The sequence below is a fragment of the Amylibacter sp. IMCC11727 genome (assembly GCF_029854195.1).
Classification (GTDB): Bacteria; Pseudomonadota; Alphaproteobacteria; order Rhodobacterales; family Rhodobacteraceae; genus Amylibacter.
On the sequence record NZ_CP122960.1, the window covers coordinates 1 to 53,339 of the forward strand.

At 52.8% G+C, this 53,339-nt stretch carries 70 protein-coding genes and 1 tRNA gene (1 of these 71 running past the window's edge); 36 read left to right on the top strand and 35 right to left on the bottom strand.

Annotated features, from left to right (window positions below; all coding sequences use genetic code 11):
• Positions 1-199 precede the first annotated feature (199 nt).
• Together QBD29_RS00005 and dnaA are read left to right on the top strand one after the other, a co-directional pair.
• Positions 200-637, top strand: coding sequence for a rhodanese-like domain-containing protein (locus QBD29_RS00005; RefSeq protein ID WP_280099324.1), 438 nt, complete (start codon positions 200-202; stop codon positions 635-637).
• Positions 638-653: 16 nt separating this feature from the next.
• Positions 654-2,009, top strand: coding sequence for a chromosomal replication initiator protein DnaA (gene dnaA, locus QBD29_RS00010; RefSeq protein WP_280099325.1), 1,356 nt, complete (start codon positions 654-656; stop codon positions 2,007-2,009).
• Positions 2,010-2,059: 50 nt separating this feature from the next.
• On the opposite strand, the gene QBD29_RS00015 is transcribed toward dnaA, so the two are convergent.
• Entirely contained in the window at positions 2,060-2,746 is a 687-nt protein-coding gene (locus QBD29_RS00015) for an SGNH/GDSL hydrolase family protein (RefSeq protein WP_280099326.1), read from the bottom strand.
• A gap of 246 nt (positions 2,747-2,992) precedes the next feature.
• On the opposite strand from QBD29_RS00015, the gene dnaN reads away from it, so the two are divergent.
• The 15 genes from dnaN to QBD29_RS00090 all read left to right on the top strand — a co-directional run bounded on the left by dnaN (position 2,993) and on the right by QBD29_RS00090 (position 15,820).
• Entirely contained in the window at positions 2,993-4,111 is a 1,119-nt protein-coding gene (dnaN, locus tag QBD29_RS00020; RefSeq protein WP_280099327.1) for a DNA polymerase III subunit beta, read from the top strand.
• A 5-nt stretch (positions 4,112-4,116) separates the two neighbouring features.
• A complete protein-coding gene (gene recF / locus QBD29_RS00025; protein ID WP_280099328.1) occupies positions 4,117-5,229 on the top strand; it encodes a DNA replication/repair protein RecF in 1,113 nt (370 codons plus the stop codon).
• Between the two features lie 10 nt (positions 5,230-5,239).
• The gene (locus QBD29_RS00030; RefSeq protein WP_280099329.1) at positions 5,240-5,668 is read left to right on the top strand and encodes a VOC family protein; all 429 of its coding nucleotides are present in this window, start codon (positions 5,240-5,242) and stop codon (positions 5,666-5,668) included.
• A complete protein-coding gene (locus tag QBD29_RS00035) occupies positions 5,668-6,474 on the top strand; it encodes a nucleotidyltransferase domain-containing protein (protein WP_280099330.1) in 807 nt (268 codons plus the stop codon). Before QBD29_RS00030 ends, QBD29_RS00035 begins: the two co-directional genes overlap by 1 nt.
• Positions 6,471-7,094, top strand: a complete 624-nt coding sequence (locus tag QBD29_RS00040; RefSeq protein WP_280099331.1) for a LysE family translocator — start codon at positions 6,471-6,473, stop codon at positions 7,092-7,094. Before QBD29_RS00035 ends, QBD29_RS00040 begins: the two co-directional genes overlap by 4 nt.
• Before the next feature lie 70 nt (positions 7,095-7,164).
• A complete protein-coding gene (locus QBD29_RS00045; RefSeq protein ID WP_280099332.1) occupies positions 7,165-7,617 on the top strand; it encodes a DUF302 domain-containing protein in 453 nt (150 codons plus the stop codon).
• Positions 7,618-7,762: 145 nt separating this feature from the next.
• A complete protein-coding gene (gene gyrB / locus QBD29_RS00050; RefSeq protein ID WP_280099333.1) occupies positions 7,763-10,180 on the top strand; it encodes a DNA topoisomerase (ATP-hydrolyzing) subunit B in 2,418 nt (805 codons plus the stop codon).
• A 208-nt stretch (positions 10,181-10,388) separates the two neighbouring features.
• On the top strand, positions 10,389-11,900 hold the full coding sequence (locus QBD29_RS00055) for a DUF4173 domain-containing protein (protein WP_280099334.1): 1,512 nt from the start codon (positions 10,389-10,391) through the stop codon (positions 11,898-11,900).
• Positions 11,881-12,549, top strand: coding sequence for a response regulator transcription factor (locus QBD29_RS00060; protein ID WP_280099335.1), 669 nt, complete (start codon positions 11,881-11,883; stop codon positions 12,547-12,549). The genes QBD29_RS00055 and QBD29_RS00060 overlap by 20 nt, the downstream gene beginning before the upstream one ends.
• On the top strand, positions 12,546-13,508 hold the full coding sequence (locus tag QBD29_RS00065; protein ID WP_280099336.1) for a HAMP domain-containing sensor histidine kinase: 963 nt from the start codon (positions 12,546-12,548) through the stop codon (positions 13,506-13,508). The genes QBD29_RS00060 and QBD29_RS00065 overlap by 4 nt, the downstream gene beginning before the upstream one ends.
• 130 nt (positions 13,509-13,638) lie before the next feature.
• A complete protein-coding gene (gene infA / locus QBD29_RS00070; protein WP_280099337.1) occupies positions 13,639-13,857 on the top strand; it encodes a translation initiation factor IF-1 in 219 nt (72 codons plus the stop codon).
• Positions 13,858-13,878: 21 nt separating this feature from the next.
• Positions 13,879-14,439, top strand: a complete 561-nt coding sequence (locus QBD29_RS00075; protein ID WP_280099338.1) for a Maf family protein — start codon at positions 13,879-13,881, stop codon at positions 14,437-14,439.
• The gene (locus tag QBD29_RS00080) at positions 14,436-15,485 is read left to right on the top strand and encodes a ribonuclease E/G (RefSeq protein WP_280099339.1); all 1,050 of its coding nucleotides are present in this window, start codon (positions 14,436-14,438) and stop codon (positions 15,483-15,485) included. The genes QBD29_RS00075 and QBD29_RS00080 overlap by 4 nt, the downstream gene beginning before the upstream one ends.
• Complete coding sequence (gene yacG / locus QBD29_RS00085) at positions 15,482-15,664, top strand: DNA gyrase inhibitor YacG (RefSeq protein WP_280099340.1); 183 nt, start codon at positions 15,482-15,484, stop codon at positions 15,662-15,664. The genes QBD29_RS00080 and yacG overlap by 4 nt, the downstream gene beginning before the upstream one ends.
• An 81-nt stretch (positions 15,665-15,745) precedes the next feature.
• A tRNA-Phe gene (locus tag QBD29_RS00090) sits at positions 15,746-15,820 on the top strand.
• 293 nt (positions 15,821-16,113) lie between these two features.
• On the opposite strand, the gene QBD29_RS00095 is transcribed toward QBD29_RS00090, so the two are convergent.
• The 8 genes from QBD29_RS00095 to QBD29_RS00130 all read right to left on the bottom strand — a co-directional run bounded on the left by QBD29_RS00095 (position 16,114) and on the right by QBD29_RS00130 (position 19,280).
• Complete coding sequence (locus QBD29_RS00095) at positions 16,114-16,398, bottom strand: hypothetical protein (protein ID WP_089894211.1); 285 nt, start codon at positions 16,396-16,398, stop codon at positions 16,114-16,116.
• Between the two features lie 23 nt (positions 16,399-16,421).
• Positions 16,422-16,754: a hypothetical protein gene (locus QBD29_RS00100; RefSeq protein ID WP_072936796.1), complete on the bottom strand. Its 333-nt coding sequence runs from the start codon at positions 16,752-16,754 to the stop codon at positions 16,422-16,424.
• A 101-nt stretch (positions 16,755-16,855) separates the two neighbouring features.
• Entirely contained in the window at positions 16,856-17,110 is a 255-nt protein-coding gene (locus tag QBD29_RS00105) for a DUF3303 family protein (protein WP_280099341.1), read from the bottom strand.
• A 3-nt stretch (positions 17,111-17,113) separates the two neighbouring features.
• A complete protein-coding gene (locus QBD29_RS00110; RefSeq protein ID WP_280099342.1) occupies positions 17,114-17,452 on the bottom strand; it encodes a hypothetical protein in 339 nt (112 codons plus the stop codon).
• Between the two features lie 28 nt (positions 17,453-17,480).
• Positions 17,481-17,810, bottom strand: a complete 330-nt coding sequence (locus tag QBD29_RS00115; RefSeq protein ID WP_280099343.1) for a nuclear transport factor 2 family protein — start codon at positions 17,808-17,810, stop codon at positions 17,481-17,483.
• 3 nt (positions 17,811-17,813) lie between these two features.
• Complete coding sequence (locus QBD29_RS00120) at positions 17,814-18,161, bottom strand: cupin domain-containing protein (protein WP_089894219.1); 348 nt, start codon at positions 18,159-18,161, stop codon at positions 17,814-17,816.
• A gap of 67 nt (positions 18,162-18,228) precedes the next feature.
• Complete coding sequence (locus QBD29_RS00125) at positions 18,229-18,615, bottom strand: MAPEG family protein (protein WP_058123073.1); 387 nt, start codon at positions 18,613-18,615, stop codon at positions 18,229-18,231.
• 35 nt (positions 18,616-18,650) lie between these two features.
• The gene (locus QBD29_RS00130; RefSeq protein WP_280099344.1) at positions 18,651-19,280 is read right to left on the bottom strand and encodes a hypothetical protein; all 630 of its coding nucleotides are present in this window, start codon (positions 19,278-19,280) and stop codon (positions 18,651-18,653) included.
• 104 nt (positions 19,281-19,384) lie between these two features.
• On the opposite strand from QBD29_RS00130, the gene QBD29_RS00135 reads away from it, so the two are divergent.
• The 3 genes from QBD29_RS00135 (at position 19,385) to QBD29_RS00145 (ending at position 21,670) form a co-directional block, all read left to right on the top strand.
• On the top strand, positions 19,385-19,858 hold the full coding sequence (locus QBD29_RS00135; protein WP_280099345.1) for a helix-turn-helix domain-containing protein: 474 nt from the start codon (positions 19,385-19,387) through the stop codon (positions 19,856-19,858).
• 155 nt (positions 19,859-20,013) lie between these two features.
• On the top strand, positions 20,014-21,252 hold the full coding sequence (locus QBD29_RS00140; RefSeq protein ID WP_280099346.1) for a tyrosine-type recombinase/integrase: 1,239 nt from the start codon (positions 20,014-20,016) through the stop codon (positions 21,250-21,252).
• 16 nt (positions 21,253-21,268) lie between these two features.
• Positions 21,269-21,670: a hypothetical protein gene (locus tag QBD29_RS00145; RefSeq protein ID WP_280099347.1), complete on the top strand. Its 402-nt coding sequence runs from the start codon at positions 21,269-21,271 to the stop codon at positions 21,668-21,670.
• Here the strand turns inward: QBD29_RS00145 and QBD29_RS00150 are convergent.
• The 8 genes from QBD29_RS00150 to QBD29_RS00185 form a co-directional block, all read right to left on the bottom strand.
• Positions 21,667-22,233 (bottom strand): site-specific integrase, encoded by a 567-nt coding sequence (locus QBD29_RS00150; RefSeq protein ID WP_280099348.1) that lies wholly within the window; start codon positions 22,231-22,233, stop codon positions 21,667-21,669. The genes QBD29_RS00145 and QBD29_RS00150 overlap by 4 nt on opposite strands.
• Positions 22,234-22,430: 197 nt before the next feature.
• Positions 22,431-23,150 (bottom strand): hypothetical protein, encoded by a 720-nt coding sequence (locus QBD29_RS00155; RefSeq protein ID WP_280099349.1) that lies wholly within the window; start codon positions 23,148-23,150, stop codon positions 22,431-22,433.
• A 48-nt stretch (positions 23,151-23,198) separates the two neighbouring features.
• Positions 23,199-23,525 (bottom strand): DUF3768 domain-containing protein, encoded by a 327-nt coding sequence (locus QBD29_RS00160; RefSeq protein ID WP_280099350.1) that lies wholly within the window; start codon positions 23,523-23,525, stop codon positions 23,199-23,201.
• The gene (locus tag QBD29_RS00165) at positions 23,518-23,976 is read right to left on the bottom strand and encodes a hypothetical protein (protein ID WP_280099351.1); all 459 of its coding nucleotides are present in this window, start codon (positions 23,974-23,976) and stop codon (positions 23,518-23,520) included. Before QBD29_RS00165 ends, QBD29_RS00160 begins: the two co-directional genes overlap by 8 nt.
• 409 nt (positions 23,977-24,385) lie before the next feature.
• A complete protein-coding gene (locus QBD29_RS00170; protein WP_280099352.1) occupies positions 24,386-25,012 on the bottom strand; it encodes a hypothetical protein in 627 nt (208 codons plus the stop codon).
• A 220-nt stretch (positions 25,013-25,232) separates the two neighbouring features.
• The gene (locus tag QBD29_RS00175; RefSeq protein ID WP_280099353.1) at positions 25,233-25,523 is read right to left on the bottom strand and encodes a hypothetical protein; all 291 of its coding nucleotides are present in this window, start codon (positions 25,521-25,523) and stop codon (positions 25,233-25,235) included.
• Positions 25,523-26,239 carry an AAA family ATPase gene (locus QBD29_RS00180; protein WP_280099354.1) on the bottom strand — a complete coding sequence of 239 codons (717 nt, stop codon included), beginning with the start codon at positions 26,237-26,239 and terminating at the stop codon, positions 25,523-25,525. The genes QBD29_RS00175 and QBD29_RS00180 overlap by 1 nt, the downstream gene beginning before the upstream one ends.
• Positions 26,240-26,304: 65 nt before the next feature.
• The gene (locus QBD29_RS00185) at positions 26,305-27,108 is read right to left on the bottom strand and encodes a hypothetical protein (protein WP_280099355.1); all 804 of its coding nucleotides are present in this window, start codon (positions 27,106-27,108) and stop codon (positions 26,305-26,307) included.
• A 133-nt stretch (positions 27,109-27,241) separates the two neighbouring features.
• On the opposite strand from QBD29_RS00185, the gene QBD29_RS00190 reads away from it, so the two are divergent.
• The 3 genes from QBD29_RS00190 (at position 27,242) to QBD29_RS00200 (ending at position 29,251) form a co-directional block, all read left to right on the top strand.
• Positions 27,242-28,150, top strand: a complete 909-nt coding sequence (locus QBD29_RS00190; protein WP_280099356.1) for a hypothetical protein — start codon at positions 27,242-27,244, stop codon at positions 28,148-28,150.
• 291 nt (positions 28,151-28,441) lie between these two features.
• Complete coding sequence (locus QBD29_RS00195) at positions 28,442-28,768, top strand: DUF6626 family protein (RefSeq protein WP_280099357.1); 327 nt, start codon at positions 28,442-28,444, stop codon at positions 28,766-28,768.
• Between the two features lie 123 nt (positions 28,769-28,891).
• The gene (locus QBD29_RS00200) at positions 28,892-29,251 is read left to right on the top strand and encodes a hypothetical protein (RefSeq protein ID WP_280099358.1); all 360 of its coding nucleotides are present in this window, start codon (positions 28,892-28,894) and stop codon (positions 29,249-29,251) included.
• A gap of 568 nt (positions 29,252-29,819) precedes the next feature.
• Here QBD29_RS00200 and QBD29_RS00205 read toward each other — a convergent pair.
• From QBD29_RS00205 to QBD29_RS00220, 4 genes are all read right to left on the bottom strand, one after another.
• Positions 29,820-30,149: a nuclear transport factor 2 family protein gene (locus QBD29_RS00205; RefSeq protein ID WP_068294854.1), complete on the bottom strand. Its 330-nt coding sequence runs from the start codon at positions 30,147-30,149 to the stop codon at positions 29,820-29,822.
• Positions 30,150-30,151: 2 nt separating this feature from the next.
• On the bottom strand, positions 30,152-30,499 hold the full coding sequence (locus tag QBD29_RS00210; RefSeq protein WP_082896429.1) for a cupin domain-containing protein: 348 nt from the start codon (positions 30,497-30,499) through the stop codon (positions 30,152-30,154).
• Between the two features lie 540 nt (positions 30,500-31,039).
• Positions 31,040-31,324, bottom strand: a complete 285-nt coding sequence (locus tag QBD29_RS00215) for a hypothetical protein (protein ID WP_280099359.1) — start codon at positions 31,322-31,324, stop codon at positions 31,040-31,042.
• A 78-nt stretch (positions 31,325-31,402) separates the two neighbouring features.
• Positions 31,403-31,876 carry a hypothetical protein gene (locus tag QBD29_RS00220; protein ID WP_280099360.1) on the bottom strand — a complete coding sequence of 158 codons (474 nt, stop codon included), beginning with the start codon at positions 31,874-31,876 and terminating at the stop codon, positions 31,403-31,405.
• Positions 31,877-32,207: 331 nt separating this feature from the next.
• Here QBD29_RS00220 and QBD29_RS00225 point away from each other — a divergent pair, with 331 nt between their 5' ends.
• Positions 32,208-32,669, top strand: a complete 462-nt coding sequence (locus QBD29_RS00225; RefSeq protein ID WP_280099361.1) for a helix-turn-helix domain-containing protein — start codon at positions 32,208-32,210, stop codon at positions 32,667-32,669.
• Positions 32,670-33,082: 413 nt separating this feature from the next.
• Here the strand turns inward: QBD29_RS00225 and QBD29_RS00230 are convergent, their stop codons facing one another.
• A complete protein-coding gene (locus tag QBD29_RS00230) occupies positions 33,083-34,195 on the bottom strand; it encodes a tyrosine-type recombinase/integrase (RefSeq protein ID WP_280099362.1) in 1,113 nt (370 codons plus the stop codon).
• Positions 34,195-34,431 (bottom strand): hypothetical protein, encoded by a 237-nt coding sequence (locus QBD29_RS00235; protein ID WP_181893391.1) that lies wholly within the window; start codon positions 34,429-34,431, stop codon positions 34,195-34,197. Before QBD29_RS00235 ends, QBD29_RS00230 begins: the two co-directional genes overlap by 1 nt.
• 387 nt (positions 34,432-34,818) lie before the next feature.
• Between QBD29_RS00235 and QBD29_RS00240 the strand changes: the two genes are divergently transcribed.
• The 5 genes from QBD29_RS00240 (at position 34,819) to QBD29_RS00260 (ending at position 40,139) form a co-directional block, all read left to right on the top strand.
• Positions 34,819-35,220: a helix-turn-helix transcriptional regulator gene (locus QBD29_RS00240; RefSeq protein WP_280099363.1), complete on the top strand. Its 402-nt coding sequence runs from the start codon at positions 34,819-34,821 to the stop codon at positions 35,218-35,220.
• A 3-nt stretch (positions 35,221-35,223) separates the two neighbouring features.
• A complete protein-coding gene (locus QBD29_RS00245; protein WP_280099364.1) occupies positions 35,224-35,544 on the top strand; it encodes a hypothetical protein in 321 nt (106 codons plus the stop codon).
• Positions 35,545-35,972: 428 nt separating this feature from the next.
• Positions 35,973-36,635: a L,D-transpeptidase gene (locus QBD29_RS00250; RefSeq protein WP_025054197.1), complete on the top strand. Its 663-nt coding sequence runs from the start codon at positions 35,973-35,975 to the stop codon at positions 36,633-36,635.
• 585 nt (positions 36,636-37,220) lie between these two features.
• A complete protein-coding gene (locus tag QBD29_RS00255; RefSeq protein WP_058243067.1) occupies positions 37,221-39,563 on the top strand; it encodes a cation-translocating P-type ATPase in 2,343 nt (780 codons plus the stop codon).
• Between the two features lie 63 nt (positions 39,564-39,626).
• A complete protein-coding gene (locus QBD29_RS00260; protein ID WP_106404167.1) occupies positions 39,627-40,139 on the top strand; it encodes a L,D-transpeptidase family protein in 513 nt (170 codons plus the stop codon).
• On the opposite strand, the gene lspA is transcribed toward QBD29_RS00260, so the two are convergent.
• The 9 genes from lspA to QBD29_RS00305 all read right to left on the bottom strand — a co-directional run bounded on the left by lspA (position 40,130) and on the right by QBD29_RS00305 (position 46,020).
• The gene (gene lspA, locus QBD29_RS00265; RefSeq protein WP_058243066.1) at positions 40,130-40,597 is read right to left on the bottom strand and encodes a signal peptidase II; all 468 of its coding nucleotides are present in this window, start codon (positions 40,595-40,597) and stop codon (positions 40,130-40,132) included. The two genes, QBD29_RS00260 and lspA, sit on opposite strands and share 10 nt — an antisense overlap.
• Positions 40,598-40,603: 6 nt before the next feature.
• Positions 40,604-41,386 carry a ZIP family metal transporter gene (locus QBD29_RS00270; protein WP_025054192.1) on the bottom strand — a complete coding sequence of 261 codons (783 nt, stop codon included), beginning with the start codon at positions 41,384-41,386 and terminating at the stop codon, positions 40,604-40,606.
• A 26-nt stretch (positions 41,387-41,412) separates the two neighbouring features.
• Positions 41,413-41,862, bottom strand: coding sequence for a DUF411 domain-containing protein (locus QBD29_RS00275; protein ID WP_025054191.1), 450 nt, complete (start codon positions 41,860-41,862; stop codon positions 41,413-41,415).
• 3 nt (positions 41,863-41,865) lie between these two features.
• Positions 41,866-42,981: a M23 family metallopeptidase gene (locus QBD29_RS00280; protein WP_231725199.1), complete on the bottom strand. Its 1,116-nt coding sequence runs from the start codon at positions 42,979-42,981 to the stop codon at positions 41,866-41,868.
• Positions 42,982-43,235: 254 nt separating this feature from the next.
• Positions 43,236-43,859, bottom strand: coding sequence for an SCO family protein (locus tag QBD29_RS00285; protein WP_025054189.1), 624 nt, complete (start codon positions 43,857-43,859; stop codon positions 43,236-43,238).
• Entirely contained in the window at positions 43,859-44,320 is a 462-nt protein-coding gene (locus tag QBD29_RS00290) for a copper chaperone PCu(A)C (protein WP_025054188.1), read from the bottom strand. The genes QBD29_RS00285 and QBD29_RS00290 overlap by 1 nt, the downstream gene beginning before the upstream one ends.
• A 25-nt stretch (positions 44,321-44,345) precedes the next feature.
• Positions 44,346-45,005, bottom strand: coding sequence for a thioredoxin domain-containing protein (locus tag QBD29_RS00295; protein WP_025054187.1), 660 nt, complete (start codon positions 45,003-45,005; stop codon positions 44,346-44,348).
• The gene (locus QBD29_RS00300; protein WP_025054186.1) at positions 45,002-45,427 is read right to left on the bottom strand and encodes a disulfide bond formation protein B; all 426 of its coding nucleotides are present in this window, start codon (positions 45,425-45,427) and stop codon (positions 45,002-45,004) included. Before QBD29_RS00300 ends, QBD29_RS00295 begins: the two co-directional genes overlap by 4 nt.
• Before the next feature lie 2 nt (positions 45,428-45,429).
• Positions 45,430-46,020 (bottom strand): SCO family protein, encoded by a 591-nt coding sequence (locus tag QBD29_RS00305; protein ID WP_037969025.1) that lies wholly within the window; start codon positions 46,018-46,020, stop codon positions 45,430-45,432.
• Positions 46,021-46,192: 172 nt separating this feature from the next.
• On the opposite strand from QBD29_RS00305, the gene QBD29_RS00310 reads away from it, so the two are divergent.
• The 4 genes from QBD29_RS00310 to QBD29_RS00325 all read left to right on the top strand — a co-directional run bounded on the left by QBD29_RS00310 (position 46,193) and on the right by QBD29_RS00325 (position 48,951).
• Positions 46,193-46,621, top strand: a complete 429-nt coding sequence (locus QBD29_RS00310; RefSeq protein ID WP_025054184.1) for a helix-turn-helix domain-containing protein — start codon at positions 46,193-46,195, stop codon at positions 46,619-46,621.
• A 101-nt stretch (positions 46,622-46,722) separates the two neighbouring features.
• Positions 46,723-47,493 carry a transglutaminase family protein gene (locus QBD29_RS00315; RefSeq protein ID WP_280099365.1) on the top strand — a complete coding sequence of 257 codons (771 nt, stop codon included), beginning with the start codon at positions 46,723-46,725 and terminating at the stop codon, positions 47,491-47,493.
• On the top strand, positions 47,483-48,400 hold the full coding sequence (locus tag QBD29_RS00320) for a cation diffusion facilitator family transporter (RefSeq protein WP_025054182.1): 918 nt from the start codon (positions 47,483-47,485) through the stop codon (positions 48,398-48,400). Before QBD29_RS00315 ends, QBD29_RS00320 begins: the two co-directional genes overlap by 11 nt.
• Positions 48,400-48,951, top strand: coding sequence for a methyltransferase (locus tag QBD29_RS00325; protein WP_025054181.1), 552 nt, complete (start codon positions 48,400-48,402; stop codon positions 48,949-48,951). The genes QBD29_RS00320 and QBD29_RS00325 overlap by 1 nt, the downstream gene beginning before the upstream one ends.
• Before the next feature lie 66 nt (positions 48,952-49,017).
• On the opposite strand, the gene QBD29_RS00330 is transcribed toward QBD29_RS00325, so the two are convergent.
• Complete coding sequence (locus QBD29_RS00330; RefSeq protein WP_082626231.1) at positions 49,018-49,242, bottom strand: GDCCVxC domain-containing (seleno)protein; 225 nt, start codon at positions 49,240-49,242, stop codon at positions 49,018-49,020.
• A complete protein-coding gene (merF, locus tag QBD29_RS17300; RefSeq protein ID WP_306345465.1) occupies positions 49,218-49,586 on the bottom strand; it encodes a mercury resistance system transport protein MerF in 369 nt (122 codons plus the stop codon). The genes QBD29_RS00330 and merF overlap by 25 nt, the downstream gene beginning before the upstream one ends.
• Positions 49,587-49,852: 266 nt before the next feature.
• Here merF and QBD29_RS00340 point away from each other — a divergent pair, with 266 nt between their 5' ends.
• The 3 genes from QBD29_RS00340 (at position 49,853) to istB (ending at position 52,731) form a co-directional block, all read left to right on the top strand.
• Positions 49,853-50,266: a helix-turn-helix domain-containing protein gene (locus QBD29_RS00340; RefSeq protein ID WP_025054180.1), complete on the top strand. Its 414-nt coding sequence runs from the start codon at positions 49,853-49,855 to the stop codon at positions 50,264-50,266.
• Positions 50,267-50,476: 210 nt separating this feature from the next.
• Positions 50,477-51,976, top strand: a complete 1,500-nt coding sequence (gene istA, locus QBD29_RS00345) for an IS21 family transposase (RefSeq protein WP_280100939.1) — start codon at positions 50,477-50,479, stop codon at positions 51,974-51,976.
• The gene (istB, locus tag QBD29_RS00350) at positions 51,973-52,731 is read left to right on the top strand and encodes an IS21-like element helper ATPase IstB (protein ID WP_280099366.1); all 759 of its coding nucleotides are present in this window, start codon (positions 51,973-51,975) and stop codon (positions 52,729-52,731) included. Before istA ends, istB begins: the two co-directional genes overlap by 4 nt.
• Positions 52,732-53,251: 520 nt before the next feature.
• Here the strand turns inward: istB and QBD29_RS00355 are convergent.
• Positions 53,252-53,339, bottom strand: the 3' portion of a protein-coding gene (locus QBD29_RS00355; RefSeq protein ID WP_280099367.1) for a GNAT family N-acetyltransferase. The gene runs 437 nt beyond the window's last position; the window shows 88 of its 525 coding nt (coding positions 438-525); its start codon lies beyond the right edge, outside the window — the gene reads right to left on this strand; its stop codon occupies positions 53,252-53,254.

Here is a 53,339-nt window from a genome sequence, read left to right on the forward strand (position 1 = left end):
TGACGGTTTTTTCGTGTGTGTGACAAAATTACCCAATAAAATCAAAATGTTAGATATGTGCAGATTCGCAAACTAATTTGCGAGTCAACAGATAAGAGTCGTTGTTGTGTGCGGGAAACTGTTGGTATCACAGTTCAGTGATTCATCGCTGAGATAAGAATCAATAATTAAAACCCGTCGTGCTGGAGCGCCCTGAAAGATGATCAACCAAGTTTCGGAAGTTGGACCACAGGAAACTTGGGATGCTCTGAAAGAGACCCCAGATGCGGTGATGGTGGATGTGCGGACACAGGCCGAATGGTCGTTCGTTGGTCTGCCAGACCTGACCGAGTTGGGCAAAGAGCCACTTTTGAACCAGTGGGCCACTTTGCCTGGAATGCAACAAAACACATCCTTTCTGGATGATTTAACACGCCAATTGGATGGGGCTGCTCCGTCCAAAATATTTTTTATGTGTCGATCTGGTGTCCGCTCTTTGTCAGCGGCGCATTTGGTGGCGGAGGCCTTTGCTGCAAATGGCCAAAGCGTTGAATGCGTAAACATCATCGGTGGGTTCGAAGGTGACTTGGACCAATCCCGCCACAGAGGAAATGTAAACGGCTGGAAAAATAGTGGATTGCCTTGGCGGCAGTCTTAAAGATTTTGGGGACAGTATGACAATTGAAGTTTGGGGATCTGTTCAAGATCGGCTGCGCAAGGACTTGGGCGCGGACGCATTTAAGAACTGGATTGAGCCACTAAAATTCGAAGGCCTTGAAGGCTCTGTCGCGCGATTCCATGCGCCGACAGGATTCTTGGGCAATTGGGTTTCACGCAATTATTCCGATAAAATCCAAACGCTGTTTGCAGAGTTTGGAGCGGCTGTTGCGCGTGTTGAATTTTCGTCGGGTTTGGCCAAAGCGGCCCCTGCGGCGGATAAGAAACCTGTGCAGCCTGTGCAGAAAGTTCAGAGCACTGGGTCTGCTGATTTGCCAGGCGCGCCGCTGGACAAGCGGTTCACGTTCGATAATTTCGTTGTGGGCAAGCCAAACGAGCTGGCGCATGCGGCGGCCCGACGTGTGTCTGAAGGTGGCCCTGTTACGTTTAACCCGTTGTTCCTGTATGGTGGCGTTGGTTTGGGGAAAACCCATTTGATGCACGCGATTGCATGGGATGCGAAGCGCCGTAATCCAGATGCGCGGGTTCTTTATCTGTCTGCGGAACAGTTCATGTACCGTTTCGTGCAGGCGTTGCGGTTTAAGGACACTATGAGCTTTAAGGAATTGTTCCGATCCGTTGACTTGTTGATGGTGGATGATGTGCAATTCATTGCGGGCAAGGACAGCACGCAAGACGAGTTTTTCCACACGTTCAATGCGCTGGTGGATCAGAACAAACAGATCGTGATTTCTGCGGACCGTGCGCCCGGTGAAATTGACGGCTTGGAAGAGCGGATCAAGTCACGCCTTCAGTGGGGGTTGGTCGTGGACCTGCACCCGACGGATTACGAATTGCGTCTTGGGATTTTGCAAACAAAGGCGGAGATGCAAGCCGCCCATTATCCCGAAGTGAAGATCGCGGATGGGGTGATGGAGTTCCTTGCACATCGGATTTCCACCAATGTGCGGGTTCTGGAAGGGGCGCTGACGCGGCTGTATGCTTTTGCATCGCTTGTGGGGCGTGAAGTAACGTTGGATGTGGCGCAGGAATGTCTGGCAGACATTTTGCGGGCATCGGATCGCAAAGTTACGGTGGATGAGATCATTCGCAAAGTGGCGGATCATTATAACATTCGCATGACAGATATCCTATCGCCGAAACGGGCACGGGCGGTGGCAAGACCCCGTCAGGTTGGGATGTTCTTGGCCAAGACTCTGACGTCCAAATCATTGCCTGAAATCGGTCGTCGGTTTGGCGGGCGGGACCACACAACGGTGATCCATGCGGTGAAAAAGATCGAAGAGTTACGCTCTGTCGATAATCAGATCGCAGAAGATGTGGAATTGCTGCGCCGTATGCTGGAAGCGTAAAGCGGCCGCAGGATTGATTTAGCAGGCGTATCGGAAACGATGCGCCTGTTTTATTTTGTCTTGATCACGCGCGCGATGCGTTTGCCGATTTCACGGCTGCCTTTGATGGATGGGTGGATCATGTCCGCGCCGTGAAAGCTGCGGTCTCCGTGCGGTACAAGATCGCGAACGGAGACATGGAACACGCCAGAATCGGTTTTGGCAAAGGCCTTCATGCGGCGTTCCAATTCATCCCCTTCATTGCGGCAGTGTTCGATGGGTGATCCGGCCCCGGGGCTGCGAAGATAGCCCACATAAATCACCTTTGCCCCCGTTTTGCGGATCTTTTTAATCAGTTTCGGGATAGCGCCTGCGCCATTGCCGTTTTTCGCGGCGAGTTTGTTGAGTTTGCGATCACAGCGTGAACAGCCACAGCCCAACCAAAGATCATTGCCGCCACCGTTCATGATGACCCAATCCCAATCACCTTTGCGGTATTGTTTGCCGATGTTGAGCCCTAAGCTGCCCGTGATGGGAAGGTTATAAATAATCCGTGCGCCCAGAACGGAGTTGTCTTTCACCTGCATGCCTTTGGCCCGTTCCACGTAATTGGACACGGCGCGCCCTGAAATGCGGTGTGCTGCCAACATAGAATCGCCAATGGCCAAGATGCGCGGCTGTTTATCCTGCGCCGCGATTGGCGTGCTGGTAAAAGCAACCATAGCAATGAAAAGCGTGGCATGAAGACGTTTGAACATAAGAAACCCGAAATTGGTTAAGTGAATTTAAGTTTCATCTGTATTAGTGAAAAATTTGTGACGACATCAAAGAAAATTACGCATTTCTAAAATTCCACCAATTTGTGTGGATTTATAGCACTGAAGACCGCTTTGGCTTGACCCTCGCGCCCCTCCCATGCTTTGTGAAACAGAACTTGTATTCGAGGCCATTTGGCGTAGAGTCTGCGGCCCACGCAGCACCATAGGCAACCCAAGGAGCGGGACATGAAAGTCAGTATCGAACGCAGCGCATTGCTCAAGGCTATGTCGCAGGCTCAATCGGTTGTGGAGCGGCGCAATACGATCCCAATTCTGGCCAATGTCCTGATCGAAGCGGAAGGATCATCCGTCAGTTTCCGCGCCACGGATTTGGATATCGAAGTGGTGGATAAAACCCCTGCCATGGTAGAGCGTGCGGGTGCGACAACGGTTGGCGCACACACGTTGCATGAAATCGTTCGCAAACTGCCAGATGGGGCGATGGTTGAATTGGTGGATGATGGCGCATCTGGGCGTTTGGATGTGATCGCTGGGCGGTCCAACTTTAGCCTCGCGACACTGCCTAAAGAAGATTTCCCTGTGATGGCGTCGTCTGAATACGATTGTAATTTCAGTGCGAACTCTGCGGTGTTGCGGCGTTTGTTTGATAAGTCAAAGTTTGCGATTTCTACTGAAGAAACACGGTATTATCTGAACGGTGTTTACATGCACGCGGCAGATGGGGATGGCGGGCAAAAACTGCGCTGTGTGGCGACAGATGGCCACCGTTTGGCACGCATTGATGCGGATTTGCCGTCGGGTGCTGATGGGTTGCCAGGTGTGATTGTGCCGCGCAAAACGGTTGGCGAGCTGCGCAAATTATTGGAAGACGATGATGCGGATATCGCCGTGTCTGTGTCTGAAACCAAGGTGCGGTTTGCAACGCCAGAAATCACGCTGACATCTAAGGTGATTGACGGGTCTTTCCCTGATTACACACGGGTTATTCCGCAAGGCAACACGCGCCGTTTGGAAGTGGACGCGGCGGAATTTGCCAAAGCAGTGGATCGGGTATCAACCGTGTCCAGCGAACGGTCTCGGGCCGTTAAATTGGCACTGGATGAGGATCGTTTGGTTCTGTCCGTGAACGCACCAGACAGCGGTGCAGCGGAAGAAGAACTGGCAGTTGCTTACGGGGATGAACGGCTGGAAATCGGGTTTAACGCGAAATACCTGTTGGAAATTGCAGGCCAAGTGGACCGTGAAAACGCGGTGTTCATGTTCAATTCTTCGGGCGATCCAACTCTGATGCGCGAAGGCAACGACGAAAGCGCTGTTTACGTCGTGATGCCGATGCGGGTGTAACGGATTTGGCGGCTCCGTCACTGGCGCTGCAAAGCCTGACGCTTTCTCATTTTCGATCCCACAAGCGGACCGTTCTGGAAACAGACGGACGCCCTGTGGCGATTTATGGTGCGAATGGGGCAGGCAAAACCAATATTCTGGAAGCAATTTCGATGCTGTCGCCTGGCCGTGGTTTGCGCGGGGCGAAAGTGGATGAATTGGTGCGATCCCAAGAGGCCGTTGGCTGGAAGGTATCGGGTGTTTTGCAAAGTCTGAGCCAAGTTCACGAGGTGGAAACATCTTTTGATGGGACGGGCTCGCGCAAGGTTCTGATTGATGAGAAAACGGCTTCGCAAGCGGCGCTTGGTCGGATTGGGCGGGTGGTTTGGCTGGTTCCTGTGATGGATCGTTTGTGGGTTGAAGGGGCCGATGGGCGGCGGCGGTTTTTGGATCGGATGGCCATGAGCTTTCATCCGTCGCATGCAGAGGCATCGCTGACCTATGAGAAGGCGATGCGCGAACGCAATCGGATGCTGAAAGACGGGGTGCGTGACCCAAGCTGGTACAGCGCGGTAGAGGCGCAAATGGCCAAAGCAGGGGCGGTGATCCATAAAAACCGTCTAGAGGCGCTTGAGATGTTGGCGGCAGCGCAGGAACAGGCCGACACGGCGTTTCCTGCGGCGGAGTGTGCGTTGGTGCATGCAGAGGGAATCGAAATGCCCGCAAGTGATGAAGATCTGGCGATGGCGTTTGCTGACAGTCGCCCGCGGGATTTGATGGCAGGGCGCACGTTGGTGGGACCACATCGCGCGGATTTGGAGGCGGTGTATTCCGCGAAGGGCGTGGCGGCGCGGAAATGTTCAACAGGGGAGCAGAAGGCGCTTTTGGTGTCGCTGATCCTTGCCAATGGGCGGGCGTTGGCCGCGGAGTTTGGTGCGCCACCGATTTACCTGCTGGACGAAGTGGCTGCGCATTTGGACGCGGATCGTCGCGCTGCGCTTTACGACGAAATTTGCGCGCTGGGCGCGCAGGCGTGGATGACGGGCACAGGGCCAGAATTGTTTGAGGATTTGGGCGACCGTGCCATGCGATTGGATGTAACAGAACACGCGGGTGTGTCATCTGTGGCCGTGGTTTGAGGAGAGAGTGATGGATGCACAACGGGTAACGATGGTGACGCTGGCTGTGGCAGATTTGAGCGTGTCGCGCACGTTTTACGAACAGCTTGGCTGGATTGAGGCCGAGGTTGGCAACGACGACATCGCGTTTTACAAATTGCGGGGGCTGTTTTTATCGCTGTATCGGCGGGAAAAATTGACCAGTGATATTGGCATGCCGATCAAAAAACGTGCCACGGGGGCGATCACGCTGGCTACGAACTATGCCTCACAAGCCGAGGTGGACGCGGCATTTCAGGCGGCGCTGGATGCGGGGGCCGTGGCGATTACGCAGCCAGAAGAGGTGTTCTGGGGCGGATATTCGGGCAACTTTGCCGATCCTGACGGGCACATGTGGGAAGTGGCGCACAACCCGTTTTGGTCGTTTGACGGTGATGGGTATTTAGTAGGGGAAGCGTGATGGATGCTGTATCCCCAGACATGCGCCGCATCATTGATGCGCGATTGGCTGACATCGCCAACGAAGACGAAGTCAAAATTCTGCTGGCCATTGAATCGGGGTCGCGGGCATGGGGCTTTCATTCACCAGACAGCGATTACGATGTGCGATTTATTTACGCGCGACCCGTGGATTGGCATTTGGGTTTGGAAAAGAAGCGGGACGTGGTGGAACGACCCATCGATGATGAGTTGGACTTTTCGGGATGGGATATCGGTAAAGCTCTGACGCTTGCCCTCGGATCAAATGCCGTAGTGGCGGAGTGGCTGCAATCACCCATTGTTTACGCAGCACATCCCGAGTTCATCAAAGATTTAACTGAATTTTGTGCGACCGTTTTGGATCGGAAATCGGTATCTTGGCATTATCTGTCATTGTATGCGCGGCAGGAAAAACGGGCGCGATTGGATGATGGGCAGATTCAGTTGAAGCGATATTTTTACATGATCCGCCCGATACTTGCGTTGCGTTGGATGCGCATTACTTCGGCCCCGATGCCGCCAATGGACATGGCCAATTTATGTGCTGGCGCAGATTTGTCTTTTGCACAACAGGATGCGCTTGATGGATTGACCGAACAAAAGAAAGCCATCAGTGAACGCGGACAAGTTGGCGCATCGGTGCCTATTCTTGATGAATTGATGCGGGAGGAAGAGAGTCTGACACGCGCTTGGCTGCAATCAGCCGAGCCAAACAAGGCCAAACCAGATCACTGGGCTGTGGCCAGTGATTTGAATCGAAAATATGTTCGGATGGCAGGAATATGACCGCGTCTTTTCTAGACCTGCTGTTCTATGCGGGTGCGATTTTTTTGTTGTTTGCGACGCCTGGTCCCGTTTGGGTGGCGTTGATTGCGCGTGCGCTTTCTGGTGGGTTTCACAGTGCTTGGCCGTTGGCGCTCGGTGTGGTTGTGGGGGATGTGTTGTGGCCGCTGGTGGCGATTTTTGGGGTGAGCTATCTGGTGTCCGTGTACGCCGATTTCATGTTCGTTCTGAAAATTATTGGTGCGATCATGTTTGTGTTCATGGGGGTACAACTGCTGCGTAAACCTGTGGCGGCGATGGGGAAGTCTGACAGTCGTTTGACGCGGCCTAGTATGTGGGCGGGGTTTATGGCGGGGCTGTTGGTGATCCTGTCCAATCCCAAGGCGATTTTGTTTTACATGGGGGCGCTGCCGAGTTTTTTCGATTTCCGCACCATTACGGTTTGGGACATTGCGGCGATCTGTTCGATTTCGTTGATTGTGCCGCTGCTCGGCAATGTGGCGCTGGCGGCGATGGTGGATCGGATGCGGGTGTTTTTGGCATCCCCTGAAGCGATCCGTCGGCTGAATGTGGTGTCTGGTGTGCTGTTGATCGGCGTGGGTTTGCTGATTGCAGTGACCTAGCGGAACTGTGATTTTTCAGTCCGTGAAGGGCGCGGTACACAGACGCACATTCAACCCGAAAGGACACGTTATGAAAAGAACTCTGATTGCCGCCGCAGTAGCCGTTATTTCTATGTCCAGCATCGCGAAAGCTGAAAGCATGATTGCAAAAAATTCCCCGCATTCTGTCGCTGAAACCATTGACCGATTGGCCGCTGCTGTTGAAGGCGCTGGTGCCAAGGTGTTTGCCCGTGTGGACCACGCGGCGGGGGCTGCGAGCGTGGATATGGAGCTGCGTCCAACGCAGATGTTGATGTTTGGAAATCCAAAGCTCGGCACACCAGCGATGCTTGCGTCACAGACCATGGGTCTTGACCTGCCATTGCGGGTTTTGGCGTATCAAACAGAAGATGGCAGTGTTGTTGTCACCTACCAAAACCCTGCAAATATGGCGAAAGCCCATGGTGCGGACGCCGATTTAGAGGTGTTCAAAAAGATGACAGGTGCGCTGAATAAGCTGACTGAAAAGGCGATTTCTGAGTAACCGTTTTCACAGTTACGACCTGTAAAGAGCGTGCCTTTGGCGCGCTCTTTCGCGTTTTGGTGCGGGAACCGAATTGTCTACAAAATCTTGTGACAAACACTCTTAAAACCTCTATAAATTGTGGAAAATAACGAGGGTCAGTCGCATGTCAGACGAGCAAAATACACCAGAAGAATACGGTGCAGATTCTATTAAAGTTCTCAAGGGCTTAGAAGCTGTTCGTAAACGACCTGGGATGTATATCGGCGACACGGATGATGGGTCTGGTCTGCACCACATGGTGTATGAGGTCGTGGACAACGGTATTGACGAGGCGTTGGCCAAACATGCGGACTTTGTTTCTGTCACAATCCACGAGGACGAGAGCGTTTCTGTGCGCGACAACGGGCGTGGGATTCCTGTGGGTATCCACGAAGAAGAGGGCGTGTCTGCGGCAGAGGTGATTATGACCCAGCTGCACGCCGGCGGGAAATTTGACAGCAACTCGTACAAGGTATCGGGCGGTTTGCACGGCGTGGGTGTGTCGGTTGTGAACGCGCTGTCTGATTGGTTGGAATTGCGCATCTGGCGTGATGGCAAAGAACACACCGCGCGGTTTGAGCATGGCGACACGGCGCGGCATTTGGAAGTTGTGGGCGATGCCAATGGCGAGACAGGAACCGAAGTGCGGTTCATGGCATCGACAGAAACATTTTCGAACCGCGATTATTCGTTCAAAACGCTGGAAAACCGCTTGCGCGAATTGGCATTTTTGAATTCTGGCGTGAAAATCATTTTGCGCGATGAACGCCCTGCCGAGCATCTGGAAACAGTGCTGCAGTATGAAGGTGGCGTGAAGGAGTTTGTGAAGTTTCTGGATCGCAGCAAAGAGGGCCTGTTGTCCGAGCCGATTTATGTTGTTGGCGAAAAAGATGACATCGGTGTCGAAGTGGCCATGTGGTGGAATGACAGCTACCATGAAAATGTGCTGCCGTTCACCAACAACATCCCACAGCGCGATGGCGGCACGCATATGGCGGGCTTTCGGGGTGCGTTGACGCGGACCATAAACAATTATGCGCAAAGCTCTGGCATTGTGAAGAAAGAGAAAGTGTCGTTCAGCGGGGATGACGCGCGCGAAGGTCTGACCTGTGTGTTGAGCGTGAAAGTGCCTGATCCAAAGTTCAGCTCGCAGACCAAAGACAAGCTGGTGTCATCCGAAGTGCGCCCTGCGGTCGAAGGTTTGATGAACGAAAAACTGGCGGAGTGGTTTGAGGAAAACCCCGTTGAAGCGAAAAACATCGTGACCAAAATCGTTGAGGCCGCGCTGGCCCGCGAGGCGGCACGTAAGGCGCGGGAATTAACGCGGCGCAAGACGGCGTTTGGTGGCACATCGTTGCCAGGCAAACTGGCGGATTGTCAGGAACGGGATCCGTCAAAATCTGAAGTTTTCTTGGTGGAGGGTGATTCCGCTGGCGGATCAGCCAAGCAAGGCCGAAGCCGCGAAAATCAGGCGGTGCTGCCGTTGCGTGGTAAGATCCTGAACATCGAACGGGCGCGGTTTGACAAGATGCTGACGTCCGAACAGATCACCAACCTGATCACGGCGCTGGGCACAGGGATCGGGCGCGACGAGTTCAACATCGAAAAACTGCGCTATCACAAGGTGGTCATTATGACCGATGCCGATGTGGATGGTGCGCATATTCGAACGCTGTTGTTGACGTTCTTTTTCCGCCAAATGCCCGAACTGATTGAAGGTGGGTATTTGTACATCGCGCAGCCGCCGCTGTTTAAAGTGGCCCGTGGTAAATCCGAAGTGTACTTGAAGGATCAGGCGTCACTGGAAGATTATCTGATTGCGCAAGGGATCGAAGGATCGTCACTGACGCTTGGGGATACATCGGTGATTGCAGGGCAGGATTTGGCACGAGTTGTGGAAGAAGCCCGCAATGTGCGGTTCCTGTTGAATGCGTTCCCGACCCATTACAACCGCCATGTTTTGGAACAGGCCGCGCTTGCGGGTGCGTTGGTTCCAGGGCGAGTGGACGACAACGCGCAAGGGGTTGCTGATGCGGTGGCAGAGCGTTTGAACAAAGTATCGCTGGAATACGAACGGGGTTGGACAGGGCGGATTACACAGGACCACGGCCTGCGGTTTGCGCGTATCCTGCGCGGTGTTGAAGAAAGCCACACGATTGACGGGAAGGCGTTGCGCTCTGGCGAGGCTCGCAAGCTCGGGGGGATGACCGAGAGTCTGCAAGAGACATACAGTTCACTGGCGACATTCACGCGGCGTGACAACGCGCATCCGATTTTTGGTGCGACCGATCTGTTGAACATTGTGATGGAAGAAGGCGAAAAAGGTCTGTCATTGCAACGCTACAAAGGTTTGGGCGAAATGAACCCAGATCAGTTGTGGGAAACCACGCTCGACCCAGAAGCGCGCACGTTGTTGCAGGTGAAGGTCGAAGATTTGGCCGATGCGGATGATCTGTTCACCAAACTGATGGGCGACGTGGTGGAACCGCGCCGCGAGTTTATCCAACAGAATGCGCTGAGCGTGGAGAATTTGGATTTTTAAGGTTTCCTAATCGCTGCCGGCTCATTTCTTACCAATTCCCTAACCTAGACGCGTCTTACAGCACGCGTCGTGTATGACGCGTCTGGGTTAAGGTTTTGGTAAGACTCGCAGGCATTTGCTGATCTGCACAAATCCTGCACATTTCCTCCGCCAGACCTGCGAGAACGGTCCTGCATGACGTGACCAGACATGGTTACGGAGATGCAAGATGTCAGAGAAAGTATTCAAAGGCGTTCCACGGGCATTGGTGCTTGATGGATGGTGGATGAGCGCAGATGCGCAGTTTGAAGAGCCGAAATCGCGGCCTCAGTTGCGCGATCAATGGGGCAGCCAAACGCGGCGGCGGTTGGTTTTGCTGTTTGCTCTTTTGGCGCTAGCGGATGTTTTGTTTTTTCAGCAGGCCATCGGTATTTCGCTGGCGGTTTTTGCCATCGTGATTTTTGCGGCGGCGGCATTGGAAGATGACAATTTTCAATTTCAGGCGGGGCCGATTGTTGTGCTGGTCTTGGGTTTGTTGCCCATTGTGGACTATGTGCAGTTCTTTTCCGTCGTATTTTTGGTGGCTGGCGTGATCGTGAGTGTGGCGTGGCAGCGGTTTGGTGTGTCGCACAGTTTGGACGGTGTGCTGTATGCGTGCAAAAGGCTGGCGTTTTATCTGCCAGTGGGGGCGGTCCAGTCCATTGATGACTGGATTAAGTCACCCGTTGGCGCGGTGGATGTGAACAGTGTGTTCAAAGGGTTTGTGCGCAATTGGGCGTTTCCCATTGGCGGTGGGTGTTTGATCCTAAGCCTGTTGATTGCGGCAAACCCTGTGTTGGAGCGGGTGTTTTCTGACCTGTTTGATGTGGATTGGGATGCGAAACGACTGGTGACGCGGGTTTTGTTTTGGCTGGGCATGGCGTTTCTGGTCTGGCCGTTTCTTTCCGTTTCAGCGCAAAGATTGCAGCGCCCGATTGGGCCGATGCCGAAACGGCGTGTGTTTGGGTTTGGCCTGCATGCGCAATCCGTTTCCAATGCGTTGTGGGTGTTTAACGGGCTTCTGTTTGTGCAACTGATCATGGATGGGGCCTTTGCGATTGGCGGCGATCTGCCCTATGGCGTTGGCTATGCGCAGTATGCGCACCGTGGGGCCTATCCTTTGGTGGCGACGGCGCTTTTGGCGGGGTGTTTTGCCTTGGCGGCACGTCCGTTTCTGGAAGAGGGCCGTTGGTTGAAGCCATTGATGATTGTGTGGCTTGGGCTGAACGGGTTGCTGACAATTTCGTCCATGTATCGGCTGGGGATTTATGTGGATGCCTATGGCTTGACCTATTTGCGGATACGGGCGGCCATTTGGATGGTTTTGATTGTGGTCTGGCTGGGGTTGATTGCCGTTCAGATCATCCGATCAAAGGCCAATGGCTGGTTGGTTTTGCGCAGTTTCGCATTGGGCATTGGGGCGCTGTACATGGGGTGTTTCATCAATTTTGCCGAGGTGATTTCGCGGCACAATGCGGGGCATGAGAGATTCAACAGAATTTCAAATTATTCGTTTTGCAAATTGGTCGGAACGTCCAAAACGGCAAATATGGTCGTTCTTCGGCGCGGCGGCTGTGTTACGAACTATCCTTTGCCCGAAATTGATGGTTGGCGCGATTGGGGGTTTCGGGAATGGCGCGTTGCGCGGTATGTGGAAGAGGCGCGTGCAAAAGGGGGCCGTCATGAAAATCTTGGTCGTTGATGATGATCCACAGATCCGGGACGTGGTGTCCATTGCCCTGACCCGTGCTGAATTTACGGTGGTTACGGCATCGGATGCGAAGCTTGCGCTGATCCATGCAAACCGTGAGGCCCCCGATCTGATTGTTTTGGATGTGGGTCTGCCAGAGATGGATGGGTTTGAGGTGTGTCGAAAAATTCGGGCCACGTCTGATGTGCCGATCCTGTTTTTGACGGCGCGTGATGATGAAGTGGATCGCGTTGTCGGGCTGGAGCTGGGTGCAGATGACTATGTGACCAAACCCTTTAGCCCGCGAGAGCTGGTGGCGCGTATTCGAGCGATCCTGAAACGGGTGCAGGGTGGCGGAGCATCGCGGGCGGTATCGCATGGGGCGATTACGCTGAATATGGCGGCCCATACTTGCAAAGTGGCTGGCCAAGACGTGTCCTTAACTGGGACAGAGATGAAAGTGCTGGCCAAACTGATGCAGGCACAGGGCAAGGCGGTGTCTCGTGTGGCGCTGATCAACGATCTTTGGGGCGCGTCGAGCGCGGTGTCCGATCGCACGCTTGACAGTCATCTGCGCAACTTGCGGGCCAAGCTGGCCACGGCGGGGGCACAAGATGCCATTCAAACGATACACGGTGTGGGCGTGAGGATGACACTATGACCAATCCAGAAAAATGGCGCCCATCATTATGGTTTGTTTTGGGTGGAGCGTTGGCCAGCACGTTGCTGGTATCGCTGATTGGGATGGTGATCCTGCGGTATTGGGGTGCGGAAATCGGATTTCGTATGGCGGCCTATGTTTTGGCTGCGGGCATTGGCGTGATAACAATCATTATTTGGTTGTTGTTGTTGCGCCTGTTGTTGCGTCCTGTGACGGCGCTGCAATCTTATGCCGAAGACATTGGCGCAGGCCGTGATGCGCCGCCACCGACGCATTTTGGCACCAAGGAGCTGCGTTCGATGGGGCAGCAGGTGATGCGCATGGCCAGCACGCTTTCGAATCGGGAACAGACGGTCCGCAATTTCACCGACCATGTGATCCACGAGGTAAAGACCCCTGTGACCACCGTTCAGGCGGCCACAGAAATGTTGGAAGACAGCACCGATTTAACCGATGACGATCGGCAGTTGGTAGAGAAAATCCGCAAAGCAGGCAAACAGATGCAATCGCAGTTGGCTTCGCTGCGGGAAATGGTGATGGCCCGCGAGGCGAATTACCATGGAACGGTTCAGTTGGTCGCGATCTATGAAAAGCTGATGCGGGACCATCCCGATATGGGGTTCCAAGTGGATGGTGGCGCGGTTGAATTGCCACTATCCGGGGATGGATTGCGGTTGGTGCTCGGGCATTTGATCCAAAACTCGGCGGCGCACGGGGCAACAGAAATCGCGTTGTGGGCCAGCGTGGATCTGTTGATTGTGCAGGACAATGGCAAAGGTATCTCTGCGGGCAATCAAGGCCGCGTTTTTGATGCGTTCTTTACCACGCGCCGCGAAACGGGTGGAACAGGCATGGGCCTGTATATTGTTTCGAGCCTGCTTCAGGCCCATGGCGCGGATATTTCGTTGGTTCCTTCTGATACAGGGGCCCGATTTGAGATCAGATTTTCGACAAATTAGGGCTTTTGCGCATCTTTACGGGCTGTGTTGCGGGTAAGGTTGCCTTTTCTCTTGATATTTTGGGCTGCGGGGGCCATGTAACCGCGCATGAAAGGTGGCCAACGGATGCGCCACCCAAGCTGGAGAAAACATGGCTAAAGAAGAACTTCTCGAATTCGATGGTGTCGTTGTCGAGCTTCTGCCGAACGCGACGTTTCGGGTAGAGCTGGAAAACGGCCATGAAATTATTGCTCATACTGCTGGCAAGATGCGCAAAAACCGCATTCGCGTGCTAGCCGGGGACAAAGTACAGGTGGAAATGACACCTTACGATTTGTCCAAAGGGCGCATTAACTATCGTTATAAATAATGATCCGATGGGAGTGATCCCATGGGATTGATTCTGGGTTCTGCCAGTCCACGGCGGCTGGAGTTGTTGGCGCAAATTGGCATTGTGCCTGATGAAGTGCGCCCAGCGGATATTGACGAAACCCCGCTGAAGGATGAAGCGCCGCGCGCCTATGTGCGCCGTTTGGCTGAGGCGAAGGCCCGCGCGATTACTCCTGATCCGTTTGATGTGGTACTGTGTGCAGATACCACCGTTGCGGTGGGTGTGCGGATCATGGAAAAACCTGTGGATCGCGCCGAGGCGCAGAAGTTTCTGTCCCTTTTGTCTGGTCGACGTCATCAGGTTATTACAGGCGTGGCGGTGCGCAAAGGCAGCCAAGTGATCGTAAAAGATGTGATGAATCGCGTGCGATTCAAACGGATTTCTGATGCGGAAATGACCGCGTATCTGGATAGCGACGAATGGCAGGGTAAGGCGGGTGGCTATGCCATTCAGGGCCGTGGTGCCGCGCTGATCCCGTCCATTAACGGGTCATATTCGAACGTGGTGGGATTACCGCTTGCGGAAACAGCGGCCATGTTGGCAGGGGTTGGAATACGATGAAAAAGGGCCGATTGGTTATTTTGGATCAAATCCAAGGGCGTGATTGTGCGGCCTTGATTGACAACGGTCGTTTAACGGATTTGCTGATTGATCCAGAGGGGGATGCCCCGCGTCCTGGTGCGATTTATCGAGCGAAGTCTTTGCGACCGATGAAGGGCCAGAACGGTGTCATGCTGGATTTGGGCGGCGGGCACACAGGGTATCTGCGCCATGCCAAAGGGATTTCTGCAGGGGAAACCATGTTGGTGCAAGTGTCGACCCACGCTGAAGGGAACAAAGCATCACCTGTGTCCCCTAAGCTGTTGTTTAAAAGTAGATATTGCATTGTAACGCCAGATGCCAAGGGTCTGAATATTGCGCGAAAAATCCGTGATGAAGAAGAACGTGATCGCTTGTTAGAGATTGCGCATGAAGCGTTGTATGGGGCTGATCCATCGCTGGGCCTGATTATTCGATCTGTGTCCGAAGGTATCGAGGCAGACGCGATTTTTGATGACATCACTGCGATGCGCACAGCGGCAGAGGCAGTTGTTGCGGAACATGCGGGTGCGCCAGACCTGTTGTTCGAAGCAGAGCCAGCGGCGCAAATTGCATGGCGCGAATGGGTCGATCCTGATCCAGATGAAGTGATGCAAGAGCAGGGCGGATTGGAGTTGTTGGGATTTCAGGATGCCATTGAGGATTTGTTGTCCCCTGCTGCAAAGCTAACGGGTGGTGCGTGGATGGCGATTGAACCCACGTCTGCGTTGGTTGCTGTTGATGTAAACACTGGCAATGACACATCTTTTGCTGCTGGGTTAAAGGCGAACCTTGCCGCCGCAAAAGATCTGCCGCGTCAGTTGCGGTTGCGTGGTTTGGGTGGGCAGATCGTGGTGGATTTCGCCCCGATGCCGCGCAAAGACCAGCGACAAGTGGAACAGGTTTTGCGGGCAGGGTTTAAGGCCGATGGCATTGAAACTGCCCTTGTGGGGTGGACAGGCTTGGGCCATTTTGAATTGCAACGCAAACGGGAACGTTTGCCCCTGCAAGAGGTTCTGTCATCATGAGTTGCCCGATCTGTGAAAAAGAAACAGATGCCAAGTATCGCCCGTTTTGTTCTAAACGCTGTGCGGATGTGGATTTAGGCAAATGGCTGAACGAAGGATACGCGATTCCCGGTGGTGCGACGGATGAAGAGGACGGTGTTTCGTCCGATTTGATACCTGATGAACCAAAATTGCACTAAGGCGTTAGAATCTGCTTGCCAGCCTTCCAGTGCTATCCTAAAACGCCACGACCCTAGGATGGCTTTGACCATTCAACCCGTGCCCGGGTAGCTCAGGGGTAGAGCAGTGGATTGAAAATCCTCGTGTCGGTGGTTCGATTCCGCCCCCGGGCACCATTTATCAAGCAATATCAATGACTTACATAAGTAACATACACGCTTAAGTTGTGTAAATCAAAAACACACCTTAAACACACTTTTTGCCGTGTTGCTGAGTATTTTAGGCGCTGAATCACGGTGTTGAACACAGTGTTGGCTCGTGCTGTGTTGCGGACACTGTGTTGGCAGAGTTTTGGGCGGACGTGGTTTGGGACACGATTGGTGTAGTTACCAACACCGTGGGTGTTAGGAGGCCCCACACACCGACGTGGCCAATTTCAGTACTAAAAATATGACGAGTCGATCTAATGCTAGACTACGAGATCGCCTGTTATGGGCATCGTGTGACGATCTACATCATTGTATTCTTGCAAGAGAGGTCTTTGGCTGTCTAACCAATTTACCCCACGTTTGATATTTTCGTCTAGCATTTCGCTGTCTCTAACAACTATGGCAACAACTTCCTCTTTAGTCCGCATTAGACGGTGGTCACCATCAGCGAACGCTTGAGCGTGCCAGTCTTGGATATTTTGCAAGAATTCATCAAAACATTCAGGCTTGGGTTTGAAACGAACAATCGATAGTTTTTTTGGCATTCCTCAACTCCTTTGTATTTACACTACTTGTTTACTGAAACACCTGTCACGTACCATTCACTAGCTTTACCGTTCACTTTTTTTGCAAAGAAAAACGCGTTAACCTTCCAATCTTCTCCTGAGCCAGTGTGCGTGCCCGCCATACAATCGTCCGTGTCCTGTATGATCACGTAGTCATCAATAGAAATACAATCTCCACTCACTAACCATTCTAACGCTTCCGTTTTGCTCCTGTGTGTTCCTGAGCTTATTGACGTAAACACAAAATCATCTGTGGTGAGAGCGTCTAACTGCGACGCATCTTTTTCCCGGAACCCGTGACGGAAAGCATTCAAAAAATCGGTGGCTGTTGGCATTTTTTATTTCCCTTTTATTTGCGATATCGCCACGCATGAAGTCAGCATCACGATGAAACTTGGTCCAGCATGAGTGTTAAAGTGGTTAGCGCATTCGAAGGCTACCTTTCCACAATCGGAGTGACCTCAAAATTCCCCATTTCAAGGATTGGATCGAAAGCAGTATCAAGTTGCTCAAAGGTATCAGCCTCTAGTACCATGAAAGCCGTATGTTCTAGGCGATTGGAATAGTGACCATGCACCTTGATCCCGTGATCGCCGACGCTTGCTAATGTATCCCTGAATAACGGGAATTTTTCTGGATGATGCGCTTGGCACGTCGAGTAATCATGCGTGAGCTTGACCATAAATAACATTCTTCAATCCTCACCTAATTGTGCGCGACTATCGAAAAAAAGCTCAGGAAGTGGAGGCGGCGGTGCGCTCACATCTAATCCATGAACCTCGGCGGCGAATTCAGCAAATTCAGGAGGCATTGTAGACACTATTTGTGCCCAACTCGCAGCAGGATCATTTCCTTCCATTGTAATGATGAGAAAACCTCCTGCTGGTGTCTGCTGTAAGAATGATCTTTCATGAACACCGGCTGCTTCTCGTGAGTTTGCAAATTCAGGTGTAGCGTTTACCTGCTCCATCATCGCTTTCCACTTGTCCAATTTGCCCGGTAAGATTGGCATGCACATAGCTAACATTGGCATTGTCTACTCTCCTTTTGGATGTTTCAGGTTACTTGATCGGCGTCGCGCCCGTTTCAGTGCGAATGATTTTCCCATCTTTGAGCAGGTTGACAACCATCACGGCCTCTGATGTCCCATCTGGGAAAGTCATAAGTGAGTGCTCAACCATGATCTCTTCGTTTTCATAGAGACACCGTTGGTTGCTGAAGCTTAATGTATCGCTTTCCATCATAGCCGTTAATGTAGGCATCCAGTCTGATTTGCTAACCTCCGCACCCAACTGATGCCGAACAAAAACGAAGTCTTCATGCAAACAATCCAGATAACCTTCAATGTCCTTACCATCCTGGGCGGCTTTGATTTTTTTGTAGAGCGACATCTTTCATTCTCCCCACATGCCAGCAAACTCAAAGACAACTGCTTGTTTGCCGCCCACACACCAAGCGTCGTGATTTGGTGAGATGGCATATGCGTCACCCGCAGTGTAGGTTGCCTCGGAGCCGTCGTCGCATACGCAATGAATTGTACCCTCTATAATGATCCCAACATGCGTTGCTTTGCAGCTGGCTGTACCCACGATCGGCTTGATGTCCTTCGACCATTTCCAATCTGGTGCGAGTGTGAGCTTCATCACACGCTGACCAAGAACGTTAACAGCTTCCATACGAGCGTTCGGCATATCCTTGGCTTCATCGGCTTGAGACGCGAAACTTTTCACTTCTATCGGCATTATTCTTTCCTTTGGTTTAATTATTGGATTTCATTAAGCGAGTAAGGCGCCACAAATTTTCGACAAGTCAAAGAACCAAGCCCACATAGAGCAGAGCGGTGCATACGAAGGCCGTTACCCAAGCAGCGGTTCGGAACCAAACGATCCCGAGCGCGTAGAGTGCGACATATGCAATTCGAGCGAGCAGGAACGTCAGCATCAGTTGATCAGCCAAATTGTCGGCGGCATCGGACAGATGGGTCATCAAAACTGCAGGTGCTACCAAAGCGAGCGCAAGCAGCGAGTTATTCGCGGCGCGTTCCATTCGCCCAGCAAGGCCTGTCAGAACGAGATCTTCTCGATTGCCGGCAAGCGTCGATAGCCCAACCTGCTGGGCCGCTACCAAGACTTGCGCCAAGATTACAATAACGACAATCAACCCGTAAAATGCCAGATAGAGTATAAAGTCTTGCATATGTTCGTCCTCCAATCGGTCAGTTTCGTAAGTGCCTAAAGGATGCCAGCAATTTTCGTGATTGAACGCATGTCGATTTCGAGACCGTTCATCAGCTGCCCAAATTCAGGACTGGCCACCAAAGCGTCGTAGGTTCTCTCAATCGCCGACATGTCAGGATAGGTTACACCCAACATGTATGTCCCAAGATCAGACCCAGTAAGTGTTTGTCCCATGCGCATGGTCTGTGCACCTGCTGATTTGAACACGGGCGCGGTCTTGTTTAGCAAATCTAGCATTGCAGTTTCTTCCAAAGACCGACGATGGGCCCTCGTCAACATCAGATACTTGGGCGTTGGCTCAAGTTTTGGCTCAAATTCGATCGGTTTACCCCGAAATACATTTCGAGCAAAGGGCGCTACAGCGTGATCGCTGACCATACGCGAATAGGCGGAGGACTGCGGGATCATGTTCATAACGCTCTCAAATCCTTGTAGGTCATCAAAGAACTGAACATTCACCAAAGCCCCGGGATAGCGGCCTGAGATCACGCTGCCATATGTCACGCGAACTGCGCCATTTTGTCGGCAGTCCTGCGCGAAGTTGGCCAATTCGTTCAAAGCGCCAGATCTGCTTGCTGCGGGGCAAGTAGCTGCGGTGATGGCGATAAATTTGGGAGTAGACATCCGAAAGCCTCCAGTTTTTTTTGAACTAACCATTTCTTAGAACAGGTTGACCTGACGCAGATGTACCGTCTAGTCTGTATGTTAAAGTGGTTTGGAGGCATGACATGCTTGACTTGAAAATCGTCGAAGAGGAAATGTGCCCAATCGGCCTGGCTGGACACCTGCTTATTGACAAGTGGATCCCAATAATTATCCGCGAAATTGCGTTATTTGATCGACGTGGCTTCAACGAGATATTGAAAAACAATCGTGAAGGCATTTCCTCGGCATCGCTCGCTTCACGCATGCAACACATGGTGCAGCTGGGCCTATTGCGTGTCGAAAAAGCAGACGATCATGCGCAAAAGAAAAACTATTTTCTGACTGAAGCAGGTATCGCTTTTGTGCCTATATTGTTTCACTTGGCCAGCTGGACTGCTGAGTTTCGCAACCCAGCGCCGGACATTGTTGAGCTCACCAGTCCATTTCATTCAGGGGACGATGATTTGAAAAAGAAGCTACTCGAACGGCTGCACCAGATTCATGTGACGAAGACGATTGAACCAACGCCTTTGTGGTGGCTGGCTGATAACCTATAAATTTTCAGTTACACGTGGCTGCGCGTTCGACAATATCAACTTTAAAGCTTCAACAACCTTGAATCTGCTTCAACTACCAAGCGCTAAACCCTCAAACACACACTTTGATAGACTTGTTGGTGCTTTGAGCCATATTGTTTGGCAAGGAGCAGGACATGCGGCAGCTGCGTGACGACACACATCTGATACTGGACGGCGAGGTGCGGGTGTATCGACGTGAGCGCAGCAAGCGCTGGCAGGCGGCCTTTGTAATTGATGGGCACACTATCCGCGTCAGCACGGGCAAGCGTGATTTGGCTGAGGCCAAGGAGTACGCCCGCGAGACGTTTCTTGAGTATAAGTTCCGCCACAAGAACGACCTGCCTGTTGTCACCAAGAAGTTCTCTGACGTTGCCAAGCTGGCCATTGCGGACATGCGCAAGCAGCTGGATGCTGGCTTAGGACGCAAAGTGTTTGCAGACTACATCGTGTGTATTGAGCGCTACCTCATCCCCTTCTTTGGCGCACAGTATGTAACCACCATCGATTACGAGAAGGTGCAGCAGTTTTACGAGTGGCGGCGTGCTAAGATGGGGCGTGAGCCAAAGGCTAGTACGCTGAACACACATAACTCAGCCATGAACCGAGTGTTTGAGGAAGCTGTGGCACGAGGCTTTATCGCGCACAAGAATGTGCCACTGCTGGTAAATCGTGGTGAGAAGAGCGAACGCCGTCCAGACTTCACCCGAGAAGAATACGCCACACTGATCCGCAAGCTGCCCAGTTGGATCAACGCAGGCAAAGCAGGCAAACCCACGGATATGCGGCACCTTATGCGGGACTACGTGTTGATCATGGCCAATACAGGCATGCGGCACGGCACAGAGGCGCTAAACCTCAAGTGGAAGCACGTGACGCTGTTTGAGGAAAAGGATCTGCAATACTTGGAGATGAGCGTGTCAGGCAAGACTGGTCGCAGAGACATCATCTGCAGGTCAGGCACGATTAACTATCTCAAGCGCATCCATGAGCGCAGTGAAGATATACGGCACATCCCTTTTGAAGACTTGCTCAAGCAGCGTATCGATCTGCCCGTGTTCAGATTGCCCGATGGTACTGTCAGCAAGAACATCCACCAGACGTTCCGCAAGTTCCTCACAGACACAGGGCTGATCATATGTCCGCGCACAGGGCAGAACAGAACGCTGTATAGCCTGCGCCACACCTATGCGACCTTTGCCCTGCTCAACGATGGGATGGACATACATGCTCTCGCCATACAGATGGGCACAAGCATTGGCATGATTGAGCGGCACTACAGTCATTTGACGCCGCGCTTGAAGAAGGACATGCTCACAGGCAAGCGGTATGACTTGTCAGCAGACGAATTTTTGGCAAAGAATAATACTAAATAAAGTTGGGGAATATGTCATGAGCGTAGACTGGAAAAAGCTAGACGGATTAATTTTAAAAGTCGTCTCCGATAGCACAGCCTCGGTAATAGAAGCTGCAAATTTTGACCTAGGTACTGATATCTCAACTTATCCATCTTTGAAAATTGCATTTGATGGATTTGGTGACGATGGTGAAGACGAGACGATGGCGAGCTTTGCTTTATTTGTGCATGAAGATTCTGCTAACCCGGATTTCGTCTTTCCCCCACATGAAGAAACGCCCTGGGCAATTGTCCAAAGGCCCACTGAAGAAGCTATAATTTACTGCTGGTATAATCGCGACGAAAACGAATGGGATATTTTGGAGCCTGAAACTGAAAATGAAGAGGCACTAAGCCCAGAAAACCTCATTTCAATTTTAACCAAGATTATCGGCTAGAGTAACTCCACCGCTTCGCTCAGCTGTTCTGAATTCACGTCGATGTATCTCTGGGTCGTGGATATATGCGAATGCCCCGCCAGTTCCGCCAGCAATCGCACCCCTACCCCCTTATTCGCCAACCTCGTGATGTAAGTGCGTCTTCCCGAATGACTGGATGCGTCTTTAAGACCTAAAGCCTTGTAGATGTCGAGGAACAGCTGGCACATGGTGTTGGCCGAGAAGTGCCCGCCCTTTTGGCTCTCAAACAGTGGGCGCTGTGGGTCGGTGATGCGTATGAACGCGCTGTATTCCAGCAGTGCTTTGCGCAAGCGCTGGTTCAAATACACAGTTCGTGTGTGCCCACCTTTGCTTTGCTCTCCACTCAGGATGAACTGTGTGCGCACTGCACCTGCTTCGTCAAACACGTTACCCACAGTCAGCGCAGCAATCTCCTTGGCCCGCAGCCCTGCGTAAAAGCTGGTGAGTATGATTGTCTCATCGCGAACCGGATGACGACGACTGCGGCAGTACTGTATCACACGGCGAAGCTGCGCATCACTGAGTGTCTGTGCTTGGCGCATGGCCCTATCTCCTCAAAACCTAATCATTTGTTAGCTTTGAGTGTAAAGTCTGAGGTATTGGTTGGGCGACCGGAAATGGCACCAAATGGTCTGACAATGAATTCAATGACTTAAGCGAAAACCTCATACTATGTTGATTATATGAGGTTTTGGGCTGTGTGGTTGCGCTTGTGAAAACTGCGCAGTTAACGGAGCAGTCAATGGCGCTGTGCGGGCACGACTATGCTGTCCGTATCTAACTGTAACCACGCCGGCCATAATGGTGTTTTGAGATACACAGCATCAGAACGTTTGGAACCTTGATCCCTGTGCTCAAGCAACACGCCCGCCCAACATAAAGGACGCAACACACAGCTATAAAATGCGGATGTTGCACGCCATGTCATAGTTTCATCACCAAGTGGGCCGTAGAACACTTTGTAAAGCTCAAGTTCTGTTGCTGCGTTCTCAGCTTCAACGTTTAGCACATTTAGCCACACATCCCACTTACCAAAAGGCTGCTCGCCGCTGCGACTGTAACTGCTGTGATCCATGTTAAGGATGTAAAACGGTACTAACGTGTTCAGCAGCTGCGCTGGATTGACCAGTAATTCTGAGCCACGTTTGGTGATTTTGAACTGCCCTTTGTAGTGCCGCCCGAGTTTTAGCTCAATCAACAGGAAATGAAGCAGCTCAAGCGGAGAGAAGTCATATTCATTCAGCACCTTGTTGATGCTGAACAACTCCTCATAGCCCATATTGGGCCAATCAAAATGCTCAGCAGCCCAATGCACGAACACCCGCTTAAATGCCTTACTGGGTGTTAGAGGAATGGAGCCATTATCTTGCGTGTATTGCAGGGTCAGTTGTGCGGCTCGCAGCAGAGGCGAATGCGCCATCACAGCACTATCATTGGGCAGTTGGCGAAATTCTATCATGCAGAATATTTGGCATGCCGCTTTTGGCTGTGCCAGCTTTAATTCAGCTCAGTATTCGTCAGCCAACATGATGGTGAGCACACGAGTGGTCACAGTGGCGTCACTTGGATCGGGTGAATGCATGGTCAAGTCCACGTCGTAATAGTCCCACTTCCAAAAAACAGTTTCGCCCGCATAACTGAATGACCCAAAGTCATGCTCCCCGTACGGGTCATTGTCTGGTGTGAAGGCATCAAACCAGCGCACCAGATCCAGTATGCTTGGCACATCGGACATGGCCTGCACACCTTGGGTGATCACCACACGACAGCCTGTGAATGAGCGCCGTGCGTGATCATTAAGTGCCCTTATTTTGGCTGCATCAACCTCAGGCATTAGCACTTGCCTTAGCTGCTCCCGGCTTAAGGCGTGGTTGGCGCTCCGCCACTCGGGTTATAGCCGCATCTAATTCCCCTGCAGCTGCTGCATTGAGGAAGGCATCAAGCACACCGGCTACCTCAGCCAATGACTTCACAAACACCGCGTTATTGGTGCCATCAGCTGCAATCACACGTGCCCCGTATCTACACTGCACATACCACCCACTGTCTTGCTTAAAGAACCACGGACGCACTCGGCGATGTGTTTTGACCATCACACGTTCGCCTGTGTCATTGGTCATCCACTTGTGTCGCTCAACGCGGTGATCTTCCTTTTTAAGTGATGCGGCATGCACCAGCTTTTGCTCTTTGAGCCCTGCTACGAGTTTGTCACGTCGCGCTATAATAGGATCGCGCTTGGAGCTGCGATCAACAGTTTTGAATGTAAGCTTTGCGAGATGTGTCATGTGCGCTCCTACCTGTTTGGTTACAGCTAAAGCGTATGGTCAAATGAGACACTGGACGACCGAAAAGACAGTCAAGTATCTGATTTTAATTAATAATAATGCATAATTATTGATCAGAGATAAGCATTGGCGTGTTGTTCGCCTTCATTTGCGTATAGTCGATCAGCGATCCACACCGAAAGCTACGCCCATAAAAAAAGCGTCTAACGGTTTGCTCCGCTGACGCTGTGTTTGTTATCTCTCTTTGTTTGATCATCTTCGTTTGAGCGTTTGTTGATGTTCTGTGTTTGAACATCTTTGTCTTACGATGTTTGTTCGAACAACTGCTCGTGAACAAGGATGTGCCAAGACCTGCGCCTTTGGCATCTGTGTTGTTCAAACTGCTCAAGTGTTTGCTGCGTGAAGGGGCTTAGCCGCGCTCCATCATCTGCAAATCACCGTATGCCTCATATCCTGCCTTTTGTGTGTATAATGCCTGTTGAGCTTGCCTAAGCCAGAGTGGGCTGGCTGCCCTTTGAATGCGATGCGCCCGTTGTGCATGATGATACTGCGCCATCGTATCGGACGAAGTTTGATCCCAACACAGTTCATCTAAAATGGTGTCACTGCCCATGCGCCAATACTCGTGGGTCACATAGTTGGCCACAGCTGTGCGGTCTTGCACTGGCACGATCCAGTTCTTTACCAGAGGCGCTGTTTGAGCATGATGCTGCGCCCACACTGCGTTGAGCAAACAGCACATGTGTTCTGTGTTTTGCAGTGTAGCGTTGATAACGAAGTGAACATGAAAGTTCTCACTGTCAGCGCCTTCGTGGGCAAAGCACCAACGTGGGACGCGCATGTTCTGACGCTCAGCAGCTTTGCCAAACATTACGCGGTCCACCTTGTTCCAATAGCTGCGCAGAAGCTTATGAGCGGATTGCCTGCCAATCGTCCTGCCATTCACGAACTTGAGCGTGCCAAACACGTTCCAGTCTTGGGCCAGCAGATGCTGCACCAATGCCTGTCGTTCTTGTTTACGTTGCTCAAATCCCATTGTGATCCTCCGCATGTATTTATCAACGAAGAAGGAAAAGGCGGTAGAAACGGCAATACTGTGTTGCAACAATTGTGTTGGAACCACTGTGTTGTAGGTTTGTGGTTGCAACATATGAGCGTACCACAGCCACCAACGCAGCGATGGACAAACAAAAACACCGCCAACAAAAATGCTGACGGTGCATGGTTTGTTCTTAAAAACCGATCTCAAACTAAGCTTATGTGTTCAATAAGGCCAAACTGACTAAACGCTCTTGCTCAATAAGATCAAGATCCATCCAAGCCCTCTCAAAGGCCATAAACCTCTTTTTGGGCAACCGCCCTTTCGCCTGTTCAATGACATGATCGGACAATGTTTGTGATGGGCATGCAATGCTCTCAATGTCTAAATCATATACACACGCACAATACTCCAGCTCACCCCAACTTTCGAGTTGATGGAGTATTTTGCGTGTATCATCGTTTAGAATTACCCATAGAGAACCAAGCTCAAAATTAAAGGCCTCCATCACTTGCCTTCCGTCGCGCAGTTAATTGTAAGCGCTGGCAGAGAAGTGACGCCTGATGCCAAAGGGTTAATGAGCTTGTGTACCACGCTCTGTAATCTCAACACATAGTCTTCAATCCAATCGTTGAGGCTGCGTCCGCTACCGTCAAATCCATTCAGCAGCAACAATGCTTGCGACGGCGTAATAGGAATACCTTCTGCTGCCATCACAGCAACAACACGCGGCACCCACTGTTGAACACTTGGATACTCGACGCATACAGGGCGGAAACGATCCTTTAATGGGCCATCAACCAAGTGCAGATTGTTCGTCGTCGCAATGACCACGCCCAATTCATATTGATCCATGAACGCCCGTAACTTGTGCTGCATTGGAAGTGTAAACTGATCAATCTCGTCGATAATAGAGCAACCAGCGTGAGCTCCTGCCGACAGCTGCCAATTCCATTGACTGAGAAGAGTCCCAAAGCTGTCATGCTGTTCCGCATAGGCCTTTGCGTTAAAGGGCTCTGCCAAACCTGCCTGCCAAATCAAATTCAAGCGCTCTCTCATAATCAACTCAGCAGAGACCGACTTACCGGTGCCTTTTGGTCCATAGAGCAATAGATGCTTGTCGCGATTGTTATTTGCGTAATCCTCAAGTGTTTGTTGCACATCAGTGCTTGCGAAGATCACGTCGCTGAGTGTCTTAGGGCGATGTTTTTTATCAAATGTCATAATATTTTCCTTTGGATGATGAGAGATTGCAGGCAACAGCGACGCTGCCCGCAATCTGATATTGATTAAGCTGGGGTGAGCTCGGCTTCAGTGATGCTTGCGCGAGCTGGTGCTTGTGTGGCGGCGATACCTGCGACAAGCTGTGCTACATTTTCCGCACGTTGCTCCGCGTCTTGCTTGGCAACATTGTGTTCAGCGTCCTGTGCAGCTTTTTGCTTAAGCGTTTTGCCTGCGAGAGACAGTACAGTGTTTACCGCTGCTGCGTTGTTGGTTCCGAACACCACGCTTGCTGAACCATCCGCGTTTTTACGAACCAGAGCCAAGCTGTAAAAAGCCCCGTCCACAGGCTGCAGCACGTCCAGCATATCTACAGACATCAGCTGTGCCTGATTGTGCAAAGCGCTCTCCGCGTATTCCCGGCTTTTTTGGGCGAGTACCGCAGGGCTTTGTCCATCAGCGCCTTGGCGGCGGATTTCGTCAATGCCGTTGTTGTCAGTGATGAACTGAGGAAGTGTTTCACCTGTCACGCCTCGCTCGGCGGCGACCACCAGAACGCGAGCATATGTGTAAGCGCGATTTGCAATTTTGGTCTCGCGTCCAGTGCCCACAAAAATCAAGCGCACAATGCGAAGAGCGAGACTGGTTTGAGAATTATACGCAACTTTATACGCATCAAGCAAATCAGTGACCGCTTTGCTAAGGCCGCGATCTTTGCGTACCTTGAGGAACAAATCCAAGGTGCTGCCCAGCAGAGTGTACAGCTCCGCGTTGCTGGCAGCATATGTGCCTTCTTCCCAAATGCGACGCTGTTCAATCAATGCGTCTACTGTGTTTGCTACCATGAGTGTGTTGTTTGTTGAGTTGGTCATGTGAATATCTCCTGTGTTGACCGCGACTGGCTTGATTGCCGTGTCGATGATTAATTTCTAACATGAGGCAACTCACTGGGATATTTACTGCGCATAATTGACATTTAGCGGATAATGTTGTTCCAATTTATTCATGCAAAATGAATGCGAACACTATGACAGCCCACGCTCCACAGACTTTCGCAAGGATGGCGTATGGGCTGCGAACCTCGGTTTCTATCTTTTGTGGATGGAGTATCTGGCCGTCAGCCCAAGTTATGAGCTGGCGCGGCGGTTTCGTGCGAACAACTTGAGTGAACAAGAGCTGGACACACTGCCTGCTGACTTTGAGGACGTACTGGCGGTCTATGACGACTTAGGCGACGTTCAACGGGTTCGCTTCTTAGATTGGTGGAGCGAGCGAGCATTGCCTGTGTTTGGGTACAAAGGCAGCAAGCCGCGTGTGCGCAAAGTCGATGTGCTGCGCAGCGACAGACACCGTAAAGCTGCATCCCGCCTACAAGACTTCATTGAAGATGATTGGACAGAGCAAGGTCAGCCCAATGCCATGGTAGTGAGTATCCCCGTTGGCCTGAGCAAAGCGCAGATCACACGACAGCTGAGCAAACTTATCGATAACTCGCTCAAGGAGCGCCGTGTTTTACCAGAACCAGTTGCAAAATACCCTTTGCTGGGCACACGGCAGCGCAAGGATACGCTGTTTCGGTATCTGTATGTTGTGTGGGTGCGCAGTGCTATGCCGCGTCAATCTCTGTGGCGTGTTGGAGCACGGGCAAAGGTCAGTGATACCTACAGCCGTGAACTAGACCCAAAAGTGCGCATACCACGCGGTGAACTTACATATGATCGCTCAGTATTATCTGCACTAACAAGCCGTGCTTGGAGCAGAGGCATTGCGCTGGCAGAGAATGCTGCACGTGGACGGTTTCCCAGTTATGACAAAGTGGAGCATGGATTGGAGCCAAACCTAAATGACAGTTGGGCGCTGATCTCAAGTCGTCGCCGTTGGAAGAAGAAGCAGGCGCGCAACGAGAACCAATAACTGTGTTACGACGATAGGCACACACAATTGTGTTGGAACCACTGTGTTGTAGGTTTGTGGTTGCAACATAGTGGTTGTCCCACAGCCTTCGGAGAACTTCCCACAACACAATCTTGCACCAAAGTGTCGCAAGAAGTTTCCACAACACAGTCTCTCGCCACAGTGTCACAAGAACTTGTCACAACACAGCTTCTGGCTTGTGTGTTGAGCGACACTACCTGCTCTCGTGTTTGCTCCAACACCACTGTGTTTGGATAAATACTTGCGAGACCAAAACATTGGGAGAATTGGATGAGCATAAGACTATTAGAACACATGCGCGATGAGTTGATCGCAACAGGTATCGTGCAGAACACACCAGAGTTTTGCCGCAGCTGGCTGGGGCGCAGTGAGGGCTATATCCGTGTGCTGCGCTATCACAACACAGAACCCAGTGTGGAAACGCTGAGCATTTGCGCAAGCAAGCTTGGGTATTATGCAGCGCGATTGGCGGCAAGTGATCAGCCAGAGCATCAAGTGTGGGCCAAACGTTTATCTGATCTGCAGGCGTTATGTAACGGTGCCATAGCTAAGCAGTCAGAGGAAGTGTGGCGTGCACCAGAACGGATGGCAGTATGAACATACATCCGAAATGGGTTCTGCAGCCGCAAAAATCTGCGCTGCGGTTTTTTAGTGGGAAGTACTTACAGAAGTTGGGTGGTGATTTTGCATCACCCCAGTCCGTACAGGTGGGTGTTGCGCATGGATGACCGTGACGAACTCCGCCGATTGATAGATGTGATTGAGAAGGCATCCAGCAGCGTTCAGTTGGATCAAGCCATTGAAGACATTAAGACTTTCTCCAACACTGTCAGCTTTTTGGCCAATAAGTTAGAGACGCGCCTCAAGGGTGGCGACGTGAAGCCAAAGGGCAAACCAAAGTCGCGGATTGGCAAAGCCATTGCACCACCGCCCGTTCCAAAGCCTAACGTGCCGCAGCCACCGACCAATGCGAACTCCACAGCAAATGGCATGCCTGCCGCTGCGTCTAGTGCAACATCACAAGCTGACTATGACAGGCTTAAGCCGCAGGGAAGCCAAGGGACAATCTCAACATCATAAACAACTGGCGTCACACAGCGTGTACAAGCGTCGTGTTGGTGCCGACCTGTCTGGATCAGCAGCACGTGTAGCAATCAGCGTGGGTTGGGGCTGTACGCGGTGTTTTTGGGAGAAACTTTGCGGTTTGGCGTGATGCGACACGTGTAGATTTTCATTGCTCAAAAGGCTGGCAGGCATAGCAAAAATACCCTAACCTTCAGATAATAGGGGGATTGTAGATGGATCAGTCAGCACGGGAAAAGTTCTTTGAACGCATCGAAACTGCGCCACTGGCCGCAAGAGGCTTCGGTAGTTGTCCCATGACTACCCTAAAAAGTTACTGAAGGGTGAAATTAGTCTCGGCCACGCCATCCAAAGAAAGGCTAAAGGTGGCTGAATGCCTTAGTCATTTCATTCGTCAAATGGGAGGATGACAGACTCACGTTGTTGGCAATGCTGATGGCGTCAGATAGAATTCGATAACATTAGCTTTTGAGCTGTCAAAAAATCGGAAAAATTTTAGATGTAATGAGCGAGACCCCTTTAATGGGACCTCGCTCACCTTTACTCATTAATAGCCTTGCGGGAATTAAGTGAGCGGTGTAGCCCCCGTTTCCATGCGGATTATTTTTCCGTCTTTGAGCATGCAAACCAGCATCACGGCTTCTTTGGTATCATCGGGGTAGGACATGAAATCATGAGAAACCAAAATCTCATCATTTTCATAAACACAACGAGATGCATCGTTCACAAACTTTGGGTTCCCCATCATACCAACGACCATCGATGCCCATTCATCTTTTGTGAATTTGTTACCTGATTTATGAAATACAATTTCTGCATCTTCATGAATAAGTGCAACATAACCCTCGACATCCCGGTCATCCATGACTTTTGTTAGTTTCTGGTATAACGACATTTCTATTCCCCCCATGCTCCGGCAAACTCGTACACGACCGCTCTTTTTCCACCGACGCACCATGCGTCATGATTTGGCGAAATCGCATATGCATCACCAGCAGAATATGTGGCCTCCGAGCCATCGTCGCAAACACAATGAATGGTGCCTTCAACGATGATACCAGTGTGCGTCGCTTGGCAGCTATGCGTACCCACAACTGGTTTGATGTCCTTCGACCATTTCCACTCTGGTGCGAGTGTGAGCTTCATCACACGCTGACCGAGAACGTTAACAGCCTCCATACGTGCATTTGGCATGTCCTTTGATTCATCGGCTTGAGTTGCGAAGCTTTTCACTTCTATCGGCATGTTACTTTTCCCTTTTTTTGATTATTTAGGACGGGATATAGAAGATTTTGAGGTTTCGCCCGTCGCATCTAGTTTGTTGTTATCGCATTCAGGATTCATCACTTTTTGGTGTTACCATTCCGTAAAGTTTTGCCCTCTAAGCTTTCGATCATATCAAGGCATTGCATGACGCACCTCTAAATATCGAAATACGGGCTCTCCATCCAACACATCTGCAAGTGCGTCCAGGGCACCATAGGACATCCGCCAATTCAAATATTCTTCATAGGCAGCCCTACTCGTCCACATAGATACTGCTTCGACGTGTCCGGTCTCTTCGTTGTCAGCCAAGTACAACCAAATGCAATCTGGCCTTGATCGAGTTGCAACAACTAGGGTTGCGAAGTCTGCGAAGAACTTTGCCTTAGCCTCCTTCTTTACAGGTATTTGTAGATTCACGATGCATGTCATAATGCCGTTCCTTATTTTGTATTTATTTGATTAATTTGGGATCAACTTAGGCAAGCCAGTACGATTCTGTTCACCCCAATCAGCTGGGCATCACCGAGTGAAAGATTCCTCGCTCATGGGTGTCGCCACGGTTGTTTCCAAGATGGCGCCGGCGGCGGCTCTTTTCGCTTTGAGTTCCTCATGGCCGCTAAAAGCTTTCATAGATTCTGGAGACTCAAAATCGATAATGACCGTTAATTTATTATCATCATCTTTTTCGGTGCCTGCGAAAATAAGCTTCGCTCCAAGCGCATTTAGGGCGGCCTCATTCTCGTAAAGCATGTCTTTCCAAGGTTTAAAGCCACGAGCCAAATCCTGTGTAAGTTTTACCATCATAGTGGATTTCCTTTGTTTTTGGGTTATTTTTCGCGAGCCCTTTTGGACACAGCATTAGCTTATTTTTAGGGTAAGATTTCATTCGGCTGCGACCACGTGGTACATTTGCTGTCCTGTGCTCAGCATACCTGTGACAGTCCCAACAAATTTCTGTCCGACATATGGCTCATACTTGCCACTGCCAGCAGTTAGTGAGCCAATGTATTCAAGTTGTGGCGTTATCTCACCAAAATAAATGGCCAAATCACCATCTGGATCCATCATACTACAAACGCCCACGCCTCCGAATGGCGCACCTTCAGCAGTCAGTGCTATTGATTGGTTGCATTCTGCCGTTACGAGTGCTGGGAAGCCCTCAGGCGCTTCTGACCAATCCCATAAATCGATTGAACTATTGATCAAAATCGATCCAGTCATGCCTTCCATCATCTTAGAAGACGACGGTGCGTTTGCTAGGCCTGCCATGCTCCAAATTTGTGAGTGACCATCTGCGAGGACAGGGGTAGTGCTGCAAACTAAAATTGCTGCAAGCATTTTGGTAGTATTGATCATCTTTTCGTTCCTATGTTTCAAGATTTGTCTTATTTGGTGCTGTTGCGCTGAGTATTAGAGTGTTGGCCATCAGGACCTTGAGACGTGTGGCAGTTACCGCAGGCGGCTGGGCCTTCTACCAGATAGGTGCCTCGCTCTAGCGATGGTTCGGCACTGGCAAAATTTGCCATGTTCAGGGCTAAAACTCCGGTCAGGCCCCCTAGACGTGCCTTGTTATGATTATTTCGCATCCGCAGCGTACCTCTGTGATCAACGTCGCAAACATGCTTGCATCGGCTCCCATCGCGATCTAGTCTAAAGATCAAAGTGGTTTTCGAGAGAGGATGAAACGATGCTTGATCAGTCCGTTGAACAAGAAATGTGTCCCATCGCGTTGGCTTCGTATCTATTTGGTGACAAGTGGATACCTATCATTATTAGAGACATCGCTCTTTTTGATCGGCGCACATTCAATGATATATTGAAAAACAACCTTGAAAAAATTTCGTCCGGTTCCTTGTCATCTAGATTACAGAGACTTACCCATTTAGAGATGTTGGAAGTGACGGACGACGGCACGCATTCTCAGAAAAAAATCTACAGCTTGACCGAATCTGGAGTTGGGTTTGTTCCCGTTGTTTTTAAGATGGCGTCTTGGACTGCGAAGTTCCGCAATCCATCTCCAGTGGTGGTTGCAATGTCTCAGCCATATATCGATGGCGACACTGATGCTATAAATTCATTTTTGAAAAATCTTCGAGATATTCACATTCACAAATCCACCGTTCCTCAGCCATTTTGGTGGAAAAGTTAAAGGCGCTCATGTTCCGGGGTTTGTGCAAGATTCAGGTGGCGCGATGGAGCTTTTGTGTATTTTTATTTCTTAAAGGCTTTGTAACTATCAGGTTCGTGGAAGTTTTGAAAACAACGACAGCGAAAATTTTGATCAGTATGTCGCACTGGGTTTGCGGGGAGCTTTTTCGAACAGGGCGTCGCCTGTTCTTGTGTTTTTCACACTGTCGCGAACACAGTGTTCAACACAGTGTTCTCACTCTGTTCACCCTCAAATTACCAAAAACACACTTTTACGCACACCAAAAAATCAGTACGCTAAGTCACAGTAATCGAACACTAATCTACTGCCACCTCCATTGAAAATCCTCGTGTCGGTGGTTCGATTCCGCCCCCGGGCACCACTTAAATCTTTGATATAATTGAGTTTGCCGCTCATTCTTGATCCTCACTTTGGTCAGGTTTGACGCTTTTCAGCGAAGGTTTGACAATCTTTGCGCGCCTTTCGTTCTCTTTTTCCAGTGTCGCCATGGTTTCGCGGTTCTTTTCGGCAAGGTTTGCCGAGCGGGAATAGTGCCGCGCCATAGATGGTGTCTTCTGTCCTAGAAGGTCGGCGATGCGGCGTTCATCAAGGCCAGCTTCACGAAGTGTAGTGGCTACGGTGTGCCGCAGCCCTTTGAGCGTCAGGCCCGGCGCGATCAATCCTTCCTCCTCAAGCTTGATCTTGAAACGGTGCCAAACCGTTGAAAAGCCATTGTAAGTCCACGCTTCACCTCGTGAACTCGCAAGAACCGTTTCGGCCTCATGCTCTGGAAACGAGTTTAACGCTGCCTGCAAAGTGGGGCTGATAGGAATAGCGACCTCTTCGCCGGTCTTACCGCGCACGCCCCAGATTGTATCTTCGTCAATCTGATCTTTGCGCAATTTGAGCGCGTCTGTTGGATCAAGACCAGTGTTCATCATCAGAGCAAGGGCCACACGCACATGCGGCTTTGCCCGGGGTAGAACGCAATCTCGTTCCTCAATGCTCCATGGCCTATTCGCATAAGCTTGATCACGCGGGCGGCGCTTGGGTATCACGTCTTTGGCGTAATTGGCGGCTATCAAGCCCTTGGGGATGTTGTAACGAAAAACTTCACTCAACAGCGTGCGCACCATGTTTGCCCGCCGCCATCCAATTTTCTTTGCGGCCTTGTCATGGATGCCTGAAACGAGTGGGGTGTCGATCACATGGATGGGCGTGCCTTTGATCGGCTCAAGGAAGTCAGCGCATTTGCGGTAGTCGCGACGAGTGGCTTCAGCGAGGTTTTGAAAGTGTTCGGTTTCGAAATACGTCTGAACGAGTGCGCCAAGGGTGCCAGCTTTCGGTGCCTGCGCCTTTTGGGCCTCTGCAATGGCCCGGATCGTTTCGCACTCTGCGAAGAACTCCGCAGAACCGATTGGGGACTTCTCAATGTCAATCTTGTGGCCCGTGGCGCGGTGGTAACAACGCGTTTTTCCATGCCGGTCCTTGAAAATCTTGAACCCTTTGACGCGCATTTGGGTCATCAAAGTCGACCCAGGATGTCATCTCGCGTTTCAGTCATCGCCCCTGATTTCACACCGTCGATCCATAGGTCGATATCTTTCCGATCCCAAAGCAGCGTGCCCTCCTTCAATTCAACCGGGCGCACCGGGCAAGCCGCCTTGAAGTGCTTCACTGGCAAGCCAGAATAGCTTGCGGCCTCGGATTGCTTCATCATGCGCTTGTCGATCACACTGATATTGAGATTGGTCGTAGCCATTGCTTTTGTCCCCCGTCAGTTTGCAGCCGTTCTCTCGCTTTCACAGCTTTTGACTTTGGTCGCGTTCCTCTGGAACCGTTCCCAACCACTCATCGTCAGTCGCTTGGTCTTCGACGATATTTCTATGAACTCCAAACGCCCATCGTTCATGAGCGCGCGAATTTGCGCAGGGCTAAGACCAACGATCTCGCTGAGTTGCTTCGGTGAAAGCAGCCGTTCTTGTTCCAAAATGGTCTCCTTTACTGATGGTTGTCTGGAATCGCTTGTTTTGAGTCATCCTGCATGGTCAGATAACAAAATAAACCCAAATTTGTCATTTTTTGCATATTTGCTAAAAAATGCACATTCGTCAACTGGGAACCACACGTGGCGCAAAAAACGTCTGATATGTTCATTGGCATCGGGGCCAGGCTTGCGATTACGCGCAATGAAACTGGCTTGTCTCAGACAGACATGGCCAAGAAAATTGGTGTCTCGCTGCGGGCTTACCACAGCTATGAAAAAGGTGAGCGCGGCTTGCCGATTGAGGCGTTGGTGTTGCTCGAAGAAAAATTCAATGTCGATGTAAACTGGATTCTTCTCGGAACGAAGGCCGCGCGTGTTGAGCACGACATCGACGCACTTGAAGAGTTCGAAACCTCGCTTGATCGGTTCCTGGTCGAACAAGGCATCAGAATCAAAAGCGAAAAGCGCGGGGCCATTGTCGGGCGCTGGTATCGGTCGCTAACCGATGGAAAAGAGGTCCCAATCGAAGACGTTCATACGTGGATCGAATTGCTGAAGGAGTAGACTATGAGGTTCTCTAACATTCCGCACATGCAGCGGCAAAAACTGGCCATTCTGGAGCGGGTGCGACATGATGTTGGCCGCTTCACCAATCCTGTTTTCAATGCCTTTTTGATCGCTGCGGCAGTCTATCTACCCTGCTATGCTAAGCTCATGCTTTTCTCAACATCTGGCACGCTCGATCCGCTGAATGTGCTCCTCGCATTGTCCTCAATTGCCATTGTTCTGATTACGCCCGCATTTGCGCTGGCTGCTGCTGTTGAGGTCTATTTCGCTCGTCGAATAGCCAATGCGTCTTGGGCCTCCGAGACGATCGAATTTGCATAAGACCTGCGCTTGATACTTACAAACAATTAGAGCGTCGGATGCAGTTGACGATTTCATCAGGATTTTGCCGCAAAACAGACAAACCGGACCTTCGTGAAGAATGCAGCGAAGGTGTCGAAAGAGCCCAGAGTCCTAGATTCTGCACGCCACGCAAATGACCTGAATCCGCTGCACAAAGCTGTCGTTCGACCTTTTTCAGCCCCGATTTAAGGGGAAGCTCACGCCGCCGCCGAGTTTTCCCGAAAGCGGCCACTGCTTGCTGGCCTCCGTCGCGTGACAAAATGTTGTCAGTACGCAAATGCAAATACACGAATTTGTGTGAAGCGAAGATTCTTATTGAACCTCCAGTTGGTGTAGGTTGTACCTGTCTTATGGAGCATGCGGCACATAATACGCAAATTGACTATTAGGACGGAGACAAGTTCAACATGTTGACAAGACGCCATTTCATCGCAACCACGACTGCTCTTTTTTCAGCCCCGCTGGCGTCGCCCGCTTTCGCCAACACATGGCCATCTGCGTCGCAAAAGGCTACCTGGGACGCGCAAGTTACTCCAGAAAACTTCGTTCTTGAGACATCTAACCCATGGGATCTTGCACCGCGTTTCCTGCCGCAACGGGTCGAGGCGCGGGATGGGCTGGTGCCTGGCGATATCCACGTCGATGCTGTCGCAAGATACCTCTACCACATCGAAGAAGGTGGCACGGCGATGCGATACGGCGTCGCGATTGCGCGCGGCAATCTTTATGAACCGGGCACCTATACGGTGCGCCGTCTGGTTGAGTGGCCGCATTGGACACCCACCCAATCAATGATCGAGCGTGACCCTGTGAACGCCCAGTGGGCTGACGGCATGGAGCCAGGTCCGACAAATGCCCTCGGCTCCCGTGCGATTTACCTCTACGTGGGCCAGCGTGATACGTATCTACGTATTCATGGCACGCCTCACCCCAGATCGATTGGGGGCCGCGCGAGTTCAGGCTGTGTTCGGATGGTGATGGCGCATATCAATGCGCTTTATCCAAATGTCGAAATGGGTTCGACTGTATATCTTTACTCCGCTTCGGATAGCGTGCTCTCAACTAGCTGACAGTCAAAGCATCGTCGATCACAGCAAACGAATGAAAATGGCTCTGATGAATTTAGGGCCGTTTTCGTTGTTACGTCTCAGCGGGCTGTTGAATGCAAATGTGACGGCTATCAGAGGTCCTGAGTGGCAGAGGTGTTCTTTCAACCGGGCCATTGTGCATGTACCAAAAGCAATTGTCGTCGGGGCGCAGGAAGGCCGACATAATGTCCTGATTGGGCCCTGCAATTGCAATCACTTCCTCAGGTATAGAACGTGTCGGGCTTGCGGCTTCAGGCTCGGTCATGGTGACCGCGCAAGCGCTCACGAGCGGTATAAGTGTGAATACGGCTGCACTTCGCTTGATCATCTTTTGGCTCCATTTACCTGAATATTGTTGCTTCGCTGATATGATGAAAGCCATACGATATTCAAGCTTTCCCGCCGTCGGCCTCAAAACTTGCTCCGGCGCGATGTTCGAAGGTGACTATTTGAGGCAGGTTTTCGCGGTTCAAACGAAAATCGGACGCGTTGTCATTTTTCTTCTTGAAGCTCTAGTTGCTGTAGCTCGTATCCTAATCAAAATAGTCGCGAATCTGAGGATAACTCATGCCACACGATGCTGCTCATCATGATCACGATCATGCCGCTTCTTCGCCTGATACAGGCACAAGTTGCTGCGGTGGTGATGCTGTTCCGCCAACGCAAGTCAGCGCCTCCGACGGGCGTAGTTTCCACGTCAGCGGTTTGGACTGCGCGGAAGAGGTCTCGATCCTCAACCGCGTCGTCGGACCAAAGGTCGGTGGAGCGGAGTACCTCGCCTTTGATGTTATCAACGCGCGCATGACGGTTCTGGATGGTGGGACGAACCCGTCGTCGAAACAGATTATTGATTTGGTTGCTTCAACAGGCATGACGGCTAAGCCGTGGGATGCCGAGGACGCCAGCGCCGATCAGGCTGCACATTTGAAGAAACAAAAGCAGTTTACGATGTTGAGCGGAGGCTTTTGGGCGGCGGGGTTCATTTACCACCTCGTTGAAACCGGGATTGGCGGGGCCATCGGCATCTTTGCCGGCCATGGGGAATCCGCGATGCCAATGGCGGAGGTTGCCTTGTTCGCTGGCGCAATTCTATTCGGTGTGTGGCTGGTGGCACCTAAAGCATGGTCGTCTGCGCGCCGGATCTCTCCTGATATGAACCTGTTGATGGTGGTTGCCGTTGCCGGTGCCATTGGGCTTGGAGAATTCTTTGAGGCCGCAACTGTTGCGTTTTTCTTCTCACTCTCGCTCTATCTTGAAAGCTGGAGCGTCGGGCGGGCACGCAATGCTGTCTCGGCGCTTCTCGACCTCGCGCCTGCGACGGCGCGGGTAATAAACGAGGATGGGTCTGAGACGGATATTCCCGCCGCGGCCGTCGCTGTCGGAACCAAGTTCATCGTGCGCGGTGGGGACCGCATTCCCCTGGACGGAGAAGTTGTCGGCGGGGCGGGAGCTGTCGATCAGGCGCCCATTACGGGTGAAAGCGCTTTGGTGCCAAAAGAGGCGGGCGACGATGTTTACGCGGGCACCATCAATGGTGAGGGCACGTTGACCGTACGGGCAACGATGGCCGCGTCTGACACGGTTCTGTCCAAGATCATTCGCATGGTTGGCGATGCACATTCGCGTCGCGCTGAGGTCGAACAATGGGTGACAAAGTTCGCCCGCATTTACACTCCAGTTGTGATGGTGTTTGCCATTTTCATTGCCTTAATCCCGCCACTTGTCGCGGGCGGCGACTGGGGCTTTTGGTTCTATAACGCGCTGGTTTTGCTGGTCATCGCCTGTCCATGTGCCTTGGTGATCTCGACCCCAGTGTCCATTGTTGCATCGCTTGCGGCATCCGCCCGAAATGGTGTGCTGATCAAAGGCGGGGCCTATGTCGAAGCCCCCGGGCGCACCACTGCGTTGGCAATGGACAAGACCGGTACGATCACCATGGGTGAGCCCGAGGTTGCGGCCATTTATCCGCTTGGTGGCACAACCGAAGCCGAATTGATGGCACGGGCCGTGGCCCTCGAAGCGCGTTCCTCACATCCTCTAGCACGGGCTATCCTTGGCCGTGCAGAGCGGGACGGAATAAAAATCGTCGCCGCCGAGGATACCCGAACCGTCCCTGGGCGCGGCCTTGAGGGTCAAATGGGCGGTCAGTCCATCTGGCTCGGCTCAGACCGGTTTGCCGAGGAAAAGGGTCTTGGCGGGAATATTCCGGCTGATCTGCGCAATCAGATCGAAGGCGCTGGAAGCACGCTTGTGGCGATCGGTGATGCAAACGGCGTCAACGGCGTTCTCGAACTGCGCGACCGGATCCGGCCAGATGCCAAGGGCATTGTCGCGCGTTTGCACGCACAAGGTGTCAAAAAGATCGTGATGCTGACCGGCGACAACGCGGCCACGGCAAGAGCAGTGGCTGCCGAGGTGGGCATAGATGAGGTGCGGGCCGAACTCCTTCCCGAGGATAAGGTCACGGCCATCGAAGAACTGGTGGCGCAATATACGACCGTCGCGATGATCGGGGACGGAGTGAACGACGCACCGGCAATGGCGCGTGCGCATTACGGCATAGCAATGGGCGCAGTTGGGTCGGATGCTGCGATTGAAACGGCAGACATTGCTTTGATGACGGACGATATTGGCAAACTTCCATGGCTGATCGGGCATTCGCGCAGGACCATGTCGATCATCAAACAGAACATCGGGCTGTCCCTTGCAACCAAGGCCGTCTTCGTCGTGGCGACTGCCTTCGGTATGGCATCCATGTGGGGCGCGATTGCGGCAGACGTCGGGGTCTCGCTTCTCGTTGTCGCCAACGCCTTGCGATTGATAGGAGCACGCGACGGCGACCAAGGACCGCGCAGCGGAGAGCAAGTTGGCGAGGAAATGGCAAAAGGCGCGCTGGCACACGGCCATTGATCGGTGAAAGGCAACGCTGTATCCGATAGGCACAACGAACCTCCAAAGAAGAGGCATAGGGCAGTGATGATAACAAGATTACCGAGACGGCTTTTCCTATCTGGTGCGGTGGCTACATTCTTGGCCGGATGCGCCAACAAATTCAGGTCGTACACTGGCCCTGATGTGACACGCCTGCGCCTCTACAAATCTCAACGACTGCTCGTTCTCGATGGCGCGCAGGGTGTGTTGCGCACTTTCCCGGTCGGGCTTGGTTTTGCCCCCGAAGGACACAAGCAATTCGAGGGCGACGGACGCACGCCCGAAGGAACCTACACCATCGATCGCCGAAATCCCGAGAGCCTGTTTCATCTCTCAATAGGCATTTCTTACCCCAATGCCGAAGACCGTGCTTTCGCGGCTGCTCAGAGCCGGTCTCCAGGGGGTGATATCTTTATCCACGGTGGCCCGAGGCGGGGCATTGATCCGACAAATAAGCAGGACTGGACCGCAGGATGTATTGCGGTCACCGATCGGCAGATTGAAGAGATTTATGCCATGGTGCGCGATGGAACGCCCATCGACATTTATGCCTGAAAACGTGCCCTCCGCAGCGGATACAACAAAAGTACCCCCACGCCACACACGACAAATACATCGGCAAGGTTGAAGGCCGGCCAATACAGGCCAGCGATGTGGAAGCTCAGAAAGTCGGTAACGGCTTGAAATCGGAAGCGATCTACGACGTTACCGAGTGCGCCGCCAATGATAGCACCAAGCGCGACAGCTTCGATGTGATTGTCGCTGCGAAAAAGCATCACGCCGAGAACAGTGCATATCACGAGCGCCAATGCCGACAGTCCCCACCAAGGCATGCCCCCGAACATCCCGAAGCTAACCCCATCATTTTGAACATACACAAGGTCGAAAATGGGTAAGATTTGAATGCCGGTGGCAAACGAGGATGCGTTGTCCATGACAAAGAACTTCGTGACTTGATCCACGAAAAGAGCGATCAACACTGTAGTCAGGCTGGGAAGGATGAATATCTTCATCGTTTTTTACCCGAGCCAGACGTCCAAAAACAGCATGATGACCAAGCCGATCGCAAGGCCGAGCGTGGCCTTGTTCTGATGACCGCTTCGGTGGGTTTCAGGAATGATCTCGTGACTGATAACGTAGAGCATCGCGCCTGCCGCAAACGCCAAACCCCAAGGGAGAAGCGGTTCCGAGATCGTGATGATCCCCGCACCCAAAAGTCCGCCAATGGGTTCAACCATGCCAGTTAATGCGGCGATCCCCCAAGCCCGGACTTTCGAATACCCTTCGCCGAGCAGTGACACCGCGACGGCCAGACCTTCGGGCGCATTCTGCAGCCCGATCCCGATGGCAAGCGGCATACCGCCTGACACACCGTCTGCGCCAAAGCCGACGCCCACCGCCAGCCCTTCGGGAAAGTTGTGGATCGTGATGGCGATGATGAACAACCACACCCTGCGGAGCGATGCTGCCTCAGGCCCTTCGCGACCTGTGCTGAAATGCTCATGCGGTAGTTTCTCGTTCATGAGTGCCACGGCACCCATCCCAAGAAGGATCGCAATACACACAATTGCGGCCGGTGCTGCCTCGTTCACATATCGCAATTCAGCCGCATCAAGAGCAGGAATAATCAGCGAAAAGAAGGATGCAGCAAGCATCACGCCCGCCGCGAAACCAAGTGACAGGTCTCGGGTAGCGCGAGACGGCACGCGACCAAAAAGCACGGGTATTGCGCCAATGGCCGTCATTGAGCCTGCGGCAAGACTACCCAGAAATCCGAGCATAATAGGGGAGAGAGTGTCCAAATTCAGATCTTTCGTTTCAAATGGCTTCAATCGCCAGAATAGCTTGAGAAGACTTCTGTCGACCCGTCGTTGTTGATGAGAAACACGTCGTAGGCCTCACGCCAGCGGCTCTGATCCATACCAGGTGAGCCAAGTGGCATGTCCGGCACCGCGAGGCCTATTGCGTCCGGCCTTTCGCTGAGTAACCTGCGAATATCATCTGCTGGCACGTGGCCCTCGATCACGTAGCCCTCTACCAGACCCGTGTGACAGGACACCATTCTTTGCGGAACGCCATTATCGAGTTTGAAGCGTACAAAAAGGCCCGCAAACATATCTTCACCTGTGGGTTCGAAGCCGTTTTCTTCGAGGTGTTTCATCCACGCTAGGCAGCAACCGCAACCATTCGTCTTAACGACTTCAATTGGGGTCGTTTGGGCAATCGATTGCCCAGCCAATGCGAGCGTGAGCAAGGCGGAGAGTGAGAGTTTTTTCATTATCTAAAGCCTTTCCGACATCGTTTGAGCGACATCCGAATCAAGTAATCCAGTAAACTGGGCCCGGCTCTCATGAAGACGTGCTACAATGTCTGGATTGGTTCCTTCTGCGTTTGCCGCTTCGGCAAGCCGTTCTTCCGACATTGGATCTGTGGGTCGGCCATCCACCCGCACTTCATAATGCAGATTTGGACCCGTCGCAGTTCCTGTCGCGCCAACGCGACCGATAGCCTCACCCGCTGTAACCCTATCTCCGACCGAAAGACCGTCGGGCACGAAACTCAGATGGGCATAGCGGGTCATAGTGTCCGAGCCATGCGCGATCTCGACCACGCGTCCATAGCCGCCGCGTCGGCCAACAAAGGAGATAGTTCCAGGTGCGGTGGCATAAACGGGCGTCCCATGCGGAGCTGCAAAATCGACCCCTGTATGCATGCGCACATCTCCATACACCGGATGTCTGCGGTTGCCATACACCGAACTCAACCGCGCTCCCTTCACAGGCTGCGCGAACACGCGCAACACTTCTCCATCGACAAAAATTGTCGCGTTTCCAGAGTTGTCGTCCGGCCACACGATCTCATAACGGGTTTCGTCGATGGTCAGCGCAGCGAAGGACAGGTGAGGTTGTCCGATAATTTGGTCGCTGAGCCTGGCTTCACGCCACATCAATTGCAACGGTTCGTCGCCTTTCAAATCACGCCGGAAGTCTACAGTCCCCCCCAACATCTCAGCCAAGTCTACGGCAAACCGAGCGGGAACATCTGCCGATGCAAGAGTTGCCGAAATCGAGTTTTGCACCGTCGTATCTGCCGCCCGCAGCACCAAATCAGGCTCAGGCAGTATTCTCCGAGTGGCGGTCTCATCTGTGAAAACCGCTTCGATTTGGACGCCTTCGTCAACAGACAATACGGCTCGTCTCAGCGATCCGGAAACGGAAGTTTCAATCTCGATGCCATATCCGGGTCTAAGCTTGCGCAGGTCATATTCTGCCGCCATGGCCAGAGCTACTTCGGCGCGATCACCAGCAGAAAGGCCCGCCGCAGACAGCAATGCATCTAAGGTTTCACCCGAGGACAAGGTGCCCGACCAGGATACCACTGGCGAGGCCGTTTCCAAAAATGCTCTGTCGTAAGCTAGGGGCTCCGGCGGTTCTGAGGACCAAATGACTTTGTCAGCTGCCGCAATCGTGCTCCAGGAGGGTGCCTCCGTTTGCAGCGACATAGATGGCTGTCGCAAGGGAACGGGCTGCCAATTCGACGCCACAGCAATTGCATCGGGTGCCCGGGACGTTCCCCAGTTGGTCTGGGATGCCAAGATTAGCGTTAGGACTAAAGTAGCGCCTAAGACACCAAAGGCAGGATACCTCAACTTCATGATGTTTCTTCTTCCATTGTCAGGACGCGGCGGATTTTTGGCACCGCGAATTCCCGTTGTTCATGGTAATCTATCGTGCCGGAAAACTGCCCCTCAGCATCAAAGAGAAAGACGCTTGCCGTATGGTTCATTGCATAGTCGCCGCCCTCCGTGGCGACTTTTTCATATCGTGCGCGGAAGCCCGCCGCTGCCCGTGCCGTCGTATCCAGCGTTCCGCTCCAGCCTTGGATGGCAGGGTGAAAATAGCTGATATAGTCGGCCATGGCGTCCACGGTATCGCGTTCTGGGTCTACCGTGATGAATACGACATTCAGGTCCGCAACCTCATCGCCAAGATCGTCGAGCCAACCAGAGATGTCCGACAATGTGGTGGGGCACACATCAGGGCAATATGTGAAGCCGAAAAACACCATTGATGGATTACCGATAAGTGACGCAGGTCCAACGGTTGCCCCGTCCTGGTTGGTCATCTGGAATTCCATTTGGGTAAGCGGCAAAGGTCGCTGAGCCACCGGCTCAGGCGCACCCGGCCCATCAACCTGCCACCAGCCGATGAACAGCGTTAGCGCAACAACGCCGCTCACGGCTGCGCCAAAAGTAAGGAGCGTGCGCCGGTTCATCAGCCCTCCGGCCCGCGGGCGGCAATGCCAAGAATAGGCACATCAACGTTCAGCGTCCCGCCATCAGCAAAGTTCAGTGTCAGCGGAAAGGTCTCCCCTTCGACCATCTTGGTTTGCAAGCGCATCAACATGGCATGCATGCCGCCCGGTTCCAGCGAAACACTTTCGCCCGGAAGAATGGTGATTTCACCGACAGGGCCCATGGAACTGACACCATTTAAATCAGTCGTGGTTTCGTGGATGTCCGGCATCATGGCCAATGGGGTTTCCAGCCCGACCAATGTCACCGGGTCAGAACCCGTGTTGCGCAGGATCATGTAAGCTGCGCCTGGGCGGTTGGTGCCGATAGAAGCGCGGGCCCATGCGTCTTCGACTACAATGTCGCCGGAATCCGCCACAGCAGAGGCGGGCAACCCAATTAAGAGGCTGAATGCGATGGCGATGTAGGCAGTTGATTTCATGGGTTTGTTCCTAATAGCCAATTGTTCAGGATTCATGCGCAGCGACTTCCGCAGCAACGAGGGCGCGCAACTCGTCGGCGCCGAAGGGATCAAGAGGTTTGCCGTTTACAAAGAAAGTGGGGGTGCCACGGATCTCCATCGTTTCAACGTCTGCGCGGTCCTGATTAAGGATTGCAACAGTTTGCGGCGCCCTCATTTGGTCTTGGGCCGCTTCAACGTCAAGGCCAGCCTGTTCCGCAATACTAAGGAGCAAACCCGGCGCAGGTTCACCGTGCGACGCCCAGCGTGGCTGTTGTTCTAGGATCGCTTCTTTGACCGGGATAAAGACACCCTGCATGCGTGCCGCTTCCATTACCCTGATCGCCTCTTCTGACGCCGGGCCATGAAACGGGGTGTATCGAAGAACGACGCGAACCTGATCGCCGTGCTCAGCCATGATGTCCTTTATGATCGGATAGAAAGCGCGGCAGGCTTCGCAGGCGGGATCGAAAAATTCCACGATTGTGACGGGGGCGTCCTCGGGTCCCATGATGGGAGAATAGGGACGCATCAGCGCCTCTGTTTGCTCGGATTGAAGCGGTTCGACCACGGCAACTGGTGCAGTGCGGGATTGATTCCAGGCAGCGGCCGCAAATATTGCGAGACCTGCAGCTAATGCGACTAGAACGATTGATTTACTTTTCACGTGCGGGGCTCCTTCAGGGAGATTAACGAAAAGAGTGCGATCAGAGCGAAGGCTATGAGCGCCAAGAGCGGAATTGGGACGCCAAGGAATAACTGGTTATCGCCGGTACAAGACGGGCCAGTCTCGGTGCAGGGTTTGATGGGTTCCGGAAGGATGCCTGTGTAAAGTCCAAGATGCCAAAGCGCGATGGCGGCCCCGCCAATGGCGAGCGCAACGCCGTAGCGGCCGACCCGATGATCCTCCCACCAGAGACCGAGGCCAAGAACGATTACTAAGGGGAACATGAAAGCGCGCTGAAACCAGCACAGATTGCAAGGTGCCTGACCCAGAACCTCACCAATATAGAGCACTGCTAAGGAACTCCCCAAAGCCACGATCCAGGCGGCGGCAAGAGCCGAATCTTTTGCCATCACTCGGCTCATATCTACATCCTCGCCCTTAGATCGGAAACAATCTCTTCAGCTGATGTGCCATATGTCCAAGCCCCGACATATCCGCCTTGGGGATCAAATAGGAACAGCTGGGAGGAATGTCCCATCGTGTATCCATTGGGCGAAGCGGCTTCCTCGATCTTCTCAAAGTACACGCGGAAGGTTTCCGATGTTCGCTTGATCTGATCGGCCGTGCCGGTGAGGCCTACTATATCTGCCTCGAAAGCCGGAACGAACTCTGCCAGTTTTTCGGGCGTATCACGTTCGGGGTCAATCGAGATAAAGAGCGGCTGGACTTTGGCGGCATCGGAGCCGAGCGCATCCATGACAGCGGCAACCTCTGCCAAGGTCGTGGGGCACACATCGGGGCAATTCGCAAAGCCGAAGAAGACGAGCAACCAGCGCCCTGCGAAGTCTTCGTCCGTCTGCACTATGCCTCGGTGATCGGTCAGTTCGAAGTCAGCTTGGAACGCGGGCGCATCAGCGCGCTGTTCTTCTCTGATAGAAAACTGCAAAAAAATGGACCCAACAACCACGATCGCGGTAAGTCCCCAAAGCATTTTTTGTAACGTAGAAAATTTCATTGGTTGTATTGCGCCCGATTCCGCCCATTTTTAAAGCGGTCTAAATGTTCTAGTTGCTAGAGGTTCAAGTTGTTTTTCGGCATTGCGGCGGCGTGTCACGGATCTGTGATTAGGGTGCTGGCTTGCGGATGCCAATAGCTATAGCTACCAACGCTATAGATATGGAGGTCACATGCTGACAATTGGAAGTTTGGGAAAGAAGACCGGAACAAAAGTTCAGACTGTCCGGTATTACGAACAGATCGGCCTGATGCCCGAACCAGGTCGCACCGAAGGCGGGCAGCGGCGCTACGGGGATGCGGAAGTTGACCGCTTGTCCTTTATCCGGCACGCACGCCAGTTGGGGTTTCCCCTTGAAGCGATCCGCGAGCTTCTCGATCTCAGTGATAATCCCGACCGCTCTTGCCATGAGGCGGATTCCATCGCCCGGCGGCAACTCAAGCAGGTAGAACTAAAAATGGATCGGCTGAAAGCGCTGCGCACAGAATTAAAGCGCATGATCCACGAATGCAGCGGAGGCAATACAGCGGACTGCAAGGTTCTCGAGGTTTTGCGCGATCATTCTGAGTGCCTGACCGATCACAATGAAATAGGGGCTTAACCGTTTCCACGGCTCTCAAGCTACTAAAACGAAGAGAACACTTGAACCTAAAGTCACTGTAGCAATTACATCTATCTCAAAGGCGATTCGAGGAGATAAAAATGAGCGCTGGTGATCGGCTGTTGGCAGCAACCCCAATCCTAAACTTCAACCACCCGTCGATTACACAACTGATCGAGGACCGAGGGTGGAAAGCCCTTTCCCAACATGAACGGATCGGCGCCGTCTACGATTTTGTCCGCAATGAAATTGCCTTTGGGTACAACCGCGCAGACGATATCCCGGCGGCCGACGTCCTCGATGACGGTTTTGGTCAGTGCAATACCAAGGGCACGTTACTTATGGCCTTGTTGCGCGCGGTAGGTGTGCGGTGTCGCCTTCACGGGTTCACGATCCACAAAGAACTGCAACGGGGCGTTGTACCAGAGCTCGTTTATCCTCTTGCCCCCAATGAGATCGTCCACTCATGGGTTGAGGTGGAGACCGAGATGGGTTGGGCGAACCTCGAAGGGTTCATTCTGGATGCAGAGTTTCTATTGGCGCTCCAATCCGCATTTACCGATTCACCCAGCCTCTGCGGTTATGGGGCGGGAACCGATTGTCTGCAGGCTCCGCCGGTAGAATGGACAGGGGGCGATACCTACATCCAGGAGACAGGCATCGCTCAGGACTTTGGCACTTTCGACGCACCCGACGAGTTCTACGCCGCTCATCAGCAGTCGTTTAGCTTCGTAAAGGGCATATTGTATCGCCATATCATACGCCATTGGATGAATACCCGCGTGCGGCGGATCAGGTCCGGTAACGTGCCGCAAATACCTGGCTTGGCGTTGCCCAATCATAAGCACGAGGAGTCCCGTCATGCCTCATGATCACGGTCACGCGCATATTGATCCCGCTTCTGGCGACCGCCGTGTCTCTATCGCGATCTGGGCCAACGCGCTTCTGACGGTCGCGCAGATCGTCGGCGGGATCTTGTCGGGCAGCCTCGCGCTTATTGCAGATGCGCTCCACAATTTCTCGGACATGGCATCCTTGGTGATCGCTTTTGCAGCTCGGAAAATCGCAAGACGCCCTGCGGACGAGCGCATGACATTCGGCTATGGCCGGATCGAAGTTGTGGCTGCCTTGATCAACTACACCACCCTCATCCTCGTTGGCTTCTATCTCATCTACGAAGGCGGAATGCGTTTGATCGAACCGACCGAAGTGGCCGGTTGGACAGTAGTGATCCTTGGTTCGGTGGCGCTGGTCGTGGACACGTTGACAGCGCTGCTGACCTATTCGATGCAAAAGGGCAGCGTCAACATTCGGGCGCTCTTCCTGCATAACCTGTCTGACGCACTGGCTTCTGTTGCCGTAATTATCGGCGGCTCGCTCATCCTGCTCTATAACATGTGGTGGGTCGATCCGGCGATCACGATCGGCATCGCGCTCTACATCCTCTACCTTGCAGTTACCGAAATCGGTGGCCCTATTCGTATCCTGATGCTCGGAAGCCCACCCAACATCGACAATGATGCCGTTGTTGCTGCAATCAGCGACGTCGATGGTGTGCATGATGTCCACCATGTTCATCTGTGGCAGATGCAAGAGAATGAGGCGGCGCTAGATTGCCATGTCGTGACCGCTGATGGCGCATTCGGCGAAGGGATCAAAGCGGCAGTGAAAGCGCGCCTCGCCGAAGAGTTCGGCATCCGGCACTCCACTCTCGAATTGGAGGATCTGGGGAATGCACACGATGGAGCGCAGCTCTATGGGCATGAGGAGACCAGATAATGATAGAAGTCATCTTGATTTACTTAGGTCTGGGAATTGCTGCGCTGACACTTGCTTCGATCCTTTGGTCAATCGCTTTCCCCGAGCGTCGTATCTGGCCGCCCAAGCGCTACACGTCGATCACACCAATTCTGGTCTGGGTGCCAACGTTTTCGTTGTTTGGCATTCTGATCATGCTTGGCATCTTGGGCTGGGGTGATCTGGCGTTTCCCACCTGGCTGCGTTTCGGGGTCGGGATACCGCTCATTGTGTTCGGCAATGTTGTCGTCTGGTCTGAAGTCGCTCATTTCGGGGTTCCGCAAACGGGCGGCGCGAAAGGTACGCTGAGGACCGCTGGCATGTATCGTTACTCTCGCAATCCTCAGTACTTGGCCGATATCGCGATTGTTGGTGGATGGATGATACTTTCTGCAGCACCATCAACGCTCATTATTGGAACGGCTTCGATCTTGGTTTTGGTAGCTGCGCCATTCGCGGAAGAACCGTGGCTCAAGAAGCAATACGGGTCTGATTTTGAAGAGTATATGGCGTCAACCCGTCGTTTTATCTGAGCCGCCTCGCTAAGAGGCTTTTCGAAGGTTCGTTGACCCTTCAGCTGCGCGAGGCCTGAATCGCCCCTAGGCGCAGCAGGACTTACCTTCTTGAATCGGCGGACATGGAACAGTTGCGCAAGAACAATAGACGCAGCAATCCCCCTCGAGCGGTTTCAAGACTGACTGACATGACTTGCATTCATAGAACCATTGGCAAGCATCTGTCGGCATAGTCTCAGTTTCGACGTGTCCGCAATTTGGACAGGTGAGAGTAGATTGCAGCACTACTTTTGTTTCTTCTGTCGCCATAGCGCGTACCCCGTCAGAATTAGAAATCCTGCCAATATCGGCAGCAAAACGGCATCGTTGTAAACAACGCCAAGTAAGCCCGTCAGGCCAAGCGCTGTCAGTACGACCGGCAGTAACGGTGTGAAGCAACAGAGCGCGGCCAAGATCGTGCCACCCACTCCTAGGGCCAATAGTTTGTTCTTCATTGTGTCGATCTCCACAAATCCCACATAAAACGCTGTGCGGATGCTTCCCACATGGGCGAAGATAGCGCGACCAGAAAGGCGATGGACGCGACTGTAGTCCAGACGATTGTGGACCGCCTGCGCGTTGCACATGGCCTGCGCCGAAGCACCCGATACCATGCCCAAACGAGGGCAATCGCGACTCCGACAAGAATGAAGTCCCGGTAAGCGACGAATGGCCCAAGCATGGTGAGCCATGAACCACCTAGGCCCAGTATCGAAAGGCCGATAGGCAAAACACAGCACGACGCCGAAAACAGCGCCAGAAGTGCTGCGAAGGGCATCACAAGCCTGGAAGCAACGCCAGAGTTCGCCACCGGTTGTTGATTTGCATTCAAATCCATTTTGCTTTTCTACTTCCTGTAGTGACTACAGGAGCAAGCAAAATGTTCACCATCGGCAAAGCGTCGGAACAAAGCGGCGTGAACATCGAAACGATCCGCTACTATGAACGAGAGGGGATTGTTCCGAAGCCGGGGCGATCAGCAGGTGGACGTCGGCTGTACTCGTCCGCTGAGATTGCCAAACTCAGGTTCGTGCGCCGCTGTCGCGATTTGGGCTTCCCGATCTCAATCATACAGACTTTTCTATCGCTCACTGCACAAAAGGGCCGATCCTGTGGTGAAGCGAAGACCATGGCTGAGGACCATTTGGGTGAAATAAACGCGAAGATAGAGAACCTCACTCGCCTCAGAGAAGCGCTCTTGAGCCTTTCCAAGAATTGCGACGATGGAACCGCAGCCTGTCCAATGCTGGACGCTCTGATGAAGGATGGTTTTGGCGACGGGCTACGCGAGTAATGCAGCCGTAAGTTTTTGCTTCGCAAACCGCAACTCTGTCCTGCAACTCAATCATCTGAAGGTGAATTTCGCTAAAATTTGCTCGAACGGCTGCTCTTTGTAAAGGGCGGCGCAATATTGGACCACGGTAGCGCCGCCAAAGTGGCGGTGCGGGCGGCGAAAAAGTCGTCCACTTTTTGCCTGAACTGTCTGAGCAGGGAGGGCTGGAGGATTTACACCGTGGAAGTCTATTTGCAGGTGCGCCGCGCGCATTTTGATGAGGGGCGCAGTCAGCGCTCGATTGCTCGGGATTTTGGTTTGGCGCGTGGCACAGTGAGGAAGATGTGCGCCTATCCTGTGCCGCCGGGCTATCAGCGCGTTCAGGATATTCGGCGCCCCAAGCTTGACGGTTTCACCGACAAGATCGATCAGTGGCTTCTTGAAGATCTGGATCGCCCGAAGAAGCAGCGCCATACGGTGAAGCGGATCCATGAGCGTCTTCGCGAAGAAGAAGGGTTCACGGGCGGGTATACGACGGTGAAGGACTACGTTCGCGCGCACCGCCGTGTCTCGCGTGAGATGTTCATTCCGCTGTCGCACCCGCCGGGTCATGGTCAAGCTGATTTTGGCGAAGCGGTTGCGGTGATCGGCGGGGTCGAGCAGAAGCTGCACTTCTTTGCCTTTGATCTGCCCCATAGCGATGCCTGCTACATCCGGGCCTATCCTGCGGCCACGTCGGAGGCTTGGATGGACGGACACGTTCATGCCTTTGCGTTCTTCGGCGCGGTGCCGCTGTCGGTGGTTTACGACAATGACAGCTGCCTGGTTGCGAAGATCGAGGCGGATGGCCGCCGTCGCCGGACACAGATGTTCACCGAGATGCTGTCGCATTACCTGTTTGACGACCGTTACGGCCGTCCGGGCAAGGGCAATGACAAGGGGAATGTGGAAGGCCTGGTTGGCTGGTCGCGGCGCAACATGATGGTGCCGCTGCCGGAGTTCCCTGACATCGAGAGCTTCAACGTGTGGCTGGAAGAGCAATGCCGCAAGCGGCAGTCGGCCATCCTGCATGGGCACACGGAGACCATTGACGAACGGCTGCAACGCGACCTTGCGGCAATGCGGTCCTTGCCATCCGCACCCTATGAGGCCTGTGCCAAGGCCACCGGTCGCGTGAGTTCACAATCCCTGGTGCGCTATAAGACGAATGACTACTCGGTGCCCAGCACCTACGGCTTCCGGGATGTGACGATCCGGGCCTTTGTGGATGTGGTTGAGATCGGCTGTGGCGGCGCGATCATCGCGCGCCATCCTCGTTGCTATGAACGCGAGCAAATGGTCTTCAACCCGGTGCATTATTTTGCCCTGTTGGAGCGCAAGCCCGGCGCGCTGGATCAAGCTGCGCCCCTGGCCAATTGGGAGATGCCAGAGGAACTGCAAACCCTGCGCCGCCTGATGGAAGCGCGCCAAGCCCGGCAGGGACGGCGGGAGTTTGTTCAGGTTCTGCGGCTCTTGGAAAGCTTTGAGCTTCCGGTTCTGTGCGCGGCGGTACGCGTGGCGTTGCAAAAGCGGGCCATAGCCTTTGATGCGATCAAACATCTTGCACTGTGTCAGGTCGAGCGCCGACCCGCCCGGCTTGATCTGTCGCTCTACCCCTATCTTCCGAGAGCGGAGGTCTCGACGACCAAGCCGTCCAGCTACATGGCGCTCCTGTCGGAGGGCGCGGTATGAACGATACCCCCGATATCCTGCTGGGCCATCACCTCAAGAAGCTCAAGCTGCCCACCATTTTGCGTGAGTATGAGAAGGTGGCTCGCCAATGCGCTGCCGAAGGGTTGGATCATATCCAGTTCTTGCTCCGCCTGATCGAACAGGAACTGATCGACCGCGAGCGGCGCATGGTGGAGCGCCGGATCAAAGCCGCAAAGTTCCCCGCGCCGAAGAACCTGGACAGCTTCGACTTCAAGGCAATCCCGGCTCTCAACAAGGTGCAGGTGCTGGACCTGGCCCGCTGCGGCTGGATCGAGCGCCGGGAGAATGTCATTGCTCTGGGACCCTCTGGTACGGGCAAAACCCATGTCGCCCTCGGTCTTGGACTGGCGGCCTGCCAAAAGGGATTGCCCGTGCGCTTCATCACCGCCGCCGCGCTCGTGCACGAACTGATCGAAGCACGCGACGAGAAACGCCTCCTGCGTCTGCAAAAACAGATGTTGGCCCCAAAGCTGCTGATCATCGACGAACTGGGCTTCGTGCCCCTCAGCAAAACCGGCGCGGAACTGCTCTTCGAGCTGATCTCGCAGCGCTATGAGCGATCCTCGACCCTGATCACCAGCAATCTGCCCTTTGAGGAATGGACCGAGACCTTCGGCTCAGAACGCCTCACCGGCGCGCTACTCGACAGACTGACCCACCATGTCTCCATCCTGGAGATGAATGGCGAAAGCTACCGCCTCGCACAGAGCCGGAAAACCACCAAAAAATCCTGAAAAGAAATTGCCCCTGACGGGGCAATGCGCTCGGGAACCCGCTTGCTTTGTGACGAGCCGCTGGTTCCCGGGCGCACGCCCAATCCCAGCCCTCTCACTACACCCCGAATGGCTCACTTTTACGCCGCCCTACTGGCCCAGTTTTGCTCCGCCCTTGACAGCTCTTGCTAGTTTGACGCGATGCATACACCGGATCAATCTCAAACCGACTTCATCGGCGGGTGTCGCGATGCACCGAAACCGGCCGTCGATTCAAAATTACGCAAGGTCGGCTAGGTCCGCAAAGCAGTCATCTATCCCGGGCGCGCGAATGACTGATTTCTCCGCATGCGCACCCTTCAAGGAAATCGCAGACATGTGCGGATTGCCGCAGGACGAATTTCTGATCCTCCCTACAAACCTTCTGACCACTCCAACATTTGCAGTTAGCTCTCAGGGTACGTCTTCGGCTTTGAGTCGCTTAGGTGGAAACACCCGAAATTGGGTCCGGATGTTTGTTTCCGATCCACGTTGTATTCGATCAAATGGGGTTCTCGAGCACTGCTTCAATCGGCAAAAACAGCCGCTTCGGATTTTCCGATGGATTCAACGGGCGAAATCCGAGCTTT

Excerpts from the sequence above, each read along its gene's own strand:
- gyrB (WP_280099333.1), top strand. The coding sequence starts at position 7,763 with ATGTCAGACGAGCAAAATACACCAGAAGAATACGGTGCAGATTCTATT.
- QBD29_RS00330 (WP_082626231.1), bottom strand. The coding sequence starts at position 49,242 with ATGGCGACAGAAGAAACAAAAGTAGTGCTGCAATCTACTCTCACCTGT.
- QBD29_RS00130 (WP_280099344.1), bottom strand. The coding sequence starts at position 19,280 with ATGTCTACTCCCAAATTTATCGCCATCACCGCAGCTACTTGCCCCGCA.
- QBD29_RS00165 (WP_280099351.1), bottom strand. The coding sequence starts at position 23,976 with ATGACACATCTCGCAAAGCTTACATTCAAAACTGTTGATCGCAGCTCC.
- QBD29_RS00285 (WP_025054189.1), bottom strand. The coding sequence starts at position 43,859 with ATGAACCGGCGCACGCTCCTTACTTTTGGCGCAGCCGTGAGCGGCGTT.
- QBD29_RS00110 (WP_280099342.1), bottom strand. The coding sequence starts at position 17,452 with ATGCCAATGTTAGCTATGTGCATGCCAATCTTACCGGGCAAATTGGAC.
- QBD29_RS00095 (WP_089894211.1), bottom strand. The coding sequence starts at position 16,398 with ATGCCAAAAAAACTATCGATTGTTCGTTTCAAACCCAAGCCTGAATGT.
- QBD29_RS00190 (WP_280099356.1), top strand. The coding sequence starts at position 27,242 with ATGCAAAATGAATGCGAACACTATGACAGCCCACGCTCCACAGACTTT.
- QBD29_RS00325 (WP_025054181.1), top strand. The coding sequence starts at position 48,400 with ATGATAGAAGTCATCTTGATTTACTTAGGTCTGGGAATTGCTGCGCTG.
- QBD29_RS00255 (WP_058243067.1), top strand. The coding sequence starts at position 37,221 with ATGCCACACGATGCTGCTCATCATGATCACGATCATGCCGCTTCTTCG.
- QBD29_RS00125 (WP_058123073.1), bottom strand. The coding sequence starts at position 18,615 with ATGCAAGACTTTATACTCTATCTGGCATTTTACGGGTTGATTGTCGTT.
- QBD29_RS00225 (WP_280099361.1), top strand. The coding sequence starts at position 32,208 with ATGCTTGATCAGTCCGTTGAACAAGAAATGTGTCCCATCGCGTTGGCT.
- QBD29_RS00170 (WP_280099352.1), bottom strand. The coding sequence starts at position 25,012 with ATGGGATTTGAGCAACGTAAACAAGAACGACAGGCATTGGTGCAGCAT.
- QBD29_RS00210 (WP_082896429.1), bottom strand. The coding sequence starts at position 30,499 with ATGCCGATAGAAGTGAAAAGCTTCGCAACTCAAGCCGATGAATCAAAG.
- QBD29_RS00200 (WP_280099358.1), top strand. The coding sequence starts at position 28,892 with ATGGATGACCGTGACGAACTCCGCCGATTGATAGATGTGATTGAGAAG.
- QBD29_RS00035 (WP_280099330.1), top strand. The coding sequence starts at position 5,668 with ATGGATGCTGTATCCCCAGACATGCGCCGCATCATTGATGCGCGATTG.
- QBD29_RS00105 (WP_280099341.1), bottom strand. The coding sequence starts at position 17,110 with ATGTTATTTATGGTCAAGCTCACGCATGATTACTCGACGTGCCAAGCG.
- QBD29_RS00175 (WP_280099353.1), bottom strand. The coding sequence starts at position 25,523 with ATGGAGGCCTTTAATTTTGAGCTTGGTTCTCTATGGGTAATTCTAAAC.
- QBD29_RS00195 (WP_280099357.1), top strand. The coding sequence starts at position 28,442 with ATGAGCATAAGACTATTAGAACACATGCGCGATGAGTTGATCGCAACA.
- QBD29_RS00160 (WP_280099350.1), bottom strand. The coding sequence starts at position 23,525 with ATGCCTGAGGTTGATGCAGCCAAAATAAGGGCACTTAATGATCACGCA.
- QBD29_RS00015 (WP_280099326.1), bottom strand. The coding sequence starts at position 2,746 with ATGTTCAAACGTCTTCATGCCACGCTTTTCATTGCTATGGTTGCTTTT.
- QBD29_RS00245 (WP_280099364.1), top strand. The coding sequence starts at position 35,224 with ATGAGGTTCTCTAACATTCCGCACATGCAGCGGCAAAAACTGGCCATT.
- QBD29_RS00185 (WP_280099355.1), bottom strand. The coding sequence starts at position 27,108 with ATGACCAACTCAACAAACAACACACTCATGGTAGCAAACACAGTAGAC.
- dnaN (WP_280099327.1), top strand. The coding sequence starts at position 2,993 with ATGAAAGTCAGTATCGAACGCAGCGCATTGCTCAAGGCTATGTCGCAG.
- QBD29_RS00340 (WP_025054180.1), top strand. The coding sequence starts at position 49,853 with ATGTTCACCATCGGCAAAGCGTCGGAACAAAGCGGCGTGAACATCGAA.
- QBD29_RS00150 (WP_280099348.1), bottom strand. The coding sequence starts at position 22,233 with ATGCGCCAAGCACAGACACTCAGTGATGCGCAGCTTCGCCGTGTGATA.
- QBD29_RS00145 (WP_280099347.1), top strand. The coding sequence starts at position 21,269 with ATGAGCGTAGACTGGAAAAAGCTAGACGGATTAATTTTAAAAGTCGTC.
- QBD29_RS00005 (WP_280099324.1), top strand. The coding sequence starts at position 200 with ATGATCAACCAAGTTTCGGAAGTTGGACCACAGGAAACTTGGGATGCT.
- dnaA (WP_280099325.1), top strand. The coding sequence starts at position 654 with ATGACAATTGAAGTTTGGGGATCTGTTCAAGATCGGCTGCGCAAGGAC.
- QBD29_RS00215 (WP_280099359.1), bottom strand. The coding sequence starts at position 31,324 with ATGATGGTAAAACTTACACAGGATTTGGCTCGTGGCTTTAAACCTTGG.
- QBD29_RS00205 (WP_068294854.1), bottom strand. The coding sequence starts at position 30,149 with ATGTCGTTATACCAGAAACTAACAAAAGTCATGGATGACCGGGATGTC.
- infA (WP_280099337.1), top strand. The coding sequence starts at position 13,639 with ATGGCTAAAGAAGAACTTCTCGAATTCGATGGTGTCGTTGTCGAGCTT.
- QBD29_RS00180 (WP_280099354.1), bottom strand. The coding sequence starts at position 26,239 with ATGACATTTGATAAAAAACATCGCCCTAAGACACTCAGCGACGTGATC.
- merF (WP_306345465.1), bottom strand. The coding sequence starts at position 49,586 with ATGGTATCGGGTGCTTCGGCGCAGGCCATGTGCAACGCGCAGGCGGTC.
- QBD29_RS00075 (WP_280099338.1), top strand. The coding sequence starts at position 13,879 with ATGGGATTGATTCTGGGTTCTGCCAGTCCACGGCGGCTGGAGTTGTTG.
- QBD29_RS00315 (WP_280099365.1), top strand. The coding sequence starts at position 46,723 with ATGAGCGCTGGTGATCGGCTGTTGGCAGCAACCCCAATCCTAAACTTC.
- QBD29_RS00235 (WP_181893391.1), bottom strand. The coding sequence starts at position 34,431 with ATGGCTACGACCAATCTCAATATCAGTGTGATCGACAAGCGCATGATG.
- QBD29_RS00320 (WP_025054182.1), top strand. The coding sequence starts at position 47,483 with ATGCCTCATGATCACGGTCACGCGCATATTGATCCCGCTTCTGGCGAC.
- QBD29_RS00220 (WP_280099360.1), bottom strand. The coding sequence starts at position 31,876 with ATGATCAATACTACCAAAATGCTTGCAGCAATTTTAGTTTGCAGCACT.
- QBD29_RS00300 (WP_025054186.1), bottom strand. The coding sequence starts at position 45,427 with ATGAGCCGAGTGATGGCAAAAGATTCGGCTCTTGCCGCCGCCTGGATC.
- QBD29_RS00040 (WP_280099331.1), top strand. The coding sequence starts at position 6,471 with ATGACCGCGTCTTTTCTAGACCTGCTGTTCTATGCGGGTGCGATTTTT.
- QBD29_RS00080 (WP_280099339.1), top strand. The coding sequence starts at position 14,436 with ATGAAAAAGGGCCGATTGGTTATTTTGGATCAAATCCAAGGGCGTGAT.
- QBD29_RS00045 (WP_280099332.1), top strand. The coding sequence starts at position 7,165 with ATGAAAAGAACTCTGATTGCCGCCGCAGTAGCCGTTATTTCTATGTCC.
- QBD29_RS00140 (WP_280099346.1), top strand. The coding sequence starts at position 20,014 with ATGCGGCAGCTGCGTGACGACACACATCTGATACTGGACGGCGAGGTG.
- yacG (WP_280099340.1), top strand. The coding sequence starts at position 15,482 with ATGAGTTGCCCGATCTGTGAAAAAGAAACAGATGCCAAGTATCGCCCG.
- QBD29_RS00240 (WP_280099363.1), top strand. The coding sequence starts at position 34,819 with ATGTTCATTGGCATCGGGGCCAGGCTTGCGATTACGCGCAATGAAACT.
- QBD29_RS00030 (WP_280099329.1), top strand. The coding sequence starts at position 5,240 with ATGGATGCACAACGGGTAACGATGGTGACGCTGGCTGTGGCAGATTTG.
- QBD29_RS00310 (WP_025054184.1), top strand. The coding sequence starts at position 46,193 with ATGCTGACAATTGGAAGTTTGGGAAAGAAGACCGGAACAAAAGTTCAG.
- QBD29_RS00290 (WP_025054188.1), bottom strand. The coding sequence starts at position 44,320 with ATGAAATCAACTGCCTACATCGCCATCGCATTCAGCCTCTTAATTGGG.
- lspA (WP_058243066.1), bottom strand. The coding sequence starts at position 40,597 with ATGAAGATATTCATCCTTCCCAGCCTGACTACAGTGTTGATCGCTCTT.
- QBD29_RS00065 (WP_280099336.1), top strand. The coding sequence starts at position 12,546 with ATGACCAATCCAGAAAAATGGCGCCCATCATTATGGTTTGTTTTGGGT.
- QBD29_RS00100 (WP_072936796.1), bottom strand. The coding sequence starts at position 16,754 with ATGCCAACAGCCACCGATTTTTTGAATGCTTTCCGTCACGGGTTCCGG.
- QBD29_RS00275 (WP_025054191.1), bottom strand. The coding sequence starts at position 41,862 with ATGAAAAAACTCTCACTCTCCGCCTTGCTCACGCTCGCATTGGCTGGG.
- QBD29_RS00055 (WP_280099334.1), top strand. The coding sequence starts at position 10,389 with ATGTCAGAGAAAGTATTCAAAGGCGTTCCACGGGCATTGGTGCTTGAT.
- QBD29_RS00120 (WP_089894219.1), bottom strand. The coding sequence starts at position 18,161 with ATGCCGATAGAAGTGAAAAGTTTCGCGTCTCAAGCCGATGAAGCCAAG.
- QBD29_RS00230 (WP_280099362.1), bottom strand. The coding sequence starts at position 34,195 with ATGACCCAAATGCGCGTCAAAGGGTTCAAGATTTTCAAGGACCGGCAT.
- QBD29_RS00305 (WP_037969025.1), bottom strand. The coding sequence starts at position 46,020 with ATGAAATTTTCTACGTTACAAAAAATGCTTTGGGGACTTACCGCGATC.
- QBD29_RS00060 (WP_280099335.1), top strand. The coding sequence starts at position 11,881 with ATGAAAATCTTGGTCGTTGATGATGATCCACAGATCCGGGACGTGGTG.
- QBD29_RS00135 (WP_280099345.1), top strand. The coding sequence starts at position 19,385 with ATGCTTGACTTGAAAATCGTCGAAGAGGAAATGTGCCCAATCGGCCTG.
- QBD29_RS00250 (WP_025054197.1), top strand. The coding sequence starts at position 35,973 with ATGTTGACAAGACGCCATTTCATCGCAACCACGACTGCTCTTTTTTCA.
- QBD29_RS00155 (WP_280099349.1), bottom strand. The coding sequence starts at position 23,150 with ATGATAGAATTTCGCCAACTGCCCAATGATAGTGCTGTGATGGCGCAT.
- QBD29_RS00115 (WP_280099343.1), bottom strand. The coding sequence starts at position 17,810 with ATGTCGCTCTACAAAAAAATCAAAGCCGCCCAGGATGGTAAGGACATT.
- istB (WP_280099366.1), top strand. The coding sequence starts at position 51,973 with ATGAACGATACCCCCGATATCCTGCTGGGCCATCACCTCAAGAAGCTC.